General features: G+C 54.9%; 40 protein-coding genes. 33 read left to right on the top strand and 7 right to left on the bottom strand.

The window, feature by feature from the left end:
• Nucleotides 1-16: 16 nt before the first annotated feature.
• On the bottom strand, nt 17-535 hold the full coding sequence (locus ACT3TY_RS14495) for an Hcp family type VI secretion system effector (protein ID WP_193054737.1): 519 nt from the start codon (nt 533-535) through the stop codon (nt 17-19).
• A gap of 613 nt (nt 536-1,148) precedes the next feature.
• On the opposite strand from ACT3TY_RS14495, the gene tssB reads away from it, so the two are divergent.
• The 21 genes from tssB (at nt 1,149) to ACT3TY_RS14600 (ending at nt 30,192) form a co-directional block, all read left to right on the top strand.
• Entirely contained in the window at nt 1,149-1,655 is a 507-nt protein-coding gene (gene tssB, locus ACT3TY_RS14500; protein ID WP_192528346.1) for a type VI secretion system contractile sheath small subunit, read from the top strand.
• 56 nt (nt 1,656-1,711) lie between these two features.
• Nucleotides 1,712-3,190, top strand: a complete 1,479-nt coding sequence (gene tssC / locus ACT3TY_RS14505; RefSeq protein WP_087105291.1) for a type VI secretion system contractile sheath large subunit — start codon at nt 1,712-1,714, stop codon at nt 3,188-3,190.
• A gap of 15 nt (nt 3,191-3,205) precedes the next feature.
• Nucleotides 3,206-3,637, top strand: a complete 432-nt coding sequence (gene tssE / locus ACT3TY_RS14510; RefSeq protein WP_192528347.1) for a type VI secretion system baseplate subunit TssE — start codon at nt 3,206-3,208, stop codon at nt 3,635-3,637.
• 18 nt (nt 3,638-3,655) lie between these two features.
• Complete coding sequence (gene tssF / locus ACT3TY_RS14515) at nt 3,656-5,419, top strand: type VI secretion system baseplate subunit TssF (RefSeq protein ID WP_192528348.1); 1,764 nt, start codon at nt 3,656-3,658, stop codon at nt 5,417-5,419.
• A complete protein-coding gene (tssG, locus tag ACT3TY_RS14520) occupies nt 5,383-6,405 on the top strand; it encodes a type VI secretion system baseplate subunit TssG (RefSeq protein WP_192528349.1) in 1,023 nt (340 codons plus the stop codon). Before tssF ends, tssG begins: the two co-directional genes overlap by 37 nt.
• A gap of 3 nt (nt 6,406-6,408) precedes the next feature.
• The gene (gene tagH / locus ACT3TY_RS14525) at nt 6,409-7,788 is read left to right on the top strand and encodes a type VI secretion system-associated FHA domain protein TagH (RefSeq protein ID WP_192528350.1); all 1,380 of its coding nucleotides are present in this window, start codon (nt 6,409-6,411) and stop codon (nt 7,786-7,788) included.
• Entirely contained in the window at nt 7,785-8,336 is a 552-nt protein-coding gene (gene tssJ, locus ACT3TY_RS14530) for a type VI secretion system lipoprotein TssJ (RefSeq protein WP_192528351.1), read from the top strand. Before tagH ends, tssJ begins: the two co-directional genes overlap by 4 nt.
• Nucleotides 8,336-9,670 (top strand): type VI secretion system baseplate subunit TssK, encoded by a 1,335-nt coding sequence (tssK, locus tag ACT3TY_RS14535; RefSeq protein ID WP_192528352.1) that lies wholly within the window; start codon nt 8,336-8,338, stop codon nt 9,668-9,670. Before tssJ ends, tssK begins: the two co-directional genes overlap by 1 nt.
• Nucleotides 9,671-9,673: 3 nt before the next feature.
• Complete coding sequence (gene icmH / locus ACT3TY_RS14540; RefSeq protein ID WP_192528353.1) at nt 9,674-10,516, top strand: type IVB secretion system protein IcmH/DotU; 843 nt, start codon at nt 9,674-9,676, stop codon at nt 10,514-10,516.
• An 8-nt stretch (nt 10,517-10,524) separates the two neighbouring features.
• Nucleotides 10,525-13,143, top strand: coding sequence for a type VI secretion system ATPase TssH (tssH, locus tag ACT3TY_RS14545; RefSeq protein ID WP_192528354.1), 2,619 nt, complete (start codon nt 10,525-10,527; stop codon nt 13,141-13,143).
• Nucleotides 13,144-13,146: 3 nt separating this feature from the next.
• Entirely contained in the window at nt 13,147-14,751 is a 1,605-nt protein-coding gene (locus ACT3TY_RS14550; RefSeq protein ID WP_444628724.1) for a sigma-54 interaction domain-containing protein, read from the top strand.
• Nucleotides 14,748-15,401 carry a type VI secretion system-associated protein VasI gene (gene vasI / locus ACT3TY_RS14555; protein WP_444628725.1) on the top strand — a complete coding sequence of 218 codons (654 nt, stop codon included), beginning with the start codon at nt 14,748-14,750 and terminating at the stop codon, nt 15,399-15,401. Before ACT3TY_RS14550 ends, vasI begins: the two co-directional genes overlap by 4 nt.
• 10 nt (nt 15,402-15,411) lie before the next feature.
• Nucleotides 15,412-16,875, top strand: coding sequence for a type VI secretion system protein TssA (gene tssA, locus ACT3TY_RS14560; RefSeq protein WP_444628726.1), 1,464 nt, complete (start codon nt 15,412-15,414; stop codon nt 16,873-16,875).
• A 36-nt stretch (nt 16,876-16,911) separates the two neighbouring features.
• Nucleotides 16,912-20,559 (top strand): type VI secretion system membrane subunit TssM, encoded by a 3,648-nt coding sequence (gene tssM / locus ACT3TY_RS14565; RefSeq protein ID WP_193054726.1) that lies wholly within the window; start codon nt 16,912-16,914, stop codon nt 20,557-20,559.
• Nucleotides 20,543-21,127, top strand: coding sequence for a GNAT family N-acetyltransferase (locus ACT3TY_RS14570; RefSeq protein ID WP_192528359.1), 585 nt, complete (start codon nt 20,543-20,545; stop codon nt 21,125-21,127). The genes tssM and ACT3TY_RS14570 overlap by 17 nt, the downstream gene beginning before the upstream one ends.
• Nucleotides 21,128-21,194: 67 nt before the next feature.
• A complete protein-coding gene (locus tag ACT3TY_RS14575; protein ID WP_087105305.1) occupies nt 21,195-21,482 on the top strand; it encodes a type VI secretion system PAAR protein in 288 nt (95 codons plus the stop codon).
• Nucleotide 21,483: 1 nt separating this feature from the next.
• Complete coding sequence (locus ACT3TY_RS14580) at nt 21,484-23,580, top strand: type VI secretion system Vgr family protein (protein ID WP_444628727.1); 2,097 nt, start codon at nt 21,484-21,486, stop codon at nt 23,578-23,580.
• Nucleotides 23,577-24,452 carry a DUF4123 domain-containing protein gene (locus ACT3TY_RS14585; protein ID WP_444628728.1) on the top strand — a complete coding sequence of 292 codons (876 nt, stop codon included), beginning with the start codon at nt 23,577-23,579 and terminating at the stop codon, nt 24,450-24,452. Before ACT3TY_RS14580 ends, ACT3TY_RS14585 begins: the two co-directional genes overlap by 4 nt.
• Nucleotides 24,449-28,078, top strand: coding sequence for a toxin VasX (locus ACT3TY_RS14590; protein WP_444628730.1), 3,630 nt, complete (start codon nt 24,449-24,451; stop codon nt 28,076-28,078). Before ACT3TY_RS14585 ends, ACT3TY_RS14590 begins: the two co-directional genes overlap by 4 nt.
• Nucleotides 28,071-29,093: a hypothetical protein gene (locus ACT3TY_RS14595; protein WP_444628731.1), complete on the top strand. Its 1,023-nt coding sequence runs from the start codon at nt 28,071-28,073 to the stop codon at nt 29,091-29,093. Before ACT3TY_RS14590 ends, ACT3TY_RS14595 begins: the two co-directional genes overlap by 8 nt.
• 646 nt (nt 29,094-29,739) lie before the next feature.
• A complete protein-coding gene (locus tag ACT3TY_RS14600) occupies nt 29,740-30,192 on the top strand; it encodes a hypothetical protein (protein ID WP_444628732.1) in 453 nt (150 codons plus the stop codon).
• 171 nt (nt 30,193-30,363) lie between these two features.
• On the opposite strand, the gene ACT3TY_RS14605 is transcribed toward ACT3TY_RS14600, so the two are convergent.
• A protein-coding gene (locus ACT3TY_RS14605; protein ID WP_085942797.1) for an IS3 family transposase occupies nt 30,364-31,451 on the bottom strand; the annotation gives its coding sequence in 2 pieces (ribosomal slippage) (nt 30,364-31,196 and nt 31,196-31,451; 1,089 coding nt in all).
• Between the two features lie 762 nt (nt 31,452-32,213).
• Between ACT3TY_RS14605 and ACT3TY_RS14610 the strand changes: the two genes are divergently transcribed.
• The 3 genes from ACT3TY_RS14610 (at nt 32,214) to ACT3TY_RS14620 (ending at nt 36,432) form a co-directional block, all read left to right on the top strand.
• Entirely contained in the window at nt 32,214-33,236 is a 1,023-nt protein-coding gene (locus ACT3TY_RS14610) for an AI-2E family transporter (protein WP_444628733.1), read from the top strand.
• A gap of 139 nt (nt 33,237-33,375) precedes the next feature.
• The gene (locus tag ACT3TY_RS14615; RefSeq protein ID WP_444628734.1) at nt 33,376-34,587 is read left to right on the top strand and encodes a YeeE/YedE family protein; all 1,212 of its coding nucleotides are present in this window, start codon (nt 33,376-33,378) and stop codon (nt 34,585-34,587) included.
• Nucleotides 34,588-34,755: 168 nt separating this feature from the next.
• Nucleotides 34,756-36,432, top strand: coding sequence for an NAD-dependent malic enzyme (locus tag ACT3TY_RS14620; protein ID WP_172118939.1), 1,677 nt, complete (start codon nt 34,756-34,758; stop codon nt 36,430-36,432).
• A 60-nt stretch (nt 36,433-36,492) separates the two neighbouring features.
• Here ACT3TY_RS14620 and acnA read toward each other — a convergent pair whose 3' ends face one another.
• Nucleotides 36,493-39,240, bottom strand: coding sequence for an aconitate hydratase AcnA (gene acnA, locus ACT3TY_RS14625; protein ID WP_172118940.1), 2,748 nt, complete (start codon nt 39,238-39,240; stop codon nt 36,493-36,495).
• A 225-nt stretch (nt 39,241-39,465) separates the two neighbouring features.
• Here acnA and trxB point away from each other — a divergent pair, with 225 nt between their 5' ends.
• On the top strand, nt 39,466-40,416 hold the full coding sequence (trxB, locus tag ACT3TY_RS14630; RefSeq protein ID WP_441679380.1) for a thioredoxin-disulfide reductase: 951 nt from the start codon (nt 39,466-39,468) through the stop codon (nt 40,414-40,416).
• Nucleotides 40,417-40,449: 33 nt separating this feature from the next.
• Here the strand turns inward: trxB and ACT3TY_RS14635 are convergent, their stop codons facing one another.
• On the bottom strand, nt 40,450-40,980 hold the full coding sequence (locus tag ACT3TY_RS14635; RefSeq protein ID WP_444628737.1) for a GspH/FimT family pseudopilin: 531 nt from the start codon (nt 40,978-40,980) through the stop codon (nt 40,450-40,452).
• A 101-nt stretch (nt 40,981-41,081) separates the two neighbouring features.
• Between ACT3TY_RS14635 and thiO the strand changes: the two genes are divergently transcribed.
• The gene (gene thiO, locus ACT3TY_RS14640) at nt 41,082-42,182 is read left to right on the top strand and encodes a glycine oxidase ThiO (RefSeq protein ID WP_444628739.1); all 1,101 of its coding nucleotides are present in this window, start codon (nt 41,082-41,084) and stop codon (nt 42,180-42,182) included.
• Here the strand turns inward: thiO and ACT3TY_RS14645 are convergent.
• On the bottom strand, nt 42,179-42,451 hold the full coding sequence (locus tag ACT3TY_RS14645) for a PP0621 family protein (protein WP_193054712.1): 273 nt from the start codon (nt 42,449-42,451) through the stop codon (nt 42,179-42,181). The two genes, thiO and ACT3TY_RS14645, sit on opposite strands and share 4 nt — an antisense overlap.
• A 133-nt stretch (nt 42,452-42,584) precedes the next feature.
• On the opposite strand from ACT3TY_RS14645, the gene ACT3TY_RS14650 reads away from it, so the two are divergent.
• Entirely contained in the window at nt 42,585-44,219 is a 1,635-nt protein-coding gene (locus ACT3TY_RS14650) for an NAD+ synthase (protein WP_193054711.1), read from the top strand.
• A 92-nt stretch (nt 44,220-44,311) separates the two neighbouring features.
• Here the strand turns inward: ACT3TY_RS14650 and ACT3TY_RS14655 are convergent, their stop codons facing one another.
• Complete coding sequence (locus ACT3TY_RS14655) at nt 44,312-45,112, bottom strand: outer membrane protein assembly factor BamD (RefSeq protein WP_172118945.1); 801 nt, start codon at nt 45,110-45,112, stop codon at nt 44,312-44,314.
• 158 nt (nt 45,113-45,270) lie between these two features.
• Between ACT3TY_RS14655 and rluD the strand changes: the two genes are divergently transcribed.
• The 5 genes from rluD to ilvN all read left to right on the top strand — a co-directional run bounded on the left by rluD (nt 45,271) and on the right by ilvN (nt 52,411).
• Nucleotides 45,271-46,230: a 23S rRNA pseudouridine(1911/1915/1917) synthase RluD gene (gene rluD, locus ACT3TY_RS14660; RefSeq protein ID WP_444628740.1), complete on the top strand. Its 960-nt coding sequence runs from the start codon at nt 45,271-45,273 to the stop codon at nt 46,228-46,230.
• A complete protein-coding gene (pgeF, locus tag ACT3TY_RS14665; RefSeq protein ID WP_441679375.1) occupies nt 46,227-46,985 on the top strand; it encodes a peptidoglycan editing factor PgeF in 759 nt (252 codons plus the stop codon). The genes rluD and pgeF overlap by 4 nt, the downstream gene beginning before the upstream one ends.
• A 141-nt stretch (nt 46,986-47,126) precedes the next feature.
• A complete protein-coding gene (gene clpB / locus ACT3TY_RS14670) occupies nt 47,127-49,724 on the top strand; it encodes an ATP-dependent chaperone ClpB (RefSeq protein WP_087107278.1) in 2,598 nt (865 codons plus the stop codon).
• A gap of 471 nt (nt 49,725-50,195) precedes the next feature.
• Entirely contained in the window at nt 50,196-51,920 is a 1,725-nt protein-coding gene (locus ACT3TY_RS14675) for an acetolactate synthase 3 large subunit (protein ID WP_172118948.1), read from the top strand.
• Nucleotides 51,920-52,411: an acetolactate synthase small subunit gene (ilvN, locus tag ACT3TY_RS14680; protein WP_172118949.1), complete on the top strand. Its 492-nt coding sequence runs from the start codon at nt 51,920-51,922 to the stop codon at nt 52,409-52,411. The genes ACT3TY_RS14675 and ilvN overlap by 1 nt, the downstream gene beginning before the upstream one ends.
• An 85-nt stretch (nt 52,412-52,496) precedes the next feature.
• On the opposite strand, the gene ilvY is transcribed toward ilvN, so the two are convergent.
• Nucleotides 52,497-53,384: an HTH-type transcriptional activator IlvY gene (gene ilvY / locus ACT3TY_RS14685; RefSeq protein ID WP_444628743.1), complete on the bottom strand. Its 888-nt coding sequence runs from the start codon at nt 53,382-53,384 to the stop codon at nt 52,497-52,499.
• 504 nt (nt 53,385-53,888) lie between these two features.
• On the opposite strand from ilvY, the gene pssA reads away from it, so the two are divergent.
• Nucleotides 53,889-54,746, top strand: a complete 858-nt coding sequence (pssA, locus tag ACT3TY_RS14690; protein WP_087107270.1) for a CDP-diacylglycerol--serine O-phosphatidyltransferase — start codon at nt 53,889-53,891, stop codon at nt 54,744-54,746.
• The last annotated feature ends 267 nt before the right edge of the window (nt 54,747-55,013 follow it).

A 55,013-nucleotide genomic window follows, 5' to 3' on the forward strand; every position in this document is an offset into this window, starting at 1 on the left:
CGAGCATCGAAAAGGTTTAGCCTTCGATAGGTGCGCGCCAATCGTCCGAGCCAGAGGTGCCGGCAACGGTGTGTTCCCAGTCAATCTTACGGTACGCCAAGGAGACGTCCATCAACTGGGTGAATTCTGACTTGTTAATGTCCTGAGCGTGCGGCATGCGCAGGTTGATATCAACAATAGTGGCATCCGTCAGTGACGTGGTGAAGAAGTGCTCTTGCTTGCCTTCCACAGAGGTGCGGTACCATTTCAGTGTCACATTGGGCAGCATCTCACCAGAGGCGAGAGCGTTATACATCAGTGGCACAGACTTGTTTAAAGCAACTGTGAAAACGAAGGGTTTGTGGGCGCGCTGACCGGAAGGCTGGCCTGACTGCGGGTCAGTTGGCACAGTGACGACATGCTTGAACTCTTGTACCAGCATTTCGTCTTCGTGGCCCTCAACGTAGATGTTGCCTACGGAATCAGGTGTAAAAGCACCGGCAGTGATGTTGCCCTGAGTTTGGCCTTCGATGCTGATATAACATGGTGTTGGCATAGTCTGCTCCTTGACGAAAAAGTGAATAATGTCCAGTGGACACGAATATAGAGAGCAAGTGCTATGCCATTATTTTTTTTGTTTATTATTCAAGGGCTTATTCATTTAGTTAGTTATGGTTAGGCAATGGTTCGCTTGTTTTCAAGCAACTACTTGCCTGCCTGGCAATAAATTGCTTGTTTTCGCGCTAGAAATAGGCATGTGCGTAACTTTGTGTATAAAAAGATTCTTTTTGTATCTTTGGGTAAGTAGTGTTGTTCGTGTTTGTTATTGGCTTGGCCTGTTTTACAGCTAAAAACAGCCTTGGCTTCCTCTTATTCTGTTTCCTTTCCATGAAGATTGCGCTTAAAAGTGGGTAATCATGTAAGCCATCACTGATAGTTTTTGTAAGATATTTCTTACAAGCGCCTTTTCTAAAAATATAATATTTAAGTCTTGCTCTAATATGCTGCGTTCTTCGCCGATAATCCGGTTAAATGGACGGTTTTTCACTGCCAGCGTTTTGTCTCCACTTTTTGGGGGCAGGTAGAGAATTTATCCCTGTTTCGCTAACGTTGCCTGATTGAGAATTGTTCACGGTTACATTAAGAAACTTCTTCCAGGGCGGAGTGACATGGCTAAACAAGGAACCGTTGCGCCTAAAGAGCGCATCAACATTAAGTACGTGCCAGCTACCGATGGCCAACAGGCTGAGACTGAGCTTCCGTTAAAATTGCTGGTTGTTGGCGATTTTAAAGGCGGCGAAGAAGAAACCCCTATCGAAGAACGCCAGGCTGTTTCGGTTGATAAAAACAACTTCCAGTCTGTTATGCGTGAAGCCGGGCTGACGCTTCAAGCCGCTGTGCCTAATCGCTTGGACGACAGCGACGAGCCGTCGGATATGGCGGTTGATCTCACCTTCAAATCGCTCGACGATTTCTCGCCAGATGCCATTGCCAAGCAAGTTCCCGAACTGCGTAAGCTGGTCGAGTTGCGCGAAGCCCTGGTAGCCCTTAAGGGGCCGTTGGGCAATGTCCCGGCATTTCGTGACCGTTTGCAGAAGCTTCTTGAGAACGATGATGCTCGCCAGCAACTTTTGAACGAGCTGGAACTGCTGGATACCGATAGCACGAGCGAATAACGGTTTATCGCAAGTAGCGCACCTATCAAACGGTAAAACGAATTCGAGGCACAGCAATGAGCAAAACGGCTAAGCAGCAAGCAGCAGTAACAGAAACAACAGAAGGTTCGCTTCTTGATCAGGTCATGGCCCAAACGCGGATGGCCCCGGCAGATGAAGGCTACGACGTTGCCAAGCAGGGTGTGGCTGCCTTTATAGCGGAGCTTTTGAACAGTAACGATGAAGCACCTACCGTCAATAAATCACTTGTTGATAGCATGATTGTTGAGCTTGATCGCAAAATTAGCCATCAAGTCGACGAAATTCTGCATGAACATGATTTCCAGCAGCTGGAATCTGCCTGGCGTGGTTTGAAGCTGCTCGTGGATCGCACTGATTTTCGTGAAAATATAAAATTAGACGTTCTACATGCAACAAAGCAGGAACTGCTTGAGGACTTTGAATTCGCCCCTGAAATAAGTCAAAGCGGTCTCTATCACCACGTTTATAACGCGGGATATGGTCAATTTGGTGGTGAACCTGTTGCCGGCATCATTGGGCATTACGATTTCACGCCTTCCACCCCGGACATGAAGCTTCTGCAGCACTCCGCAGCCGTAGGTGCAATGGCGCACGCTCCCTTCATGTCGTCGGTCGCGCCTTCCTTCTTCGGTATTGATAGCTTTGAAGAACTGCCTAACATCAAGGATTTCAAAGCTATTTTTGAAGGCCCGAAATACGCGCGCTGGCGCAGCTTGCGTGAGTCCGACGATGCACGCTACCTGGGATTAACGGCGCCACGATTTTTGCTACGTACGCCGTATGACCCTATTGAAAATCCGGTTAAAACTTTCAACTACCGCGAAACGGTTAGTGAAGATCACGAGCATTATCTCTGGGGCAACACCTCTTACCTGTTGGCCGAGCGCTTAACGGACAGCTTCGCTAAATATCGCTGGTGCCCCAATATTATTGGCCCGCAAAGTGGCGGTGCTGTCGAAAATTTGCCGGTGCACACTTATGAGGCTTTTGGCCAGCTACAAGCCAAAATCCCGACCGAAGTATTGATTACTGACCGGCGCGAGTTTGAGATGGCCGAAGAGGGCTTTATCTCACTAACCATGCGCAAAGGCAGTGACAATGCTGCTTTCTTCTCAGCTAACTCAGTGCAAAAGCCGAAGGTGTTTCCTAATACCGCTGAAGGTAAAGCGGCGGAAACAAACTTCAAGCTGGGTACACAGCTTCCCTACATGTTCATCATTAACCGCTTGGCGCATTACATCAAAGTGCTGCAGCGTGAGCAGATTGGTTCCTGGAAAGAGCGCCAGGATCTTGAACGCGAACTTAACGCATGGATTCGCCAATACGTAGCTGATCAGGAAAACCCGCCATCCGATGTGCGCAGCCGCCGTCCGCTGCGTGCCGCCTCGATTCAAGTATCCGATGTTGAAGGCGAGCCAGGCTGGTACCAGGTCTCAATGGCAGTACGCCCGCATTTCAAATATATGGGGGCAAATTTTGAGCTATCACTGGTCGGACGTCTCGACAAGGAATAAAGGGCTGGCGAAGTCATGGCAACTGGCAGTAGTAGCTTGTTAAGTAGTCGGTTGTTTGAACGCCTTGCTGCACCCCATCAACCTGCGACTCTTAAAGAAGAGGAGCGGTTGATGGAGGTGGTCGAGTCGATCAAACGTCACTTGGTTGAATTGCTTAATAGCCATCCAGGCAACAGCCCCTGCGCGCCTGAACTGGGCCTGCTTGATTTCAATGACGCCACCATTGGTGTGCTGGACCTGGAACTCAACATCCAGCAGGCCATTCGCCAATGCATTGAACAATTTGAACCGCGTGTAAAGTGGGTTGATGTCGAGTCGCTGCCCAATTCCGGCGACCCGTTGCAGCTGCATTTTCAGGTTCATGCAACGGTAGCGTTAGGCAGGGACAGTGCGCTCACCACTATAGATCTACTGTTAAACAACAAGCGTTATCAGTGTCTCAATTGATGGACCCAAGGGGCACTCATGCTCAACCGTTATTATCGCGATGAACTCAATTTCTTAAAACGCCAGGGACGCGAGTTTGCTGAAGCAAACCCGAGCCTGAGCCGGTTTCTGTCTGAACGAAGCACGGACCCGGACGTTGAGCGGTTGCTTGAGGGCTTTGCATTCCTGACCGGGCGCATGCGAGAAAAAGTGGAAGATGAGTTCCCGGAACTTACTCACTCATTGATCAGCATGTTGTGGCCGAACTACTTGCGGCCCGTGCCAAGCATGACCGTTGTGCAGTTCACGCCCATGTGGCACTCCTTGAGCCAGCATCAGCAGGTGAGCCGGGGAACCGAGCTTGCCAGTAACGCTGTTGAAAACACGTCTTGTCAGTTTCGTACCTGTCATGACGTTAGGCTTTATCCGCTGGAGCATGCAGGTGTAGAGGCGCGGCACACGCGTGAAACCTCACTCGTCGAGCTAGCGATGGATGTACAAAGTGACCAGCCCATGAACGAAATGGGGATAACGTCACTGCGTTTGCACTTGGGAGGCGATACTTACACAGCGCGCACGCTTTATTTGTGGATGAGCCATTACCTTTCACGTCTTGAACTCGACATTGATGGGAACCGCCAAACGCTTCCTGCCAGTGCGCTGAAGGCCGTGGGGTTTGAGCGTGAGCAGGCATTGCTACCCTATCCGAGCAATGTGCACCAGGGGTATCGCATACTGCAGGAGTATCTCTGTTTTCCAGAGGCGTTCCACTTCTTTGATGTGCTGGGGCTGGATCAGGCGCTACCGGCAACACCTGCACAACGGGTCACGCTTCGGTTTGTCTTTGCGCGACCGTTGCCTACGGATGCTCGTCTCCAAAACGAGCACCTGGCGCTTTACTGTACGCCTGCCATTAATCTTTTTGAACACGATGCAGAGCCTATCGACCTGACAGGCGAGCGTAGCGAGTACCGCATTAGGCCCAGTAGCAAGGCGCCCTCGCATTATGAAATATTCAGCGTGGATAATGTGTCAGGCCGCCTGGAAGGCGAGCAAAGTAGCTCGCAGACCGTTTCGCGGCGATATGTTCCCTTTGAGAGTTTTCAGCATCAGATTGAACGGGATAGAGGGCGCCAAGCGCTTCACTTTCGTGTGCGTGTTGGCAATAGCCTGCGCAGCGATGGGTTTGATCACGATATTGCGTTTATACGTGAGGATGAGCAGGAGTGCCTGGGGCGCCGGGAAACCGTTTCTCTTGCGCTGACCTGTTCCAATCGGGAACTGCCAGAGCAGCTAACCGTTGGCGATATATGTGTCGGCACGGAAAAAAGCCCCTCGTTTGCCACGTTTTCCAATATTACCCGGCCCACTCCCGTGCTTCGGCCAGCCATCGACGATGGGTTGTTATGGATACTGATTTCAAACCTGTCGCTTAACTATCTTTCGCTGCTCAATCGCGATGCGCTGTGTTCGGTATTGAGAGCGTATGACTTCCGCGCCCTGGTTGATCGTCAGGCCGAGCGCATTGCCCAAAAGCGTTTGGCAGGCATTATCAGTATCGACACACAGCCGGTTGATCGTCTTCGTAAAGGCCTACCGGTGCGCGGTTTGCGCTCCGTCATGACGCTTGATCAGGATGCGTTCGGCGATGAAGGCAGTTTGTACCTGTTTGGCAGCGTGCTCGCCCGCTTCTTATCACTTTACGCCAGCATTAATTCGTTTCACGAGTTGCAGGTCATTAATCGCCATAACCAGGAACGCTACGTATGGAGCCTACAGGAAGGGCAACAGCCACAGATGTAGCGTTGGCACCCCTGATTCAAAAGGCGCGCCGCTACGAGTTTTTTCAACTGGTCGAACTGCTGCACCGGCATCACGAAGATGATCAGGAGCAGCGCCATGGTGAGGGCGTGCCTTCTTTTCAACGGGTGCGCTACAAGGCCTCATCCTCGCTCGGTTTTCCGGGAAGCGATGTGTTGGCACTGGGCATTGGTGAGCGTGGCCAGTATGAGATGGAAGTGAGTTTCCTGGGGCTGCAGGGGGCGCAATCTCCGTTACCCAGCTACTACCTGGAGGCACTGGCGCATGAGTCTGCGCATCAGGAGGGCGTGGCAGGCGACTTTTTGGATTTTTTCAATCATCGCCTGTTGACCCTGATGCATCAGAACTGGCGGAAGTATCGTCACTACGTGCGCTATCAGGACAATGCGCGGGATGGCTTTTCAGCAGCCGTCTTTGCATTGGTGGGGCTTGCCGACAGTGACCTGCGCGGCGAGACCTCCATCAACTGGAGCAAGATGCTGGCTTATGCGGGGCTTCTGGCAGGTCGCTCACGCTCGCCGGATGTGGTCACTGGTATCGTCAGCCACTGCTTTGACTTGGCCAGTGTGGACATCGAGGAGTGGGTTCACCGTTGGGTGGAGATCCCGCTGAACCAGCGTAGCCGTATGGGAATGACGGGAATGACGCTGGGTGAGGACATGGTCGCAGGCGAGCGTGTGGCCGATGTAAAAGGCAAATTTGCGCTGTGTCTGCGTGGCTTGACCCTGGAGCGTTTCCGAGACTTTCTGCCCGATGGGGAAGAGCATCAACCGCTAAAGACGTTGGTTAGCTTTGTACTGCGAGAGCCGCTCGCCTATGACCTGGAGCTTGAGCTGCTGGAAAGTGAGGTTAAGCCCATGCGCTTGGGTGATGGTGGATCATGTCAGTTGGGCTGGACAACGTTTGTAGACCCTGATGGTGACGATACCTCTACGCGTCGCCGTGTACGCATTCAGATGATGAGTTAACGCATGCAAGTCGATCCGTTTGACGCCGTGACCTTAGTGGTTATGAACAGCGAACAGCTGGAAGGCCGTTCGTCCAGTAGCTATGTCTTCCAGGGGGAGGGAGGAACGCTTGGCAGCAGTGATTACGATGACTGGCTGCTACAGGACCACGCCGGAAAAGTGCGCCCTCAGCATGCCGAGATTACCAGGATGGATGGCAAGTTTTGTCTGATTGACTCAAGCGGCCACACGTATATCAATCGCGCCACGCTGCCGGTAGGGCGCAATCGTAAAGTTGCCCTGCGCGATGGTGATGAGCTGACGATTGGCGTCTATCGCCTGAAAGTACACTCAGGCGACCGGCACGCCTGGCAGCCTGGGGTCCATTCGCTCACCACGCTGATTGATGAAGAGCAAGACGACGTCACGGCGCATGAACATGCCGCTTGGCCGGTGGGAAGTAGGCAGGAGCGGCAACACCCTACTCAGCAGGAAGACCCTATAGATGCGTTAGGCGGTGTTGTGCCCGGGGCCATGCAGCATGACCCCATGGTCGCGCTTGATAAGGAGGCCGCGCCACCCTCCACGTTGGAGCCATTGGATGCGAATCCCGGCTCGTACCGTAGCCACACCAACGAGTGGCCACAGAAAGAGCATCGCGATGACGCGGTGCGCCTTCCCGATATCAAACCCTTGAATGGCACGACAAAACAGAGGAGCAGTGGCATGGATGAACGGCAGCTAAACGACTTGGAGCGCTCTGTTGGCGAACAGTTAGAAGATCGCTGGCAGCAGCCAACCACTCAGGCGCTTGGTCATATAGGTGCCGACCCGTTGCTGAGAGGGTTAGGGCTTGATCTGCCTTTTCGAAATAGCGAAGAACAGCAGGCGTTCCTGGAAGAGGCGGGCCATACGCTACGCGCTACTATCGATGGTCTCCGGTTACTGCAACAGAGCCAAAACGATAGCAAGTACCCGCTTCGCGACCGGCGTTTGCAGCCTATTGAAGATAATCCTATCCGGCTTGGCCTGTCGTTTGAAGAGACGGCAGAAACCATGTTCTCTGCACAACGCAGCCCCGTTCACCTGTCAGCCCCTGAAGCGGTTGCTGAAAGCCTGCGTCATCAAGGGCAGCATCAGGCAGCGGTTGAAGAGGCCATCGGCCAAGCGTTGGGTGCCATTTTGGACGCCTTCTCTCCCGAGGCGTTGCTCAAACGTTTTCACGCCTATCGAGGCGCTGGAAATCGCATTGAGAACGAAGATGGCTGGGCCTGGGAAATGTATCAGCACTATTACCGCGAGTTGAACTCTGGCCGTCAGCAGGGCTTTCAAAAGCTTTTCTGGGAAGTGTTTGAGCAAGGCTATGACCAGTCCGTACGCCGCCAGCAACGGGAGGGTGCATGAGCGCCTCAGGCCTGAGCATGACGCTAATTCGCCTTGTCGGGCTGTTCTGCGTGCTTCTTCTGTTGGCCGGTTGTGCATCGACTCGGGAGGCTGCGGGTAAAACGTGGCAGGTAATGCGCGACCCCTCCATTCCCGTCGGCTACCCCGAAGAGCGCCCCACGACGGTGGATCTCAGCATGGTGGCCGAGCCCAACATGAACCCCAATGTGGAAGGCGATGGCGCGCCGCTACGTTTTCAGGTGCTACAGCTGAAAGATGACTCCATGTTGATGGCTGCGGACTTAAGCCAACTGCAGGAAGACCTGGAGGGAGCGCTGGGCACGAATTACCTGACCCATGACGACTTTACCTTGCTGCCGGGCCAGTGGAAGTTCTATGAACCGTTCGCGGTTGATGAGGAAACACGCTACATCGGGCTAATTGCTTTTTATGCCACGCCTAACGAGGCGGAATGGAAAAAAGTCGTGAAAGTAACCAGCAGTGGAGAGCATTACCACCTGTTGGTTCACCTCCGTGACAATGAAGTTGAGCTAAGGAAGGAGGAGTAATGGCTAGCCGGAATCGAGTGGTATGGAGCGAAGGCCTGTTTATCAAGCCACAGCACTTCCAACAGCAGCAACGCAGCCTTGAAGGGCTGTTGGACACGCGTCTAAAAGGGGTCAGCCACTACCTTTACGGGTTTTTGTCCCTTGAGTTGAATAACGAATTTCTAAGCTTTGGGCGGGTAGCGATCAGTCGGGCCAGCGGTGTCATGCCTGATGGCGTGGCCTTTCATTTGCCTGTCGACGATGTCGAGCCAACGCCGCTTGAAATTGATGATGCAAGCATCACCAACCAGGTCGTCTATCTTGGCTTGCCGCTGGCAACCGATGGGGTGGGCGAGGTGCGCTGGCCAGGCGATGATCTTCCTGCCCGTTATCGTCACGCATCGCGTAGCGTACGGGACCTTCACTCACAGGATGGCGCCACCGCCGAACTTGAGGTCGCCAGGGTGTCGCCGCGCTTACTGCTGGAGCGTGATGACCGCAGTGGCTATGCCTGCCTTGCCGTGGCGCGCATCGTTGAGCGTCGGCCCGACGGTAGCCTGGTGCTGGATGAACAGTTCCTGCCCACCCTGCTAAACGTGCAAGCGGCGCCAGGGTTACAGCGCTTTGTGGGCGAAATGGCGGGCCTGATGCGCGAACGCGCTCGTAATATCGCCCAGAGGCTTTCTACGCCCCACCAGGCAGGCGTTGCGGATGTGGCTGATTTTATGCTCCTTCAGCTGCTTAATCGTGCTCAGCCTCGCTTCCAGCATCTGGCGCGTTTGGGACAGCTGCATCCTGAGCGTCTCTACGACACCATGCATGAAATCGCCTGTGAGCTGGTGACCTTTACGGATGAGTCCCGGCTGCCGCCCGAATGCCCGGCCTACGACCATGATCACCCCGAACGGGCCTTCAAGCCGTTGATGAAAATGCTGCGCCAAGCGCTTTCTACCGTGCTTGAACCACGGGCAGTGGCTATCCAGTTGCAGTCACGCCGCTTTGGCCTGCTGGTCGCACCGCTTTCTGATCTCAGCCTGATCGAATCTGCCGAGTTTATCCTTGCCGTGCGCGCTGACATGCCCAACGAGCGCCTGCGCAAGCTGTTTCTTCAGCAAACCAAAGTCGCCAGCGTCGAGCGGATCCGTGATCTGATTAGCCTGCAATTGCCCGGCATACCGCTTGAGCCGCTGCCGGTGGCACCTCGCGAGCTGCCTTATCACGCAGGCTACACCTACTTCCAGTTGGACCGCCAAAGCGAAGCGTGGGGAATGCTTAACGGTGCCAGCGGCTTTGCGTTCCACGTGGCCGGGGAGTTTCCGGGGTTGGAAATGCAGTTCTGGGCGATCAGGAGTTAAACCATGCAACATCTTGTCACTGATGGGCAACGCTCGACGCGTGGGGTTGCCGCGCCGCAAAAAATGCGCCACGAGGACCTCATTAACGAGCGAGGGTTAGAGCACCTCATTCATAGCCATGCAGAGCAGCTGGACGCTGACGAGGACTACTGGTTCCGGCTGCGCGGGCATAACCTGAACCCCTTGGTAGATGCTGCCAGCAGCCTGTTAGGCATGGTGGTTAGAGTTCGCCAACTTGATAGCGCGAGCGATATCGAGCGTCTTTACCGCCAAGTGGTGGATGAAATTGCGGCTATTGAGATCGAACTGACCGAGCAGGGCTATGATCGCGCCACGCTGCTTGCCTACCGCTATGTGCTTTGCTCCTTTATCGACGAAGCGGTGATGGGTATGCCTTGGGGGCGGCAAAGCAAGTGGGCCGAACACTCGTTGTTAACCCGGTTTCATAACGAAACATGGGGAGGCGAAAAAGTGTTCTCCATTCTGGCGCGCCTGCAGCAAGAGCCTCAGCGCTATCGCGACATGCTGGCCTTTATCTACCTGTGCCTGTGTCTTGGGTTTGAAGGCCGTTATCGCGTCATGTCCCATGGCCGCGATGAATATGAACAGATTGTTCGCGCACTAGGCGACCAGCTCTCCTCTCTGGAACAACCCGCTGAAGACACACTGACTCAGCCGCTTAAAAACGTGGTGCAGGGCCGCTCTCAGCGCACGGGTAGTTTTCCGACCTGGGGAATCTTTGCGCTCTTCGGCATCGCCATGGTGGCTGTTTATCTAGGGTTCTCATGGTCGCTTGATCAGCAGGCCGAACAGATTACGACGCTTCTTAACCAACTTTATCGCTAGGAGATACCATGCTCAGGGTAGAGCTACCGGCGCTTATTGACCGCCTTAATACGATTGCTCGCCAAGGGCTTGAGCAAGCGGCCGTGCTGTGCGCGCAGCAGCAGGCGCCTGAGGTTACCGCCGGGCATTTGCTACAGGCGATGCTTGATCAACCCCTATGCGATGTACGCTGTATCTGTGAAGACCTTGAGGTCGATACCGCTGCCTTGCGTGCCCAGTTGGCAGAAGAAACGCGTCCGCCGCGCAATCTGGAGGTGGCAACCCCCAGCTTTTCACCGTTGTTGGTCGAACTGCTCCAGGATGCGTGGCTACTGGCATCCACCGAGTACCAGCATCAGACGCTGCGTAGCGGTGCCGTCTTTACTGCTCTTTTGCATAACCCGGAGCGCTATCTTGGCGCGGGTTCAGTGCGTTTGCTTGCCGAGATTAACCGGGAAAACCTGCGCCGCCACCTTAACCGCTTGACGGCTGATTCGGCAGAGGCGCCTCAGGAAGCGAGTGCCAGCACTCAGCGTGTAGGCACGCATGGCTCTGGCGATGATAGTGCGCTTGCGCGCTTTGCGACCTCACTCACGGAGCAGGCACGCAAGGGTGAACTCGACCCTGTACTTGGCCGGGACCCTGAAATTGACCAGATGCTCGATATTCTCGGGCGTCGGCGTAAAAATAACCCTATTGTGATTGGCGATGCGGGGGTCGGCAAAAGTGCGGTGGTAGAAGGGCTGGCTGCACGTATTGTGGCAGGCCAGGTGCCTACCGCGCTGGCAGGTATAGAGCTATTGACGCTGGACCTCGGCGCTTTACAAGCGGGTGCTGCGGTCAAAGGCGAGTTTGAAAAACGCCTTAAGGCGGTGATTGATGAAGTTAAAAACGCCCCGTGCCCCACGCTACTGTTTATCGACGAAGCGCATACGCTGATTGGTGCCGGTAATCAGGAAGGTGGTGGCGATGCGGCCAATTTATTGAAACCGGCGCTGGCGCGTGGCGAGCTACGCACGATTGCCGCGACGACCTGGCGCGAGTACAAAAAGTACTTTGAGAAAGACCCGGCGCTTTCACGCCGCTTCCAGCCCGTCGCGCTTTCCGAGCCCAGCGTCGACCAGGCCTTGGTCATTCTACGCGGATTACGAGACGTGTATGAGCGTGCCCACGGCGTACTGGTCGGCGACAGCGGTCTGCGTGCGGCGGCGTCTCTTTCTGCCCGCTATTTGGCCGGTCGTCAATTGCCTGATAAAGCCATTGATGTACTGGATACGGCGTGTACACGATTGGCGCAAGCACTGGATACGCCGCCGCGCAAATTAAGTCACCTGCAAAGCGAGCACACCGCCGCCCTGCGCGAGCGCGATCACCTGACTCGCGAACAGTTACTGGGCCGTGAACCAGATTCCTCGATGAGCCAAGCGCTTAACGAGCGTTTGATGTCGCTTGAAGCTGAACTCGCCACGCTTGAAGCCGCTTGGCACGAGCAGCGTGAATGCGTTGATGCGATTGTGACCCTGCACCGCCAACTGTTGGATGCCGATGGCGTCTATGACAGCGATCAAAACGACGATCAACATGCTGAACTTGCCGAGCGTGAACAACAGCTGGCGCGACTGCAGCAGTCTCATGCGCTGGTGAATCCAAGCGTTGAAGAGGCCCAGATCGCTCAAGTCATTGGTGACTGGACGGGCGTACCGGTTGAGCGGATGACCAGCGATGAGCTGACGCGTTTGACCGAACTCCCCGCTCACTTGGGCGAACAGATTCAAGGCCAGAACACGGCGATCGAACGTATTCACCGCCACCTGCTGACGGCGCGTGCCGATTTGCGTCGTCCGGGTCGCCCGTTAGGTGCTTTCCTGCTCGTTGGCCCGAGTGGCGTGGGTAAAACGGAAACCGTGGTACAGATTGCCGACCAGCTGTACGGCGGTCGCCAGTTCCTGACCACTATCAATATGTCTGAGTATCAGGAAAAGCACACGGTTTCACGGTTGATAGGTTCTCCTCCTGGCTATGTAGGGTTTGGCGAAGGCGGGTTACTGACCGAAGCGATACGCCAGCGCCCTTACTCGGTGGTCCTGTTGGACGAAGTTGAGAAAGCCCACCCTGATGTGCTGAATCTCTTCTACCAGGCGTTCGATAAAGGCGAGCTGGCCGATGGCGAAGGGCGACTGATCGATTGTAAAAACGTACTGTTCTTCCTCACCTCTAACCTGGGCTACGAAGCGATTGTGGCCCACGGGCAGAATGCCGCAGCACTGGATGCGGCGCTTTATCCCGTGCTTGCCGAGTTTTTCAAACCGGCTCTGCTGGCGCGCATGGAAGTGGTGCCTTACTTGCCGCTGGATAGCGATACGCTGCGCGACATTGTTAAAGCCAAGCTCAATACCCTGTCAGCCCGTATCCGTGAGCGTCATCGTCAGGCGGATGTGGTGCTGGAAGAGGCCTTGGCCGAGGCGATATGTGCACGTGCCACACGCAGTGAAAACGGCGCTCGTATGTTGGAATCAGTGATCGATGGTGAGCTGTTGCCGCCGCTTTCCAAGGCACTGCTTGAGCGCATGGCGCGCCGCGAGTCGGTTTCCAGCGTAGTGCTGGGCGTCGACGCGCAAAGCGGCACCTTCACGGCAGAGGTTGCCTAGCCCATGACGGAGCCTGCTGTTCCCACTACCGCTGGTTCGGCGCTATCGGCTGAGCTTTCGGCCATGCCGTTGGCGTTAACCCTGGTGGAGAGCCTCAGCGCTGCTGCTCTGCGTCAGCGCTCGGCCACGCTCTTGCAGCGCCACCTTGGGCTGGCGCTCGCGGAGTGCCTTTACATTGATGGGAGTGGGCGCTGGTTGGGTCGAGATGTCGGCGAGGACCAGTTCGACTGCGGCGACTTTCATCATCCCTATGCGCATGTTATTCGCAGCGGCAAGCCGCTGCTGCTTAGCATTGCTGATGCACGCATTCGCTTGGATCATCCCGGCTTCCAGTCCCAGGTGGCATCGCTAGGCGCTTCACTGCATCTTCACATTCGGCCACTGCGTGGAGGGCAAAGCGGGCGTGAATGGTTGGGAGTAATCGTGCTGGCGGGTACGCAAGCACGGTTGAAGGTGCTCGCTGAAGATCCCGGCATGGCAGCGTTTGAAGGGCTTCTGTGTCGGCTATGGACGCGACTTGCCAGAGAGCAGGGCGAGCGTCACCGCTCGCAGATATTGCAGGACTCCTTGACCAAACTGAACGATGGCGCGCGGCGTCAGGCGCTGGCTGATCGGCTAGCGGAGGATCTGCTCGGACACTCCAACGCCATGCAGGCACTGCGTCGGCATATCGTACGAGCGGCAGAGACAAACCTGGCGGTACTTTTGCAAGGTGAAACCGGTACCGGCAAGGATCGCGTAGCGCGCGCCATGCACCAGCTTTCGGCGCGCGCTGAAGGCTCCTTTATGGCGATCAATTGCGCCGCCATCCCTGAAACGCTGCTGGAGTCTGAATTGTTTGGGCATGGTAAGGGCGCGTTCTCGGGGGCTGAGCATGCTCGAGAAGGGCTTATCAGTCAGGCTGATGGCGGTACGTTGTTTCTCGATGAGATCGGGGATATGCCGCTGGCGCTGCAAGCCAAGCTGTTACGCGTACTCGAAAGCGGTCGCTACCGCCCGCTGGGAGAAAACGAGGAGCGCTGCGCTGACCTGCGTGTGGTGGCTGCCACGCACCAGCCACTGCGTGAACAGATCAAGGAACAGCGATTTCGTGCGGACCTTTACTACCGGCTAGGTCAGTTTCCGATCACCCTGCCGCCCCTGAGCGAGCGCCGGGATGATATCGCCCAGCTAGCACAATCCTTTATTACCGATTTCTGCGCCCGAGAGGGGCGCGACGAAATGGGAATTACCCCAGCGGCCCTGCGCCTGCTTTATCGTCGGGAGTATCCGGGCAACGTCCGTGAGCTTAAAAACGTGATTGATTACGCCTGTGCGATGACACCTCACGATGCAGACATTGATACGTACCTGCTGCCCGGCGAGCAAGGTGGCTTTTTAACCGGCAGCGGTTTGGAAGAAACGCCGCCACCTGGCGAAGACGCTACGCTGGCACTGCCCAACGACATTGTTGATCTTCGCCAAGCGATGCGCGATATCGAATCCATCATTATTCGTCAGCGATTGAATCGCTTTGGTGGTAATCGTGCGCAAACGGCGCAAAGCCTTGGGCTGCCCAAGCGAACTCTGGCTCATAAATGTCAGCTACTGGAACTGGATATTAAATGAACGCGATGCTGCTAAAACGCCAGTGGACCATCGGTGGCTTGCTGATGCTCTGCCTGTTGGCCTGTACGCCTTCAAAGGCAGATGAACAAAGTGCATTGCTTAAGAGCGCTCAAACCTGTGCGGAAGATACCTCGCGCCTGGAGCGGCTGAATTGCTATGACGCGCTTTTTCTGGAGGCAAATCTCAGTGTTGGTGAAAACGAACTGCCCGCGCTCTGGCGAGCCATTGAGCGTCAGGAGTCGGCCCGGCCTGATGACAACGTTGGGCTGATAGTGAATGAATCCGGTGAGAGCGTGCTGATCAGCGTGCCCGCACTGGGAACGACACCACCCAGGCCCATCATGGTGGTGGCCTGCGAAAGGCTGATCACTCGTTTCCAGCTACATCTTCCCACGCCTATCAGCGGTGCCCGAGTGGACCTGCAGATCACAGGAAACGGGCGTGCAGTGCAGCAGCAGTGGCGCATACGCGACGGTGGCCGGGTCGTTAGTGGTGGGCGAGGGCTACCTGCCATCGACACGCTGCGCCAATTGCTTGATGCCAATGAAGTCACGCTGCGCAGCGATATAAAAGAACTGGATGGGCTGCGTTTTAACGTGGCGGGGCTGCGCCAGGAAATTGCCCCGCTACGCGAAGCGTGCCGCTGGTAAGGAAGGTTTTATGCGTATTACTGCCGAGTCACAACTAGCCCCCTTACTGGCACCCTTGGCCGCCAATGCTGAGGGGGAGCAGGTGGGCGTTCCCGTTGAAGATAGCAATGACTATCTGACGCTGGATGAGGAAATGATGAAGATAGGTTCGCTCCAGCACGCAACGGTGGAGTGGGACGTCGCCGAGGCGCTGGCCATCCGTATGCTGAGCGAGCGAGGCAAGGACCTAAAAGTACTGGGGCATTTGATGCACTGTATGCAGCACGGTAGTAGCGGCGTGCGCTTTGCACTCTCGCTTCGTTTGCTTGCCCGGAGTATTGCCCAGCCCTGGTGGGAGCACGCTTACCCGTTTGCAGGAAAACGCGGCGCCAAGATGCGCCCCAGGCTGTTTCAGCAGTTAATCCAGCGCAGCGTCAAACTCGTATCAACGCTCGATTTTCACAATGCCGATGATGAGTTTGAAGCGTGCCAATCCTCGCTAAAAGAGCTTGAGCATCAGGTGGCCGAGAAGTCGCTTCCGGACGAGGCGGTTGCCGAATTAAGCCGCCAGTTAAACGCCAAGCGGCCCACTCAACAGCCTGCGCAAGCCGCTTCTCAAGCGCCTTCTCAAGAGTCATCCGGGCAGGCAGCAGGGCAATCTGCTGGCCGCCAGGAGCAGGCCACCACCACGCCTTCAGCGGCCAAGGCGCCTGAGCTTCGCCTGGAGGCGGGAAACGAGCGTTCTAACCGTCAAGCGCTGCTCAAGATGGCGGAGTTTTTAGGCGAGCAATCGCCAGGAGAACCCTTAGCCTACCGCCTGCGCCGTTATGCGGTATGGAGCACGATTCAAGCGCTGCCCGCCGCCAAGGAGAACGGCAAAACTGAACTTGCGCCGGTGTCGGCTGATCGTGTCGCTGATTATCGTGAGGCGCTAGCCAAGGGGGGAGACAACGAGCTTTGGCAGCGTATCGAAAATAGCCTGGCGCTAAGCCCCTATTGGTTGGAAGGGCATCGCCTGAGCGCCGGGCTTGCCAAGCAGCTTGGCCACACCCGCTGCGCGGAGGCGATCCGAGATGAAACACTGCGGTTTGTAGAGCGCTTGGCGGGTATCGAGGCGCTTACTTTTAACAGCGGCGCTTTGTTTGTTGATGAAGAAACGAAGCGCTGGCTATACAGCACCGAAAACAGCGGCGGCGCGGTTGGGGGTGGCGAGGCTTGGCATGCCGGGCTTGAAGAGGCGCGCGAAGCCGTGGAAAGCGGCGATATAGGCAAGGCGCTAAAGGTGCTTGATCAGGGCCTAAGCAGTGCCAGAACACCAAGGGAAAGTGCGTACTGGCGACTGGCCAGTGCTGATTTGCTGCATGAGACAGGGCTGGAAAGCCTGGCTCAGCAGCACTATCGCACGTTGCAGCAAACAGTAACTGCGCTTGCGTTAGAGCAGTGGGAACCCGCGTTGGTATCACGCTTGAACGCTGCGGTCCAAGAAACGCACTGATAACGGTCATCATTAAAGGGACGAGGGATAAGGCTAATGTGGTCAACCATAACGTCGAAGCTGAGCCGCTGGGTGCCTGGCTTGTCGCGGGCGCAAACAGCAAAAAATCGAGCCAATGCTCACGGCAATAAAGCCAAAGGGCTGCTGCGGCTATCCACGCTGCTATGGGCGCTACTGTTGGTTGTCCTGGTGGTCGCAATCTGGTGGTTGGGACCACGCTGGGAAGTGGGTGACATGATGCCTCTTGCCCCGCTGACCAACCGCCTGCTGGCAACGCTGGCGGTCGTAACGCTCGTTGCTGTTATATGGGGCGTACGTCTTGCCCGGCGGCTACGCAGCCTGGATGACGAGCGCCAGCAAGAAGAAGCGCGCCTGCAAGACCCGATTATGTCTCAGGTTGAGCGTCAGGAAACTTCTCTTAACCTTGCGCTCAACGAGATTTCCGACAGCCTGGGAGGCAGCAACAGCCGTTATCGCTTGCCGTGGTATTTGGTGATGGGGGTGGAAAATGCCGGCAAAACCAGCCTGATCAACCGCTCCGGCCAGAACTTTGCCCTCACCCATGTCATGAAAGCCTCGGGGCAGAGCAGTAAACAAGGCCAGCTGGGGTTCGATTGGTGGATTGGCGATAAGGCCGTACTGATTGACCCTGATGGCGAGCTGTTAACCCAAGGGGCAATGGAAGGAGGCGAGCCTCAAGAGCTTCAGCGCAGGCTGTGGGACCACTTTGTTGGCTGGCTGGAGCGTAATCGCCCCCAGCGCCCGTTGGATGGTGTCGTGCTGGTGCTGGATCTTGCACGACTAAGCCATGCTCAGGTTGCCGTTCGCAAAGCCTATGCCGCGCTTCTGCGCAGCCGATTACGCGAACTGATGGAGCGTCACGGCACTCGCCTGCCCGTTTACGTCACGTTCAGCAAGATGGATTTGCTGCACGGCTTTGATGATTTCTTTCGTCACTACTCTCGTGCTGCTCGCCGAGCGCCGCTGGGCTTTACGTTTACCCCTGCATCCATGGACACCCCGGGCAAGTGGGAAGCAGAGTTCGAGGCCGACTACGACGCCATGCTGGCGCGCCTGAACCAACTGATGCCTTCCATGCTTTCCGAGTGCCGCGACCGTGAAGAGCGTGAATCCGTCTTCCGTTTTGTGCGGCAACTGGCAGGGCTGCGCGAGGTGCTGTTTGGCTTTTTGACGGAGGCACTTTCCAGTGACCGCTTTTCAACCGCTGCCATGGTGCGTGGTGCCTACTTTACGTCGGTGTATCAGCAAGGCGTGCCGGAAGACCCGTTCGTGGATGCTGCTGCCCGGCGCTATGGAATGGATGACAGTGTTCAGCCTGCTCATCGGGCCACGCGCAGCGCGCTCTACTTTACCGAAGAGCTGTTCGATAAGGTTATTTACCCGGAGGCGGGGCTTGCCGGTGACAACGCCCGAGTTACTCAACGGCGCAGGCGCGTGCGCAAGGCAAGCCTGGCGGCATGCCTGGTGCTAGGGGTTATTCTGGTAGGCGGTTGGACGCATTTTTATCAGAAAAACAGCGTATCGCTCGCGGCGGTTGAGCAGCGAGCAGAAACCTTTTTGGCCACCCAGCCTGAAGCCTTCCAGAGTGATGATCCCACTGGTTTTGAACTACTGGACCCACTTGACCGGCTGCGCTATGCCCTGGAAACGTTCGACGGATACCGCACACATACGCCTTATTTAGCGGATATGGGGCTGTATCAGGGGCATGTCATTGGTGCCCAGGTGGAACGTGCCTATCTTGCCATGCTGGAGCGTCAGTTCCTGCCCGCGCTGATGATCGGCATCATGGACGATATGAACCGCGCCGAAGAGGGCAGTAACACGAAGCTTTCTCTATTGCGTGTACTGCGCATGATGTCGGATGCCAGTGGCCGTCAGCCGGAGCGCGTTGAGCGATTTATGGCCAACCGCTGGCAGGGGAGCTTTCCCCAGCAGGGCGAGGTTCAGCAGCGACTATTGATGCATTTGGACTACGCGCTGGAACATAGCGACCTTGAAGGCCGTATTGCCGAAGGCAGCCCGAGCGCCGAGCAGGCTATGGCCCCGCTTCAGGGAAGTATTGCCGCCTCTCAGCAGGAGTTGTCACGCCAGCCCATCGACGAACGGGTATACGCTGCCCTTAAGGCCGCCGGTAATCGTCAAGGGGAGCCGTTGGACCTACGCCGCAGCGTGGGCACGCTGTTCAACACCGTGTTTATGTCGCGTAACGATGACCCTGAAAATGTGCGCTTGCCGCATCTGCTCACCCGCGATGGCTTTGAGAACTACTTCCTACAAGAGCTTGACCGGGCGACGGAGCTTGCTCTGATTGATGTCTGGGTGCTGGGTCAGCGCGATAACATCAATTTCAGCGAAGCCGACCGGCAGCAGCTTCAGGTGGCCCTGCGTGAGCATTATGTAGGGGATTACCATGCCAGCTGGCGCGATGCCCTGCGTGATACCCAGCTAGTGCCACTGCCCGATATTCATCAGGCCATTGTGGTGGCAGATGCTCTGGTGGGCAGTCAGCGTCCGCTTGACAGGTTGTTGGCCGCGGTGGAACGCAATACCAGCCTCTACCCCGAGCTCCCCGACGATGACGAGCAGGCCCGTGAGGCGCTCCGCCAATCGCAGCGTTACCAGCTTGCGTTTGCCATTGAGCAGCCGTTCACGCCCATCAATCAGCTAAGCCAAGCGCGTAACAATAATCCCTCTTCGCTTGAGGAGATTAAAACGGCGGTAACCGCGTTGCGTGATTACTTGATGGAGATTGAGGAGTCGAGCAATACAGGGCGTGCCGCCTTCGTTAGCGTGCGTGACCGCCTGTCGCTGCGCGGTAATGACCCCATCTACAACCTGCAGCGCATTGCCGATAGTACGCCAGAGCCGGTGGGCCGCATGCTGCACAACCTGGCCGACCAGAGCTGGCAACTGATGATGGCCAGTGCCACGCGTCACCTTGAAAGCCAGTGGCTGGATGACGTGGTCGCGCCCTATCAGGAGCGCCTGGCAGGCCGCTACCCGCTGGCGCCTAATGCCAGCCAGGAAGTGGCGCTGAGCGATTTCGAGGACTTCTTTGCCCCGGGCGGCACGCTGGATACCTTCTACCAGGACAGCTTGCAGCCTTTTATCGAAGGTGCGCCTGAGTACCTGGTGGATGCCGAAGGTAATTCGCTGCTGCGCGACAGCCTGTACACCGCCATTCAGCAGGCCGAGCAGATCCGTCGCGCCTACTTCAGCCGCGACGGTGCGCTGGACGTGGAGTTTGCACTTGAACCCATCAGTCTTTCACCGGACAAGCGGCGCAGCGTGATCAGCGTCGATGGGCAACTGATCGAGTATGCCCACAGTGCTAGCCAGCGTGTGTCGATGATTTGGCCAAACGCGCTGCGCGGCGGCACCGAAAGCCGCATTACCATGGTGCCGAGCGAGGTAAACCGCTCACCGCGCAGCGTTACCCAGGATGGCGCCTGGGCGTGGTTTCGGCTACTGGAACAGGCCGATATTACCAGTGTAAGCGAGCGCGAACTTGAACTCAGGTTCAACGTTGACGGCGGTACCATGCGCTATCGCCTGTTTGCCAACGGCGCGCCCAACCCCTTCACGCGTCCGCTGGCGGCAGGCTTCCAACTGCCGTCTGCCCTTTACGCCGAGCGAGGTGGCAATGCTGACCAAACTTAAGCAGCTGTTTACCTCGGGCGGGGTAACGCCCGCCACACGCCAGCGTCATGGCGCAAAGCGCTCGCGCCCATTGGAGGATGCGCGCAACGAGGATATCGACAGCTTTATCGAGGCGGTGTACCACGCCGATGCAAAAGGCCACTCACCATGGGTGCTGCGCGATAAAAGCGTGCTCGACACGTTGCGTCGAGCGCTTGAATTCACCGTTAATCGCCAAGTGTGGATGCAGCGGGAAAATGGCCAGGTGGTGCACTGGCAGGGCCGCCTGCTAGCACTTCGTCATGGTGAAGGCCCACCGCTGGGTATGGTGCTTGTCTGTCGGCCTGATGACGAAGCCGCCTGGCAGCTCAAGTTTTTCTATATCAGCCGGGAGTGGAAGGGCAGTGGCCACGGTACCCGCCTGCTGATGGCGATACGGCGCAGCTTAAGTGGCGTACCACTGCAAACACGCCTGCCGCTGGCCTGCCATTCGGCCATCGACAGCCTGGAGGCGGCAGGCTTTACCCGTCAGCACGTGGATGCCCTGGAAGTGGCAAGTTACGAAGCCCCCGCTCAATGGGATGAGTAGCCCGCCAGCACGACAGCAGAGTGGCAGGCAAGACGGAAGATACGGGACCAGAAAAGGAGCAGTGGTAATGGGCCAGAAATTTGTACTCGTAGGTGATATAGGAACCGACCATGATGGTTTTCCCCCTACGCCCGTCATTGCGGGTAGTGGCACGGTCATCATGGATGGCAAGCCGGTGGCCCGAGTAGGTGACCCGTTAGAGCCTCACGATAAGCCCAATCACCCCCCGCACCCACGGGCGATAGCCCAGGGTTCCGGCACGATTCTTATTGACGGCAAGCCAGCTGCTTTAACAGGTCATGCGGTCGATTGCGGTGGTGTCGTCATTGGTTCAGGTTCAGGAGAGGGCAGTTAAGATGGCAAGCACAGGATTGCAATTTACCCTGACGTTACCCGGCGTTGATGATATCGCGGTGATCGATTTTACCCACCGCGAAGCGCTCTCCCAGCCTTTTGAATTGGTGCTCAACCTGGCCAGCCGCGATGGCCGGCTGGACGCCGCCGAGCTGCTGGACCGCGAAGCCACCCTGACCGTTTGGCAGGATGGTGAAGCGTTGCGTCATGTGCACGGTATCGTTAGCGAGTTTGGTCGCGGCGACCGCGGCCATCGACGCACTTTTTACTCCCTGGTGCTGCGCCCGGCGCTCTGGCGGCTTTCGTTGCGCCACAACTCGCGTATCTTCCAGAAAGTCGACCCGCTGACCATCATCAATACCCTGTGCGACGAACGTGGCATTACCGACGTGGCCTTCGCCGTCACCCGCGAGCTGCCCGAGCGCGAATACTGCGTGCAGTACCGCGAGACTGACCTGGCATTTATCGAGCGCCTGGCTGCCGAAGAAGGGCTGTTCTACTTCCATGAATTTGAAGAGAGCGCCCACCGGCTGGTATTCGCCGATGACCCTCAAGTGCTGGCGAATGTAGGCGAGCGCACTTACCACAGCCGCGCCGGCGGCACCGCGCCCACGCGCCATGTGCGCAAGCTCAGCCACACCGCCCGCGTAGCGGCGGCCACTGCCACCCTGAAAGACTACAGCTTCAAGAATCCGGCCTACGCCCAACTGCACGAACACCTGGGCCGCGACGTGGAAGCCCACGGCCAGCAGACCGACTACGAGCACTTCGATTACCCCGGCCGCTACAAGCAGGACGCCTCGGGCCAGCCGTTTACCCGCATCCGCCTGGAAGAGCTGCGCCGCGAAGCGATCACCGCGAATGCCGAAAGCGACCTGCCCGAACTTGCCCCCGGCGTACGCTTTAGCCTGACCGGTCACGACACGCAAAGCCTTAACCGCGACTGGCAAGTGGTGGCCGTACACCACGTAGGCGAGCAGCCCCAGGCGCTGGAAGAAGATGGTATGACGCACAGCGATGCCAGCGGCATGACGCGCTATTTCAACCAGGTCACCCTCATGCCCGGCGACGCCCCTTGGCGTGCCACGCCCAATCCCAAACCGCGCGTTGATGGCCCCCAAGTCGCGTTTGTGGTCGGCCCGGAAGGCGAAGAGATCTACTGCGATGAACACGGCCGCGTAAAAGTTCAGTTCCCCTGGGACCGCTACGCCGAGCCCAATGAAACCGCCAGCTGCTGGGTGCGTGTGGCTCAGAGCTGGGCGGGTGGTGGCTACGGCAGCATTGCCATACCGCGCATCGGCCACGAGGTGATCGTCTCGTTTCTGGAAGGCGACCCGGACCAGCCGCTGGTCACCGGACGTACCTATCACGCCGTCAACACCGCGCCGTACTCGCTGCCCGAACACAAGACGCGTACGGTGCTGCGCACCCAGAGCCACAAGGCCGAAGGCTTTAACGAGCTGCGCTTTGAGGACGAAGCCGGTGAAGAGCAGATCTGGCTTCACGCCCAGAAAGACCTGGAGCTGTTAACGCTCAACGACCGCACCGAAGAGATCCTGAACGACAGCCACCTCAAGGTACACAACGACCGTATCAGCGAAATTGACAACGACGACCACCACACGGTGCACGGTAATCGCTACAGCCAGGTGGACGGCGACGACCACCTGACCGTGAACGGCACCCGCCACGACAACATCGGCCAGGCGCAGTTGGTGGAAGCCGGGCAGGAGATTCACCACAAGGCCGGCATGAAGGTAGTGATCGAAGCCGGCGCCGAGATCACCCTGAAAGCCGGCGGCAGCTTCCTGAAAATCGACCCCAGCGGCGTCACTATTGTGGGCCCGCAGGTCAAGATCAACTCCGGGGGAAGCCCGGGCTCGGGGAGTGGGCAGGCGGCACAGGCGCCGCAGTTGCCGGGGCAGGCGGCCACGGAGACGCATGAGGATGTCACTATGGGGCCTATTGTGGGGCATCGCTTAGAGCAGGCAATGGTGGAGCATCAACCCTTAGTAGAGCTTTGCCAGAAACCGTCGAATGGTGGGCCGTGCCCGCTAGGTAAAGACTGCCCATGCGACGAAGGAGGAAGGGCAGCATGAGTGAGCTGCTGCCTGCTTCACGTATAGAGGGCGTTGAACCTAACCACGCATTGTCTTGCTGGCTGGTGGTAGATCGTTACCCAGAAACGTTAGAGCGCATCTACCAGTTAGAGCCATCGCCACAACTGACGTATTTATTTCACGAAACTAAATACGCCTCCCTGGACGAATACAGCCCTCTGGTTGTTCGTATTGAGCGAGGAAGTGCGCTTTGGCTTGCCTATTCGCAACAGCAGGATACCGCTGTTAGCCAAGGCGTTTTGATAATGAGCGAGGAAACAGAACAAGCCGTACTGAAACATCTTCGTCAACGTCTCGAAATTCACTTCTATGGATCTCGAAAAGCGTTATTTCGCTTTTATGATCCTTGTATTGCGGGCGTGTTTTTTAGCGCAGATTCGGTGATTGATAGATGGCTCGGCCCGCTGGAAAGGGTTGTTTGGTTCGGTGGCACCTGGGTTCAGATAGCAGAGCGTGGAAAACGGTGGTACAGCTGTGTGGGACAGCCACACCAGCAGCGAACAGAAGAGCAGTATGAAGATGAGGCGCCTTACAAGCTTTCACCACCGCAGGAAACGGCGATGGAAAACTTTGTATTAGTTCAGGCCGTCTGGCGTAAGTGGACTAAGCAAAAGAGAGCCAGGGAGTCTTCAGAAGAAGATATTACCTACTTTGCCCAACGAGTGTTGGCCGCTATGCGGCTTGAGCCTCCCCGCGAACATTTGCAAAAAGTGCTAGAGATTTTCCTAACCTTAACGCCCGGCGAATGGCTAGCAGGCGTAAGTGAGTTGCCAGCGGCTAATCGGCTGCAGGAAATCGAGCGGCGTGCAGAGAATACTTCCCAGTCAAAGACCAGGAGTTTCACCGTATGAGTGGTGTATTGGGTAACCCGGCCTGTGAAGGTGAAAAGCTATTTATTCAGGTAATGGGTAAAGATCATCCGGAAGGGCATGAGATCGTTATCGTCAATCAGCATAGCGGTGAACGCCTGGACGATTTTGGCGAGGCAGAAACAGAAAAGCTTTCCGACCCAACAAGTGTCCTGCACAAATGGTGTTGGCAAGGTTTGCAGCGTGTGGATGCACAGCTCCATATTGCCACTGAAGCAGGCGAGCCAATCAAGCTGCCCCTGTTAAAGTGGCTTTATAAAAATGAGCGCAAGCCCCGTTATCAAGACAATATTATCCAACCAGTCATGCCTATGGCATTGTTTCAAGAGGTGACTGGCGATACGCGGCATGCTTTACCTCTACGCTCTGGCTATCTCTATATTTACTTTGAAGAGACGTTATGGCGTGAGCTGGAGGTCAGCGCCAATGATGAAGAGAGCAAATTAGAATTTCGTGATGTCCATGTGGCGGAGCATCGCAATGAGCTGGGACAACATCAACAGGATCGTCGGCCTGCTGTTGGTGTTCCGCTAGAGGAAGTCTGGCTTCCTTACCGCCAGGAAGAGCGGGCCATTGATGGTCAACTGCGCGTTGCCTTTTCTGAAGTGCAGTTGTCTGCCGCCCGTTTAAATTACCTAGAAACAGATCAACAGGCGCGTTTAACGCGGTGCCAATCAATTAATTTATCGAGTAGCAACAATTTTCCCTCTTTAGGTATGCTCTACCTGCTTGAAGGAAACAGCGAACAGCGTTTGCGGTTACCTTTCTTGGAAGAAAATATTGCTTTTCCGAGCCAGCTGACCAGCGACCTTGAAGGCAGTTTTCTGCAACAGTTACGCGATCAAGCGGCTCAAGAGCTGCAGGTATTTGACGCGGGGGGAGAACAGGCACGCGCATCGGCTGATGCTGAAATGGCGCGTGCTCAAGGCCAGTCTTCATCTCCGCTCTATCTGCAGGCATTCGCACGGTTGGCAGCTCTTGGCGCGCGTTTGCAACAAGAAAGCGGCGATGAAAAAGCTGACAATATCTGGCAGGAGCCGCTGGGGAGTACCTCCAACTGCTTAAGTGATATAACAGAGCGCAATATTCCTGGATTAGTGATTCAAGACACGCTGTTTGAATTGCGCCATGCTATGCGCGGAACCCAATCCAGTTTAGGGTATCTACAGCAAATTCCATCACTAGCGGCAGAAGACGAGCTTTATGAATGTGCTGCGTTGGTCAATCAAACGATTCTGAAACAGCAGAACAGTTCAGGAGAAACCAACCCCCTCAACCGATTTGCGGATAAAGCCGACTTAAGTGATACGGGAGAGCTTCATCGCATCTTACGTGGCTCCCACAGGGCGCTGGCACGCTACCAGTTTGACGCTTACCAGCAACGTCTTTCTTCGCTGCTACTCAGCCGCCCCGGTACAGCGGTACTTGCCGATCTTTTAAGCCTTGAGGGGCACGATTACATTGGGGCATATTCGCTTACCCTTGATTTGCTGGAAGGCTTGCGTGAAAGCGCAGAGCGGGCTGATTCGCTTAATGACTCAACGCCCACCGCACTATCACGTGCGCAACAGCTATTGGTCAATATTCTAAGTGACAATAGCAATTACGCACTGCATGCCATGCTGTTCCCTAGCGATGAAAGCACCCCCTTAAACGCGCCGTTATCGTTACCGGAAGAGCCGGAAGAGGATGAAAACCGAGGCGATGGCCTAATCAGGCTGAAGGCGATATCAGAACAGCACCTGCTTGACCCGCCTACAGAAGACGACGATGTACAGCTGTTGGAAACCGCATGGTTGGCAGCGTTAGCCAGTGATGGCGGAGAAACTTTGTTAAGCCCTGAGCTAAAACGCTGGGGTGGGGTGGTTGATCTACTGTTCGGGCGGTTGGCTGAGCAAGTGGAAGTGCTGTTCGACCAAAGCGCTCAACAGGCCATTGTGCTACCGGTCGCACGATTAGCGCGCGTCGGTTTTCCAGAGCTGTATGGCCAATTGACAGCTACCCGCGGCGTTATACGTGAAGATGTTGTGATTCTCGGTGTGAAAGACAATGCGGGCCAGCTACGTAACGGCTTGACCGCTCAGGAACGCGATGCCACCCAACGGGGGGCACAAGCACAGGCGCGGCAAAGTTTTGAAAGCGCGGTGCGTGATGCGTCGGGTAAAACACTGACCCCAAGTCAGGCACGGCGTTTGGCCGCTGCGGCAGAAGCGGCCGGGCAGCAACACCTCACCGTGCTGGTGGCAGAAACAAATTCGAAAGCAGTACAGTTATCGCGACGAGCACGGCATCAACTGAGCTTCTCCAAAGCAACTGAAAGTTTGCGTTTGCCCTATTTAATTGCGGCGTTTGAGTTGTTTAATGTAAGACAGGAGTTGATAAGTTTAAATGTCAGTCAGTCTAGGCGGGGTCAAGCTGGGGCATTTAGTGCTGTTTTTGATTTAACTATTGCCTCTTCAAAAGCCGCTGAATTTTATGGTGAACGACATCAACGGCTACAGGTAGTCCGTGCTCGCGTAATTAGTCGCCACTTTCTTCTGGGAGATGCGCTTGTCCGCTCTCAGTCTAGTGTACTGGCTACTCTAGGAGGAAAATTAAAAGGTGCTGTATCCCTTGTCAATTTTGCTGGTGTACTGGCGGGTGCTGTTAGTTCAGTGCTGCTTGCATGGGATGCTTGGAATCGCTTTCAACATGGTAATGTGGGCGCAGGTATTGCGCTAAGCCTAGCATCTATTAGTAGCTTAGTGGTCGCTGGCAGCGCGCTATTTAAAACCAGCCCGTTGTGGTTAGGGCTAGGGCCGGTGGGCTGGATTGCATTAGGTTTGTCTCTGGCCGCCGCTCTGATTGCAATCAAGTTAACGGATAATGATATTGAGGAGTGGCTGCGGCTGGGCCCCTTTGGCACCAATGGCCGCTACGATTGGCGCAATGACCCGGCGGATGCGTTTGAGCGGTTGGTGAGCTTGTTTGCCAATATTCGTATCCGTGTAGAGCCTATTGGAGCAATGACCGCCGAGATGGTCGCAACGGATGGAGAGCAGCGGCCCGCCATTGGCATCCTTAGCCAATCACCTTCCCCTACCCACGCTGAAAACCTGATTGCCGAGCAGGCCGCCAATCGCTTTTCCGGCCCCATCGCCAATACGCGGGTGGTGGTCAACAGTAACTTGCCCGGTTTGGCGCCTGGCTGGGAGCAGGTAGCCCACTTCAGGTTTGAGCAAACCACCGAATACAAGCATGAATTCCGTAAGGATGGGTACTCTCAGTGGATAGAGGACGGTAAAGAACTGGGCGACATGGTGCAGCCGTTATTTGAACGTAGCACAACAGATGGGCGGGAGTACTATCTCTATACCCCTGTAACCACTACCCAGCCGGGGTCGTGGCGGAGTCGTGAGCGGCGTACCCAGCATAAACTAAAAGTACGTGTGCAGTGGCAGCGCCAAAACGAACGTCAAAATAGCGTCGAGTTACCGCGAATGTTACCAGCGCCTAAGCCGACCCAAACAGCCAGCGGGAATCCATTAATCCCAGACTTTACCCGTACACAACAACCCTATTGGGCCGATGAAATGACCCATCAGGATAACGAGAGTGCGAATGACTGATTTGACACCCATTACCTACGCTGAAACCGCGCATACCTCAGAGAAATTTTTATGGCCGCGCCCAGAGCCTTGCCACCACGGCAAGCGCTTTCGCTTATCCGCAGCTTCAGGGCAGCGGCTTGCGCCAAGAAATCCTACCATTAGTATACCTCCTGTTGCGAAAGGGCTTGAGTTAATTGCTCCTGCACAGTTACGAGATATTGAAAGTCAACCGGATTTCTCACCTCGCCCTAAAGGCTATCAACAATATCCAATAAGGATGGATGAAGAGTGCTTGCGTTACTCAAGCCAAACCAAAACTGATTTTATAATTGGAGTTGTTAAAGCTCTTGGTTTTGTAGGTTTAGTTTGGATGATGCCGGTTTGCATTTTAAGTATTGGTTTTATGTCCGCTTTTTATATCAGTAGTCATCCTGATTTATATTTTTGGCCTGATTTTTTTCGTTACTCCGGATGGGATATTGCTTTTTTTGCCTTGGCTTTTTCAATAATAGCTTGGGGTGGCGCAAGTCTAATCTACCGTTTATTTCCTGGCTTTTCAGCAGGCTACCAGCCAGGCCCTATGTGGGAGCTAAATCGGCGAACGGGGATGGTCACAGTCTTTGCAAATCCTGCTAAGAAAAGCACCGCTTGGAAGGTAGCCTATGAATTACCCTTCCATGAGTTTGATTGTTATCTACAAAGCTCGCCGACGCCCCAAGGCATTGCTCAATACAACCTAAGCCTTGTGCACTACAGCGTTGAGGCCCATGTCGCGCTAGTGGGCATGTTTGGGGTCACCAGCCGACAGGATCAATTGGCTGCCTGGGACATGGTGCAGCACTATATGGATACATCACAGTCTTTACCTGACATACCCGTTTTTGAAATGTACCGCTCTCTTGATCCTACAACAACCCAAGCGGACAAGGAGATAGGCCGCCCCCCCCGCTTTTGGCGGGATATGGATGATGAAACTTTCAATCAGAAAATAGTGGAGCTGCAAGACCGGCTTTCTGAATTTTATTTCGGTTAAGATTCTTTTATGCATTTGTGGTAGGGCGGTAAACTGATGTTATATAACCGCTCTGTCTACATGCTGATCTGCCTTTACATCATAACGATGCTCAATGACTGATTTGACACCCATTACCTACGCTGACACCGCGCATACTTTTGAGAAGTTCTTATGGCCGCGTTCAGAGCCCTGCCACCAAGGCAAACGCTTTCGCTTATCCGCGGCTTCGGGGCAGCGGCTTGCCTATCGCCGCCCAACGGAAGCCTTATTTCCCGCTCGAGAGCTGGTGGATATGCCACCTAAACGACTGCGTGAGCTGGAGCAGATGCCCAATCACTCGCCTCGGCCAAGTGATCGCCCTGAACATCCGCTACGGTGGGATGAAGAGTGTTTGCGATATACGAGTCAAACGAAAATTAATTTTTTTATTGGAGTTATTCGATCTCTTGGGATGGTGGGTTTTTTTTTGAGCCTCTTTGTTTTATGTATATCATTATTGTTAAGCCTTTTTTTTCCTTCTCAAAATATTAGTTTAAAAGAAGAGTTGATAGCTGTTTTTTTAAGCAATGGAATATATATAGTTCTTTCTTTATTAATGTGGGGAGGTTCAAGTCTACTTTATCGATTGTTTCCCGACTATACCTCTGGCTTCCAGCCAGGCCCTATGTGGGAGCTGAATCGACGTACGGGCATGGTGAAAGTATTTGCCAACTCAGCTAAGAAAAGCACCGCTTGGAAGGTCGCCCATGAACTACCCTTCCATGAGTTCGACTGCTATATACAAAGCTCACCGTCTTCCCAAGGCATTGCACAATACAATCTAAGCCTTGTGCACTACAGCGTTGAGGCCCATGTTGCACTAGTGGGCATGTTTGGGGTCACCAGTCGCCTGGATCAATTGGCTGCCTGGGATATGCTGCAGCGTTTTATGGATACTTCTCAGCCCTTGCCAGACTCCCCTCAGTGGGAGCAGTTCCGTCCGCTAGACCCCACCACCCTGGAGTGGGACAAAGAAATAGCGCGCCCACCCCGTTTTTGGCGGGATATGGATGATGAAGCGTTCAATCAGAAAATAGTGGAGCTGCAGGATCGCCTCTCGGCGTTTTATTTCGGTTAAGCTTCTTTTGTGTATTTGTGGCAGGGCGGTGGTTAACTGCAAGTAAATCGCTCTGCTAGCATGACAGCCTGTATTTATATAAGAACGATACAAAAATGACTGATTTGACACCCATTACCTACGCTGAAAGGTAATCCCCCCATTTATAACCGGAGCGATAAGTAGAGTTGGTTAGGCCGCCATGGCCACCTTCTGTTTCGGTGTTATCCCACCCAATGCCATGTTCGGTCGCTCGTGGTTGTACGTCCAGAGCCAGCGTGTGGCAAAATCCTGTACTTCAGCGATCGAGTCGAAAAGATAATGGCTCAACCAATCATAACGGACTGTTCGGTTGTAGCGTTCAACATAAGCATTCTGCTGCGGATTCCCCGGCTGGATATATCGAAGTTCAATGCCTTCCTGCCTTGCCCAGGTAACGAGCTTACCGCTGATGTATTCCGGGCCGTTGTCACAGCGAATGGCTTTTGGCTTGCCGCGCCATTCGATCAACTGCGTGAGAGAGCGTATTACGCGCTCTGCCGGCAGCGAGAAGTCTGCATCGATGATCAGACCTTCCCGGTTGTAGTCATCGAGCACGTTGAACAATCGATACGTTCGGCCGTCTGCCAACTGGTCGTGCATGAAGTCCATAGACCAACAGCCGTTCAGAACCTGCGGTACCGACAAGGGTTCCGGCTTTTTCCGCACCAGTCGCTTCTTGGGCTTGATCCGCAGGTTAAGCTCCAGCTCCCGGTAAATCCGGTAGATGCGCTTATGGTTCCAGCCGAAGCCCTTCACGTTGCGCAGATACAGGTAACACAGCCCAAACCCCCAGTTACGCTGGTTATGGGTTAAACGCACCAGCCAGTCGGCAATCACCGCGTTCTCATGGCTCAGCTTTGCCCGGTAGCGATAACAGGTCTCACTGATACCAAAGGCCACACAGGCCAGCCGTACACTGCAGCGATCGGCATCAACTGCATTTTTTGCCATCTCTCGGCGTTGAGATGGCTTTACCACTTTCCCTCAAGGGCCTCCTGGCGAAGCTCGGATTTCAAGCGCTCTTCGGCGTACATCTTCTTGAGCCGACGGTTTTCGTCTTCCAGGTCCTTGAGGCGCTTCATCATGGACGCGTCCATACCGCCATACTTCGAACGCCATTTATAAAACGTGGCACTGCTCATACCGTGCTCGCGGCAAAGTTCAGGAACCGGCACGCCAGATTCGGCTTGCTTCAGAATCGCCATGATCTGGCTGTCGGTAAAACGTGATTTTCGCATGTGGAATCTCCTGTCTGTTCAGAGTACAAAATTCCACTTATCACCGCGATTATTTTTCGGGGGGATTACCCTGTGACGTTTTTATTTTAAGAGTTATACATAACACACATTATCTATAGAGCACTTCGTATTTCTAGTCAATCTAATATAAAGAATATTTGGGGTGTGTTTTTTATTATTGATTGTTCTTTCATGATGGGGTATTAATTATTTTTTTGTCTTATGTTGGTAGTAATAATGCAGCTAGTTTGTGTTAGCGGGCTTTTTTGGTTAGGACTGTGCGAGGGTTAACGGTTCTGCGTTATGCTTTTTCTGACTATGTAAAGAAACGTTATGGAAGTTGATAAGCATAGGTTTTTAAAAGGTATTCAGAAAGTGCTAGGGCGGTAATCGTTGCTGCACAGAGGTTGTTCTTGGTGTTCTCTCTAAAGTCTTCTTATAAAATATCGCAGCGATTTCAAATTCGTTATTAGACGCTATACGGTAGCGTCTATATTGAATTGCCCCGTAAGCGCGTTAGCGGTTAGGTCGTTTCGCGTTAACCGCGTATTTCAGGCCTTGCTAGGGCGACGGCACTGCAGTACCAGGTACTCGTTTGTACGGCTCCGGGATGGGGCAGCGAATACTTTCGTGTGCTGCATTGAGTGGGTCTTCCCGCTTGGACGTGTATTGGATCAGTAAGGCCGTCACATATCACACAAACCCACTGTTCACTTCGCTGCTAGCCTGATGTATTCAAAGCATCCGCAAAGGGAGTATTGAATGCGATCAACGTATTTACATCAGCGGTTCACGGAGTGCGTACTTATCACCTTCATGTTGGCAGCTCTCGCCCTGATACTTTGGAAGCTCGTAGGGTTGCTGATCTTGATTTTTGGCGCGGTGGTGGGCGCCTGTGTTTTGCAAAGCTGCATGGCGCCACTACTAAACCGCGGCATGCCGCGCTGGCTATCGTTGCTTATTGTGTTGGTAGTGTTGTGCGGTGGATTGGGATTCATGAGTTGGGGGTTCGGGGCACAGATTGCTGCTGAAATGGAGTCGCTTACGACCATGCTGCCTGAGGCATGGGAACAACTACGAGAGCGCCTTGAAGATTCGCAGTTGGCACCCTTGATCGATAATGCCGTGGAAAATGCGGGAAGCATAATGCAAGGCGGTGTGTCTCAGGTCGGCATGATCGTGGTTTCAATGGGCGGCAGTATTATCAATTTGTTCGTGTTGATTGTTGGGATGGTCTATTTTGCGGCTCAGCCGGACTTATACCGCCGTGGTCTTTTATTACTGGCACCGGTTAAAAGCCGTCCGCGCTTGGGCGAGGCGTTGGATGCGAGTGGTAAGGCATTGCGCTATTGGCTAGGCGGTCAGGTAGTCGCCATGACGGTAACGGGCGTACTGGTGGGTATCAGCATGTGGCTGCTGGGCGTGCCAGCGCCATTAGGACTGGGACTAGTTGCCGGTCTTCTGGACTTTGTACCGTTGGTCGGCCCCATTGCCGCCGCTATTCCTGCCCTGCTGTTGGCGTATACGGTCAGCCCTGAGACGGCGCTCTTCGTATTGATGGCTTACGTTATTATTCAGCAGATTGAAGGTAATATTTTGCAGCCTTTGGTGCAGCAGCGTGCCGTCAGCCTGCCACCGGCGCTATTGTTGTTTGCGCTCCTTGCAAGCAGCACGTTGTTTGGCTTACCTGGCGTTATTTTGGCCGCACCCTTGGCGGTTGTTTTATTCGTAATGGTGAATCGTCTCTATGTGGCGCATGAAGACGACGATAAAAAAGAGCCGTAATTCTTCGTTAGCCCTGTAACGATTAGCCATAAATGATTTACCCCCTGTTGGCTGGGCGGTAAGCTTATAACGATTATCCACATCGACCAGAGCGCCTGCCTATCCACGGGCGCTTTTGGCGTTACCTATAGGTGAATTTATGTCGACGACGGCTGCCGCGACTCCGGCCAGTTATCGGGTACCACTACTGGCGACTGCGGCGATTGTATTAGGAGCGCTAATGATTGGCGTCATATTTGGCGCTAATACCGGTTTGCTAATGATTGTAGGCGGTCTGCTGGGCATGGTGTTGTATCACGCTGCCTTTGGGTTTACCTCTGCCTGGCGCGTGTTTATTACCGAGCGCCGCGGCCGCGGGCTGCGTGCGCAAATGGTGATGCTGGCCATTGCCGTGATGCTGTTTTTCCCAGCACTGGGTGCCGGTACATTGTTTGGTACGCCGGTGAGTGGTTTTGTCTCCCCTATCGGTATTTCCGTGCTGGTGGGCGCATTTCTTTTCGGGATTGGTATGCAGTTGGGCGGCGGGTGCGCTTCAGGCACGCTGTTTACGGCGGGTGGCGGTAATGCCCGTATGTTGATTACGCTTGTCTTCTTTATCATCGGTTCGGTAATTGGCTCGGCGCATTTTGCGTGGTGGCAGCGTTTGCCAGCGTTTGAGCCGATATCGTTGATTGATATTGCAGGTACGACGGGCGGTATCGCCATCAGCCTGGTACTGTTTGTGGCGATTGCGGTGTTTACCCTCGTGATGGAAAAGCGTCGTCATGGCCAACTTGAACAGGTACCCATGGTTGAGAAACCCGCTACTCTGCGCTGGTTAAGCGGGCCTTGGCCGTTATTGGCGGGTGCCGTGGCCTTGGCGCTGCTGAATTTCGCAACGCTTGCGCTAGCTGGTCGCCCGTGGGGCATTACGTCAGCCTTCGCACTTTGGGGGGCCAAGGTATATGAATTGTTCGGCGGTAGTGTAACGGGTTGGGGATATTGGCAGGCGCCAGGTAATGCGGCAGCGCTTGAAGCTAGCGTGTGGAGTGATATGACGACGGTCATGAACGTCGGTATTATGTTGGGTGCTTTAATGGCTGCACATTTGGCCGGTCGGTTTGCGCCTAATTTTAGAATCCCTCTGCGCTCGGTGGTGGCTGCGGTAATTGGTGGCCTAATGCTGGGTTATGGCGCGCGCCTGGCGTTTGGTTGCAACATCGGTGCTTACTTCAGTGGTATCGCGTCGGGTAGCTTGCACGGTTGGGTGTGGCTGGTGGCTGCCTTTGCGGGCAATATTGTCGGTGTGAAGCTGCGTCCGCTGTTCTTTACCGGTGAGGCGGGGCGCCAGCCAGCGGCAAAAACCTGCTAATTATAACGTATTGATTTTTAGCTGCCCCGGCAAATGTCGGGGCATTTTTTTGGCTAGAGAAGTATGACTGTGCCACCTTTGTCGTAGTGACATGGTACATTATGTCGATAAACCGTAAACGCTTGAAATTGCTGCGATGCAGCGGTAATGGAAAAGAAGAGAGCCCCTATGACGACGAGTAAGCGCCCCTTATATATTCCTTACGCCGGTCCTTCCTTACTTGAAATGCCGCTATTGAACAAAGGCAGCGCGTTTACTCAAGAGGAGCGTTTGGCGTTTAACTTGATTGGTTTGCTGCCGCAAAATGTCGAAACCATTGATGATCAGCTAGAGCGCGCTTATCGGCAGTACCAGCAGTGCAATAGTGATCTTGAGCGCCATATTTATTTGCGCGCCATTCAAGACGACAATGAAACGCTCTACTTCCGCCTAGTATCTGAGCATCTTGAAGAGATGCTGCCGATCATCTATACGCCAACCGTTGGCCAGGCATGTCAGGAATTTTCCAATATTTATCGCAATCACCGGGGCTTGTTTATCGGCTACCAGGACCGCGATCATCTGGACGATATTCTGCGCAGCGCCACTAAGGATAACGTTAAAGTTATCGTAGTCACTGACGGCGAACGTATTTTAGGGCTGGGTGACCAGGGGATCGGTGGTATGGGGATTCCCATTGGTAAGCTGGCGCTTTATACCGCCTGTGGCGGTATTAGTCCGGCCCATACGCTACCCATCGTGATTGATGTAGGCACTAATAATCAGGCGCTGCTGGATGACCCCATGTACATGGGCTGGCGCCATAAACGCGTGGGTCAGGAAGAGTACAACGCCTTTATGGCAGCGTTCATCTCAGCGCTGAAGCGCCGCTGGCCGAATGTTTTGCTGCAGTTTGAAGATTTTGCCCAAGCCAACGCCGTACCGCTGCTTGAGCGCTATCGCAACGAGTTGTGCTGCTTTAACGATGATGTTCAGGGTACGGCATCCGTTGTCGTGGGAACGCTCATGGCAGCCTGTCAGGCGCGTGAAGAAAGCATTGCCCAGCAACGCGTGGTGTTCGTTGGCGGTGGTTCAGCCGGCTGTGGTATCGCTGAGCAGGTCGTGGTGGCCATGGAGGCCGAAGGACTCTCCGAACATGAAGCGCGTGCGCGTATTTTTGTTGTCGACCGCGAAGGCTTGATGACGACGGATCAAGAGTGGCAGCGCGATTTTCAGCGCCGTTTGGCCCACGATCCTGCGCTGGTCGCGGATTGGAATGGCCAAGGGTTGGAAGAAACCATTGCCCAGATGAAGCCGACTATTCTGGTCGGTGTTTGCGGTCAGCGTGGGATATTCACCGAGCAGGTGGTTAAAACCATGCATGCAGGCTGTGAGCATCCGGTGATTATGCCGCTCTCTAATCCAACGTCTCAGGCAGAAGCTGTTCCTGACGATGTGATCCGCTGGACCGACGGCCAAGCACTGGTCGCCACCGGTAGTCCGTTTGCTCCTGTGGTATATAACGGGCGCACATACCCCATTGCCCAGTGCAACAACGCGTATATCTTCCCGGGCATCGGGTTGGGCGTCATTGCTTCGAATGCAAATCGGGTGACCGATGAGATGTTGATGAGCGCGTCTCGTGCGCTGGCGCGTGAAGCACCCATCGTTAAAGAGGGTAAAGGTGCGCTGTTACCGCCGCTTTCGCGTATTCGTGAAATCAGCCAGTCGATTGCCTTTGAAGTAGCCGCCACTGCTCAGCATAACGGCGTTGCGCTAACGACCAGTGGCACCAAACTGCGCGAAGACATCGAGAAAGCAAGCTGGTCACCTGAGTATCGTACCTATCGCCGCCGCGCCGTTTAAACGAGCGCTCATAAAAAACCCCCACCGAGGTGGGGGCATACAAGCATTGGTAGGTATTACTTATGCGGCGCCGATCATTTTGCGCAGCACGTAGTGAAGGATACCACCATGACGGTAGTAAGCCAGCTCATTGACCGTATCAATTCGACACTTGGCATCAACGGTATGCTCTTTTTCACCGGTTTTAATCACTACCTGCACCGTTTTACCGGGGCTTAAATCACTTAATCCCGCAATGGATATCTCTTCATCGCCGGTTAATCCCAGCGTTTCGCGGGTTTCACCTTCCGGGAACTGCAGCGGCACCACGCCCATGCCGATCAGGTTGGAGCGGTGAATACGCTCAAAGGATTCCGCGAGAACCGCGCGAACGCCTAGCAAGCGGGTACCTTTGGCTGCCCAGTCACGCGAAGAGCCGGTGCCATACTCTTTACCAGCAATAACGACCAGCGGTGTGCCAGCCTCCTGGTATTTCATGGCGGCATCGTAAATCGCCATTTGCTCGCCACTGGGAACATAGCGCGTTTCGCCGCCGACCACACCGTCCAGCATCTCGTTTTTGATACGTACGTTGGCAAAGGTGCCGCGCATCATGACCTCATGATTCCCCCGGCGCGAGCCGTAGGAGTTAAAGTCGACCGGCTTAACGCCATGTTCTTGCAGGTAGCGGCCTGCGGGGCTATCCGGTTTGATCGCGCCTGCGGGGGAAATATGGTCAGTGGTCACCGAGTCGCCCAACATGGCCAGAACGCGGGCATTGCTGACGTCCTCGATCGCATCTGGTTCGCGTCCCATGCCTTCAAAGAAGGGTGGGTGCTGGATGTAAGTAGATTCGGGCCATTGGTAGACCTGACTTTCAGGAACGTCAATTGCCTGCCAAGTTTCATCGCCTTTAAATACCTCACCGTACTCTTTACGGAACATATCGGTATTTACTTTCTCGACGGCCTCGGCAATTTCGGCTTGAGAGGGCCAAATATCCTTTAGATAAACCGGGTTGCCATCACTGTCCTGGCCGAGTGGCTCCTGGGTTAAATCACGCTGTACATTGCCCGCCAGCGCATAAGCGACGACCAAGGGGGGGGAGGCAAGCCAGTTGGTTTTGACCAGCGGATGAACACGGCCTTCAAAGTTACGGTTGCCTGAAAGGACCGAGGCGACGGTTAAATCTCCCTGGTTCACCGCTTTCTCGATCGCTTCAGGCAGTGGGCCTGAGTTGCCAATACACGTCGTGCAGCCATAACCCACCAGGTTAAAGCCCAGCGCATTCAAATCCTCGTTCAAGTTGGCCGCGGCCAGGTAGTCGGTGACGACCTTGGAGCCAGGCGCCAGCGAGGTTTTCACCCAGGGCTTGGTGGTTAGGCCTTTTTCACGCGCTTTGCGCGCCAGCAGGCCTGCAGCCATCATCACGCTGGGGTTGGACGTATTGGTGCATGAGGTGATGGCAGCAATGACCACCGCGCCTGGGTCTAGGCTGAAATCCTGGTCGTCAATGGTGACTTTCTGGCTGGAGGCGTGCTTGAAGTCCCCCTCAAGGCTGCGCTCAATGCCCACGGCTGTCTGGCCGCCTTCTGAGTCGAACTTGCCTTTTTCCGCGTTGGGCTGTGCCTTGGCATCCTCCTGCATGACTTTATTAAAGGCGGCGGCCATGTCTTTTAAGGCAACGCGATCCTGCGGGCGTTTAGGGCCAGCGAGACTGGCTTCCACTTCGGTCATATCAAGGTGCAGGGCATCGGTGAACACCGGCTCATCGCCCGGCTCACGCCATAAGCCCTGCATTTTGCTATAGGCTTCTACTAGCGCAATCTGGTCATCTTCGCGCCCGGTTAAGCGCATATAGTTCAGTGTTTCGTCATCGACCGGGAAGAAGCCGCAGGTAGCGCCGTATTCCGGGGCCATATTGGCAATGGTGGCGCGGTCAGCAAGCGGCAGGTCTTTTAGGCCATCGCCGTAGAATTCGACAAACTTACCCACAACCCCTTTTTTGCGCAGCATCTCCGTCACGGTGAGTACCAGGTCGGTGGCGGTAATGCCTTCTCGCAGTTTGCCGGTCAGTTTGAAGCCGATAACTTCTGGAATCAGCATGGAGACTGGCTGGCCGAGCATGGCCGCTTCCGCCTCAATACCGCCCACGCCCCAGCCTAGCACGCCCAGGCCGTTGATCATGGTGGTGTGGGAGTCGGTGCCCACGAGGGTATCCGGGTAGGCAAATGTGGTGCCGTCCTCTTCCTTGGTCCACACGCTTCGGCCCAGGTACTCAAGGTTTACCTGATGACAAATGCCGGTGCCGGGCGGCACCACGCTGAAGTTATTAAAGGCCTGTTGGCCCCAGCGCAGAAACTCATAACGCTCACGGTTGCGCTGCATTTCAATTTCGACGTTCTCTTCAAACGCCGTCGCGTTACCAAACTTGTCGACCATGACCGAGTGGTCAATCACCAGGTCAACCGGAGAAAGAGGATTGATGCGGGCCGGGTCTTCACCCAGTTTTTCTACTGCTGCGCGCATGGAGGCCAAATCGACCACACCGGGTACGCCGGTGAAATCCTGCATTAATACGCGCGCCGGGCGATAACCGATTTCACGACTGGATTTGCCCTCTTTCTGCCAATCGACAAGGGCTTGCATATCGTCTTGTTCAACGCTTTCATCGTCGGCAAAGCGCAGTTGGTTTTCGAGTAAAATTTTGAGCGATTTGGGGAGTCGGTCAATGTTGCCAAGCGCATCGGCCGCCTTGGGAAGGCTGTAGTAGCGGTACTGCTTGCTACCTACTTCCAACGTTTGAAGCGTATCGGGTGTATTACTCATGCCTTTCTCCTCTCATTGCGTTGCACGGTATGTCACGCCGCGAAACGGTCACAGTCTTCCTTTTTAGTATGGCTTACATAGTAGTAGGACATGGGTGTTTATAAAGGTTGATTCAAGGTGTCTTCGCCTAATAGTCAATACTTAACCTTGCAATAGCTTGTACTTGGCACCATTTCAGGCAAACTCTTTGCGACTTTATCAGCTAGACATTTACAAGGTGGTGTCATGGAAACGCGTCATGAACGTTTGATTATTCTTGGGTCCGGCCCGGCAGGTTATACAGCGGCCGTGTATGCAGCACGGGCTAACTTAAAGCCTTTGCTGATCACCGGAATGCAAGCGGGTGGCCAGTTAACCACCACGACAGACGTTGATAATTGGCCAGGCGATGCCCAAGGGGTACAAGGCCCTGAGCTGATGGAGCGGATGAAAGCGCACGCCGAGCGCTTTAATACCGAGGTGCTGTTCGATCATATCAATGAAGTCAGCCTTGATGAAAAACCGTTCACCCTCAAGGGCGACAGCGGTATTTACACTTGTGACGCGCTGATTGTGGCCACGGGCGCCAGTGCTCGCTATATCGGGCTACCGTCTGAGCAGCAGTTTATGGGCCAAGGTGTTTCAGCATGTGCCACCTGCGACGGGTTCTTCTACCGTAACCAGGAGGTCATTGTGGTGGGCGGCGGCAATACGGCAGTGGAAGAGGCGCTGTATCTCTCTAATATTGCGTCGAAAGTTACCCTGGTACACCGCCGCGATTCCCTTCGCGCGGAAAAGATCCTGCAAGACAAGCTGTTTGAAAAAGTTGAAGCGGGCACCATTGCGCTGGAGTGGTTCCAGGAAATTGATGAAGTACTGGGCGATAACACCGGTGTTACCGGCGTACGGTTGAAATCAACACTGGATGGTACGGTAAAAGAAATCCAGGCGCCGGGACTCTTTATTGCCATCGGCCATCACCCCAACACCGGGATGTTTGAAGGCCAGCTGGTCATGAACGGCGGCTATATCAAGGTGAATTCGGGGCTTGAAGGAAATGCTACCGCCACCAGTGTGCCGGGTGTGTTCGCGTGTGGCGATGTGATGGATCACATCTATCGTCAGGCGATTACTTCGGCGGGCAGTGGCTGTATGGCCGCGCTGGATGCCGAGCGTTATCTGGACGGTATCGCCTAATCAAGTTGTTCAAGAAGGGAAAGTCGCCTGCTGCTAACAGCTGTCTGGCGGCTTTGACACGCGAGCCCGGCCAAGCGTGCTGAGTACCAGGCTCGCTCCCGCAGTGCTGTTGTGTGTACTGGTAGGGCAGATGGAGAACGTACTGTTAAACCCCGTGGCATGTCCCAGCGGGGTGTATTTGATCCGCGCATGACCGTTCTTGCTAACGTTAACGCCGTTGGTGGATGGAAATACTCGGATTATCTCGTCTTTCTGGATACCGCGGGTCTTGTCGGCGCTAACCACCATCAGTTCATTCCCCCAATCACGGGCACAAGCGCTGCGGTCAGCCGTCGCGGGGCACAAGGTAATATCGCGGTGCTGAGTAATGGCGGTACTGCGGGCTAACGTGAGTGCGGTTTGTAGTCGGTTCACTTCGCTGGTGACCGCAGTACGCTCATTCAGTGACTGAAAGCTGGGGATGCCCCAAACCGCCAGCATGCCTGCCAGAATCAGCACAATCAGCAGCTCAATGAGCGTAAACCCTTGAAGGTAAGTTGGATATTCGCTGTGCTTGTGCGTCATGCAGTCTTCCCTGTGACTTGACCTGCTCGGCCTCCTCGCTATGCTCACTGTCCGTATCCGGCCTGGGCCGGTCATCAAGTAAGCCAGAGTAGGCAATGCCTGTGAGCGATTTTCTAATTATCGGCGGCGGTGTGATCGGTATGCTGACCGCGTTGCAGTTAGCGGATGCCGGTCAACACGTCACTCTTGTTGAGCGCGGCATGTGTGGCAAAGAGGCCTCCTGGGCGGGTGGTGGCATTGTATCACCGCTCTATCCGTGGCGTTACGCACCGCCCATTTCGCAACTTTCTCGCTGGTCGGAAGGAGTTTACCCAACGCTTGCGCTACGTTTGCTGGAAGAAACCGGCATTGACCCTGAGTATCGTCAAAAGGGATTGCTCTATTTAAATGTCGATGATGACGATAAAGCACTGCAGTGGGCGCGTCAGCTAGGCAAACCGCTGGTGCAGGTTAACGCTGATTTCGTGCAACAAAAAGAACCCGATGTTGCCATTGCCCATGAAAACGCCTTGTGGATGCCAACCCTTGGCAGTGTGCGAAACCCACGGCTTGGCCAGGCGCTGCGCGCTAAATTACTCGCCATGCCCAATGTAACGCTACGGGAGCAGTGCGAGGTGCATGGCGTGATACGCCGTGGCGGCCAGGTGGTGGGTGTTAACACCTCGCAAGGCGTGGTGGAGGCGGGGCGGTTGGTCGTGTGCGGTGGTGCCTGGAGTGCAGGGCTTTTGGCTACGCTTGACGTGGCGTTACCCGTACGCCCAGTGAAAGGCCAGATGATCGCCTACCAGGCACCTGCCGGGCTTGTGCAGCGGGTCGTCTTGAAAGATGGTCGCTATGTAATTCCGCGTAGCGACGGTCTGCTGCTTGTCGGCTCCACCCTGGAAGACACCGGGTTTGATAAAGCTACCGATGAGGAGGCGCTGGCCTCGTTAAAGCAGAGCGCTGAGCGTATTGTTCCCGCGCTGGCGGACTGCCCGGTTGCTTATCACTGGGCAGGCCTGCGCCCCGGCTCACCCGATGGCATCCCGTTTATTGGCGCACTTCCAGAGCAGCCCAACGTCTACGTAAACGCCGGGCATTACCGCAATGGGCTCGTACTGGCGCCTGCTTCTACCCACTTGCTGGTGGACCAGCTGCTTGATCGGATGCCGTTGATTGACCCTACGCCCTACTTGCCGACGCAAGCACGGTTAAAGAGTTAAGCGCCGTCGTTTTTATCCTGTTGTTCTTGAAGATAACGGTCGCGATGGGCGCTGCAGCAGAACCACTGTTCGTGGTCGCGCAGTGCCTCGCTTTCCGGGACATGGACCTCACACCAGCGGCAGCGCACCATTTGGCCGCCTTCGTGACGGTTCAAGGCATTGCGCTTTGCGTCGCGGTCGAGTTTGTGCTGCCGATACATGCCGTAAAGCTTTAGGCCTGCGTAAAACAGCACAGCGAAAATTATCAAGCGAATAATCAAAAGGTTCATCCTTGCCAGTCCTCCTAAACGGAGCCGAAAACGATCAATGCGCATGCGGGCTTTGCCAGCAGGCAGTCCTTGCGGGACAATGCATTGACGCAGGTAATAATGTTCCAAGGATTCTCAAGAGATTTTAACGCCCATGCAAGATTTAACGCTGGTAATGGCCCAACTCGATCCGCTTGTCGGGGATATTCCCGGTAATGCGGCGCGCGCTATTGAAGCCGTGCGCGAAGCGCGCATTGAGCATGGGGCAGATATTGTTATCTTCCCTGAGCTGTTTTTGTCCGGTTACCCACCGGAAGATTTATTGCTGCGCCCCTCCATGGAAGCACGGTTGCGCGAAGCGCGGGCCAAAATGGCAGAAAAGGTCGCCCGCGACGTGCTGGTGATTATTGGTTATCCGGGGACCCGCGAAGGCAAGTGCTATAACATGGCGGGCGTGCTGTATAACGGCCAGTGGGAGGCCGAATACGCCAAGCAAGCGCTACCCAATTACCAGGTTTTCGATGAGCAGCGCTACTTTACCCCAGGCACAGAGCCGTTGGTGTATGAGCATAAGGGGGCCAAGCTCGGTCTTTTAATTTGTGAGGACCTGTGGGAAGGCGCGCCTGCACGGGCTGCCACCGCCGCCGGGGCGGAAGTGCTGATTAGCCTGAACGCCTCCCCTTATCATCAGGATAAACCAGACGAGCGGCTCCGCTTGCTGGAGCTGCGCGCGCAAGATGTAAGCCGCCCGATTGTGTATGTGAATACCATTGGTGGCCAGGATGAGTTGGTGTTCGACGGCGGTTCCAGTTGTGTGGATGCACAGGGCCAGCTAAAAGTGCTTGCTCCGTATTGGCAGGCAGGCTTAATGCCGGTGCAACTGCTGCAAACCAGCGCCTCTACCTGGGAGCCGCAGTCAGGTGAAATTGAGCCGGATGCCGAGCCAGAAGAGAGCCTGTACTGTGCGCTGGTAACGGGGCTGCGTGATTACGTCAATAAAAGTGGCTTTGAAGGCGTGGTGCTGGGTCTTTCCGGCGGAATCGACTCGGCGCTGTCCTTGGCGATTGCGGTAGACGCACTGGGCCCACAGCGCGTTCAGGCAGTGATGATGCCGTACCACTACACTGCGGATATCTCCCGGCAGGATGCTGCCCTTCAGGCAGAAATGCTTGGCGTGCATTACGACGTTTTGCCTATCGAGTCCATGGTCGATGCCTTTATGGCGACGCTTTCGGAAAGCTTTACGGGCACTGAGCGTGATACCACCGAAGAGAACCTTCAGTCGCGCTGTCGGGGCGTACTGCTGATGGCACTTTCCAATAAGAAAGGCCTGATGGTACTGACCACCGGCAACAAAAGTGAAATGGCGGTGGGCTATGCCACGCTGTATGGCGACATGGTGGGTGGCTATAACGCCATCAAGGATGTCTATAAAACCTGGGTATACCGCTTGGCCCGCTGGCGTAATACGCAGTCTCCTGCTATTCCTGAGCGCGTCATTGAGCGTCCGCCCAGCGCAGAGCTAGCGCCTGATCAGCAGGATAGCGATTCGCTACCGGATTACGATGTGTTGGACGCTATCCTCATGTGCTATATCGAAGGTGACATGAGTGCTGAAGCGATCATCGCAGCGGGTTATGACCATGAAGATGTCTATCAAGTGGTCAAGCTGGTAGACCGTTGTGAGTACAAACGTCGCCAGGCCCCGGTGGGCGTGCGCGTCACATCGCGCGGCTTTGGACGTGATCGCCGTTACCCGATTGTTAACGGTTGGCAGCCGGGCGATTAACAGGTATTAGCGTAACGCCAACTAAAAAACCACGCCGAGGCGTGGTTTTTTGGGAGGGTAAACCGTACTGTCATCAGTCCATTGCGTTCATTTTAGTGCTTGGGTACAAAGCGGTCGCCTTGAAGTTGCTCGTGGTCGGGAGCATTTTCACGCAGTACAATGATGACTTCTTGAGCGCGATCGTTCATGCCCAAACCCTGATAACCCTCGATCATAACGGCCAGTGCGTCGCGGGTGGCATTGGATTCGGGGTAGTTTTCGATCACCCAACGCCCACGCTCGACAGCGGCCAGGTAAGCCCCACGGCGCAGGTAATAGTCGGCAACATGCAGTTCATGCTGGGCCAGCAAGTCGCGCAAATAAATAATGCGCTGCTGCGCATCCGGGGCGTATTCACTTTGCGGGTAGCGCTGGATCAGTTCACGGAAGTCGTTATACGCATCACGCGAGGCGCCTATGTCGCGCTTGGAAATATCAATTAAGCGAAGGCGCTCAAGGCTGAAACGACCCGCCTGCCAGGCAGAAAGTCCGCGCAGGTAGTAGGCATAATCAACCTGCGGGTGGTCGGGGTGCAGGCGAATAAACCGACTGGCGGCGGCGCGTGCTTCTTCCCAGTCACCGTTTTCATAGTAGGCGTACACCAGCTCTAGTTGCGCCTGTTCAGCATGCGGGCCGAAAGGATAGCGTGTATCCAACGCTTCCAGCCGCTCAATCGCAATGGGGTAGCGGTTGCTATCCAGCGCGGTGCGAGCAAGTTCGTAGAGCTCACGCTCTTGCACTCCGGAAAACTCATCTTCTTCTTCCGGGGTCGTGTCATTACTGGCGCAGCCTGCCAATAAGGCAAGACTTAAAGCAAGGGCACCAAAGCGGTTGGCAGCAGAAAAAACGCGCATCATCATCCTCGTTGCAAACAAGCCTCAATCACCGAAAAGCGACGATGGCCATAAGTAGAAATGGTAGAATAGGTCGCAGTAAGCCCACTATAAATCACCTCGACGCAAAACGCAGGCTTAGTGGCGTTTTGTCGAGTGTTGTCAAAGGAAATAACGTCATGCCCCGGATAGTTGAAGCCATGCAGCGCGTGCCCGCAACACTTGCAGGTGCACGGTTGGATCAAGCAGCGGCGGAGTTATTCAGCGATTACTCACGCGAGCGCCTGAAAGCATGGATCAACGCGGGTGAGCTAACCATCGATGGCGTCCAGGCCAAGCCGAAAGCGAAGCTGCACGGTGATGAAATGCTGGTGTTAAAGGCCACCATTGAAGAAGATCTGCGTTTTGAAGCGCAGGACATACCGCTGAGCATTGTCTATGAAGATGATGCCGTGATGGTGATCAACAAACCCACCAATATGGTGGTGCATCCTGCGGCGGGCAATCGTGATGGCACTTTGCTCAACGCGCTGCTTTATCATCACCCGGCGCTTGCTGAAGTGCCTCGCGCGGGGATTGTTCACCGCTTGGATAAAGATACTACTGGCTTGATGATGGTGGCTAAAACTATTCAAGCGCAAACGGCCCTGGTTGAGCAACTGCAGGCACGCAGCGTATCACGCCAGTATGATGCGGTGGTGATCGGTAAGCCTGTGGCAGGCAGCACCATTGATGCGCCTATTGGCCGCCATCCTAAAGACCGTAAACGCCAGGCTGTCACCAACGCTGGTAAACCTGCCGTGACCCATTTTCGCGTTGTGGAGCGTTTTCGCGCGCATACGCACGTTCGCTGTAAGCTGGAAACCGGACGCACGCATCAGATTCGCGTGCATATGTCTCATGCCCGTTACCCGTTGATTGGCGATCCGCTCTATAGCGGACGCGCCAAGCTGCCACCTGGCGCTGCCGGGCCGCTTAAGGAAATCCTGCGTGAGTTCCCTCGCCAGGCGCTGCATGCCCGCGAGCTAAGCTTTGTGCACCCGGTGAGCGGCGAAACGCTGACTTTTCACGCTGATCTGCCCGATGATCTACTAATGTTGTTGGACTACCTGCGCGAAGACAGTGAGACCATGCAATGAGTGATGCCATTGATTTACGGCCAACGCTACTAATACCGGATTGGCCTGCGCCTGATAATGTGCAGGCCTTTGTGAGCACCCGGGAAACGGGCCCTAGCCAAGAAGAATTTGCCGCTTTTAACCCCGCCTCTCACGTCGGTGATAACCCTGAGCATGTGGCGCTTTGCCGCCGCTTGATGCAAAAAGAGATTGGCGATGAGCGCCCGCTGCTATGGTTAAATCAAACGCATGGCGCACGCGTTCAGCAGGGCTACCAGGCCGACGTGCCAGAGGCCGATGCTGCCGTCGCCACCTCCAATGAATACGCCTGTGTCGTGCTGACCGCAGATTGCCTGCCGGTGATGTTTTGTAATCAAGCCGGGACGCAGGTGGCCGTTGCTCACGCCGGTTGGCGGGGGCTGGCTGGAGGCGTTTTAGAGGCGACGGTGGCCGCCATGAATAGCGAGCCCGAGGATATTCTCGTATGGCTAGGCCCGGCTATTTCCAATGCTCAGTTTGAAGTTGGGCCGGAAGTGTATGGCGCCTTTGTTGCCGTACACCCAGAAACGGCGGAAGCGTTTGACCATAGTCCCTATCGAATGGGGCACTACATGGCCGATTTGTACCGGCTGGCGCGGTTTCGCTTGGAAGCGCTCGGTGTTGAACATATTAGCGGTGGGCACTTCTGTACTGCCTGCGAATCGCGTTTTTACTCTTATCGTCGTGATGGCGGTACGACGGGGCGCATGGCCAGTGTGATCTGGGTCAAAAAATAACCAGGTTGGCATTATCTCCTCTTGAAAACGGCGGAACTAGCACCATTTAACTTACAAAGCTAATATTTATTAGGAAAGTGGACAGCATTTTTTTCCGAAACGCCGTGCGTTCGGGCGCAGGGCTAATCCAAGAGGCTCACTATGCGTTTTGATAAGTTTACTGCCAAGCTTCAGGCCGCTATTGCTGAAGCGCAATCCTTGGCCGTTGGCCGCGGCCATAACCAGTTAGACCCTTCCCATCTTCTTCTTGCGCTACTGGATACCAAGGATACGGGCATTAAAGCCCTGATCGAAAAATCCGGAGGCTCAAGCTCGCGTCTGCGTGATGGGTTAGTGCAGCAGCTTGATAACTTACCTAAAGTAAGCCAGTTCGATGGCGAAGTGCAGCCATCACGGGATTTCATTAAATTATTCAACCTGACCGACCGTGAAGCACAAGCGCGTGGCGACCAGTTCATTGCCAGCGAACTCGTGCTGCTGGCGGCGCTGGAAATGAATGGCCCGCTTGCCAAGTTAATGAAAGAGGCGGGCGTTAACCGGAAGTCCCTTGAGGCGGCGATTAATAGCCTGCGCGGTGGGGCAAGCGTTGATGACCCTAACGCTGAAGATCAACGGGAATCGCTCAACAAGTACACCCTTGACCTTACTCAGCGTGCGCTGGATGGCAAGCTTGACCCGGTGATTGGCCGTGATGATGAAATCCGCCGCACCATTCAGGTACTACAGCGCCGTACCAAAAATAACCCGGTTCTGATTGGCGAGCCTGGCGTCGGTAAAACGGCGATTGTTGAAGGGTTGGCGCAGCGTATCGTTAATGGTGAAGTGCCGGAAGGCTTAAAAGACAAACGCGTACTGTCGCTGGATATGGGCTCGCTGTTAGCCGGTGCCAAATTCCGTGGTGAGTTTGAAGAGCGCTTAAAGTCGGTTCTCAAAGAGCTTGCCCAGGAAGAGGGGCGGGTCATTCTGTTTATCGATGAGTTGCACACCATGGTCGGCGCCGGTAAGGCGGAAGGCGCCATGGACGCGGGCAATATGCTCAAACCTGCGCTTGCACGGGGCGAGCTGCACTGCGTAGGCGCGACCACGCTGGATGAATATCGCAAATATATTGAAAAGGACGCGGCACTTGAGCGTCGATTCCAGAAAGTGCTGGTCGATGAGCCGACGGAAGAAGATACCGTGGCCATTCTGCGCGGCTTAAAAGAGCGCTATGAAGTTCACCACGGCGTGGATATTACCGACTCGGCGATTATTGCTGCGGCGAAGCTTTCCACTCGCTATATCACTGATCGGCAGTTGCCCGATAAAGCGATAGATCTGATTGATGAGGCGGCTTCGCGGATTCGTATGGAGCTTGATTCCAAGCCTGAAGCAATGGACCGCCTGGACCGGCGTTTAATCCAGCTCAAGATGGAGCGGGAAGCGCTTAAAAAAGAGACCGACGAGGCGACTAAAAAACGCCTTGAGGCGCTTAACAACCAGATTCATGAGTTTGAGCGCGAGTATGCCGACCTGGATGAAGTCTGGAAGGCAGAAAAAGCCAGTATCCAAGGCTCGGCTCAGTTCAAGGCAGAACTGGAGCAGGCGCGCCTTGATCTGGAGCAGGCACGACGGCAGGGCGATTTAGGACGCATGTCGGAAATTCAGTACGGGCAAATCCCTGAGCTGGAAAAGAAAATTGCCGAAAGCGGTGAAAGTGAAGCCGATATTACCAAGCACCAGTTGCTGCGCTCCAACGTGACGGAAGAGGAGATAGCAGAGGTGGTATCGCGCTGGACCGGCATTCCGGTGTCCAAAATGCTGGAAGGCGAGCGCGATAAATTGTTGCGTATGGAAGATGCCTTGCATGAGCGCGTAATTGGCCAGGATGAGGCAGTTGAAGCTGTTGCTAACGCCGTGCGGCGCTCACGTGCGGGGTTGTCCGACCCTAACCGGCCGAACGGTTCGTTCCTGTTCCTTGGGCCTACTGGGGTGGGTAAAACCGAGCTTTGCAAGTCATTGGCCAACTTCCTGTTCGACACCGAAGAGGCCATGGTGCGTATCGATATGTCGGAATTCATGGAGAAGCACTCCGTGGCGCGGTTGATCGGTGCGCCTCCCGGCTATGTAGGTTACGAAGAGGGCGGCTATTTAACCGAGGCGGTGCGTCGTAAACCTTACTCCGTGCTGTTGCTGGATGAGGTGGAAAAGGCCCACCCAGATGTCTTCAATATTCTGCTGCAGGTATTGGAAGATGGTCGGTTAACTGATGGCCAGGGCCGCACGGTGGACTTTCGCAATACCGTGATCGTGATGACCTCCAACATGGGCTCAGACATTATTCAGCGCATGGGCGGTGACGTCAGCGCTGATAAAGAAAGCGCCTATGAGGACATGAAAAACAAGGTCATGGAGGTGGTGGGTAATCACTTCCGCCCTGAGCTGATCAACCGGATAGATGAAGTGGTCGTCTTCCACGCCTTGGGGCAGGAGCAAATTCAGGCAATTGCAGGCATTCAGCTGGAGCGCTTGAGAGCCCGCTTGGCTGAGCACGATTTAGGCCTTGAGGTGAGCGATGACGCCATGGCGCAGCTAGCGGTTATTGGGTTTGACCCTGTCTATGGCGCGCGGCCACTCAAGCGTGCTATTCAGAGTCGGATCGAGAATCCGCTGGCGCAAGACTTGCTGGCAGGCAAGTTTTCACCAGGCGATGTCATTCGGGTGAGTGCCTCGGACGGTAAGCTTGTGTTTAATAGCTAAGCGCTCACTGATAATCAGGCGTTCCTGGTTATAACTATATGCCCCGCTCGGCCTTGCCGGCGGGGCTTTTTTGTCTCAAACCGCTTCTTTGCACATTCATCGGGCATTGATGGTTGACATGCCAAGAGCCTAATGGAATCTTATCTGTTCCTGATTTGCGGGCGCGGACTTACGGGTAACCCCTTTTCACCGCGCGAAGGGTAGGCGTAAGCCTTTACCCGCCGAAGGACTTCCGGGTTTGAGCTAACCGCTCAGCCTGGCCAACGCCCCGACACGGCAATCAGCCGTGAAAGAGAGCCACTGATATATGTCGTCATGGATCAGTGCCTCTCAGAGAGTGCAGGCCCTAACCGGGCCGTATGCCAGGGTTTGGCATCAGGTGCCGGCATGGGCCGGCAGCGGCATACCGCCGCACTCGACACCGCAGGATGTCCTGCGGATCGCACTCGAGACCTCCAGGGGAGAAATACAGTGGAACTGCTTTCCGGCGCAGATATGATCGCCCGCTTCTTGAAAGATGAGGGTGTTGAGTACATTTATGGTTATCCCGGCGGTGCGGCGCTGCATATTTATGATGCGCTGTTTCGTCAGGACGATGTGAAGCACATTCTTGTGCGTCACGAACAAGCGGCCACGCATGCCGCCGACGGTTACGCTCGCGCCTCGGGTAAGCCAGGTGTGGTGCTGGTCACATCAGGGCCTGGTGCAACCAATGCCGTCACCGGTATTGCGACTGCCTATATGGATTCCATTCCGATGGTGGTGCTGTGCGGCCAAGTGGCCAGCCATCTGATTGGCGAAGACGCCTTCCAGGAAACCGATATCGTGGGTGTCACCCGGCCTATCGTGAAGCACAGCTTTTCGATTCGTCATCCGTCTGAAATTCCGGAAGTGCTTAAAAAAGCCTTTTATCTGGCTTCTACCGGGCGCCCCGGCCCTGTGGTGGTCGATATTCCCAAGGATATGACCGCGCCGACCGAGCGCTACGAGTACATCTACCCGAAAAAGGTCAAGCTGCGCTCGTATAACCCGGTGACACGTGGCCATACAGGGCAGATTAAAAAAGCCATTGAGCTAATGCTTAAAGCCAAGCGCCCGGTGTTTTATACCGGTGGTGGTGTGGTGACCGGTAAGGCCAGTGAAGGCTTAACCGATCTGGTCAAGAAGCTGGGTTTCCCGATTACCACCACACTGATGGGCATTGGCGCGTACCCGCAAAGCGATCGTCAAAGCCTTGGCTGGCTGGGCATGCACGGCTCTTATGAGTCCAACATGGCCATGCACCACGCTGATTTGATTATCGCTATTGGCGCACGCTTTGATGACCGGGTTACCAACAACACGTCGAAGTTCTGCCCCACGGCGAAAATTATTCACGTCGATGTTGATCCCAGCTCTATCTCTAAAACCGTGCGTGCTGATGTGCCTATCGTAGGACCTGCCGCTAGCGTTATTAATGAGATGATTAGCCTGGTTCAGGGCCATCCCATTGCGCATCCTGAAGCACTTGCTGAATGGTGGGAAAAGATCGACGGCTGGCGTGCCGAGCGTAAAGGCAAGCTTTACGAACCATCCAAGCCAGGTGAAGCGTTAAAGTCGCAGGAAGTTGTTGAAGCGCTGTGCCGGATAACGCGCGGTGAAGCATTTGTCACGACCGACGTAGGTCAGCACCAGATGTTTGCGGCTCAGTACTACAAGTTTGATAAGCCCAACCGGCTGATTACCTCAGGCGGTCTTGGCACCATGGGCTTTGGCTTTCCGGCCGCCATGGGGATCAAGCAGAACTACCCGGACGACGACGTCGTGTGTGTCACCGGGGAAGGCAGCTTCCAGATGATGATGCAGGAACTCTCCACCTGTAAGCAGTACGGCGTAGGGGTCAAAATTCTCAATCTGAACAATGCCTCGCTAGGCATGGTGCGTCAGTGGCAGGACCTGAACTACAAGTCACGTCATGCGCACTCTTATATGGAATCACTGCCTGATTTCCATCTGTTGATTGAGGCTTATGGGTTTACCGCGATTACCGTCACTACTCAGGATGAGCTTGAGCCGGCGCTTGAACGTGCATTTGCCGACAAGCACGAACTGGTGTTCCTTGACGTGAAGGTGGATCCTTTCGAGCACGTCTACCCGATGCAGGTGCCGTTAGGCTCCATGCGCGACATGCTGCTGTCTAAAACGGAGCGTACCTGATGCGACATATCATCTCGATTCTGTTGGAAAACGAACCGGGTGCGCTGTCACGTGTGGTCGGCCTGTTTTCCCAGCGTAACTTCAACATTGAAACGCTTAACGTAGCGCCTACGGAAGATGCGTCGCTTTCGCGGTTGACGGTGACTACGGTTGGCGATGATCGCGTCATTGAGCAGATCACCAAGCACCTCAACAAGCTGATTGATGTGGTGAAACTGGTTGACTTGACCGAAGGCAACCACATCGAGCGTGAGCTGATGATGGTGAAGGTAAAGGCATTGGGGGCTGCCCGCGATGAAGTGAAGCGTACCGTGGATATTTTTCGGGCGCAGATCGTCGATGTCACACCTAATCTATATACCGTGCAGATTACCGGTGATGCCGCCAAGTTGGACGCTTTTCTGCAGGCCATGGCGCCAGTAGGGATTCTTGAAGTAGCGCGTACTGGCGTTTCTGGTATTGCGCGTGGTGACAAGGTGCTATCGATTTAATTACCTGATCACTGCACGTTTAGCCAAGCTGTATTGCTCGACCCAAAAGCACCGTCTCACCGAGGCGGTGCTTTTTTATAATCAATTAGCGTTCGCTAATCGCAGACCAAAGCGCCTCAATAAGCGGGTTTTTTAAACGCCGATTTAGGACGCAAAGGCCCACGTCATAGTGGGGCAGCTCTGGTTTTACGTTTAACATGCGGACACGGCTGGCAAGCGGGCTGTTATCCAACACGATTTTGGGAACCACGCCTACGCCAAAGCCCAGTCCCACCATACTAACAATCGCTTCGTGCCCGGCCACCTGAGCGTAGATTCGTGGCGTGATACCCATTGCTTTAAACCAGGTGTTGGCGTACTCCCGCGATAAGCCTGCTTCAGAAAGAATCATGGGCACTTGCTGCCACTGCGCTGCCGTGGAGCTTTCAGGGAAGCTGGGTAGCCAATCGCACGGTTCGTTAGGCGCAATAAACACCAGCGGTGAACGTGTTAATGACTTAAACGCCAGCGCATTAGGGGGAATGCGGGGGCGCGGCGTAATCGCCATATCATCGTCACCCTCCATTACTCTTTTCATGGCATTCGCCGGATCACCGGTATGCAGCTTTAACTCAATGCCGGGATGACGTGTTCGTACATCGCTTAATAGCTCATACAGAAAGCTGTAACTGGCAGTTACTGAGCAGTAGATGCTGATCTCACCGCTCAGCATAGTCGCTTCATTGGTCAGGCGACGCTTGGTCACTTCCCACTGTTCTAACGTTTCGCGTGCGTAGTGCTGAAAACTGAGCCCTTGGGGAGTCAGTGCGACATGGCGGTTGTCACGCTCGAACAGCCGAGTGGCCAACTCCTCCTCCAACTGCTGAATAGAGCGGCTAAGCGTCGAGGGGCTAATGTGGCTCAACTCGCTGGCGCGGCCAAAATGGAGCGTGTCAGAAAGCGTGACAAAGTGCTTCAGTAAGCGAAAATCCATGCCAGTACCGTCATTTCAATATGTGAAATAGTTTGTTGCAAATACAGCGTTTTACGCAAATATGCGTGTGTCGTAAAGTTGCTTGACGCTTTACCAGCGCTGCACTAGACGGCGCGGTGGCCATCAGCGCTGACACGCTACTATAACAACGTAATGACTAATAATGGTTTTCTGAAACCTCGCTTACGGTTGTCACGGTAAAAATGGTGACCTTTTCCTGGTTTAAGACCAACAGTCACTGCAGATGAAATTGCCAGATAAGCCCTAAACTGCATGATGCTCTGGATCACGGTCAGTTGGTTGGCAAATCCAGGGTTAGTGTTTTCAAGCAGTAGGTGCTTACTAACTTGGTGACGGGGTGCGCTTTGGCGCACCCCGTTTGTTTTATAGGGCTAGCCGTCATGCATTTTTGTCTACGTGCGGTAATTGACTGGCTGACTAAAGCTCACCGTGTAGAATGAAAGTGTTCACTATTTGTGGCTTTTTATTAAACGGATGACACCTATGATTCAGGACGCTCGCGATCAAGAGCAGGCCAGTACACCCCAGCCCGAAAACCACGACCAGACTCAAAAGGTCGATAATGAGGATTTAGCTGCCGCCTTTCTACGCGACACAGAGATCGTCGAAGATGCGGTAGAGGATGGCAAGAAAGTTCGCCGCAAGGGAATCTACTTACTGCCCAACCTGTTTACTACGTCCGCTCTGTTTTCAGGCTTCTTTGCCGTTGTCGCCGGTATTAACGGTGATTTTACATCGGCTGCAGTCGCTATTTTCATTGCTATGGTGCTGGATGGACTGGATGGCCGCGTTGCGCGTATGACCAATACGCAAAGCGAATTTGGGGCTGAGTACGATAGTCTGGCCGATATGATTTCCTTTGGTATGGCGCCTGCGCTTGTCGCGTTCACCTGGATTTTGCAGGATATCGGGAAGACCGGCTGGGTGGTCGCGTTTCTCTATGTCGCCTGCGCGGCACTTCGCTTGGCACGCTTTAATGTACAAAACGGAAGTGTTGATAAGAAGTGGTTTATCGGCCTTCCTAGTCCATCAGCGGCAGCACTGGTGGCTGCGTGTGTTTGGACCTTCCACAGCTTTGATGCGGATGCGTTTGGCTTCAAGCTGCTGATGTTGGTTGTTGTGGCGGCCGCCGGTATTCTGATGGTCAGCAACATCCGCTATTACAGCTTCAAAGATCTCGACTTTAGAAAGCCCGTACCCTTTGTAGTGTTGCTGGCCGTTGTATTGGGGTTTGTCATGATTTCGGTCGAACCGTCTGTAATGCTGCTCTTACTGTTTGGTGCCTATGTGCTCTCAGGCCCGGCGTATGCGCTTATGCGCAAGGCAAAACCCAAAAGCTGAGCTTTTTAACTGAGCTTTTTGAAACTATCTTCAAAAAGGCCTTGCCAAACGCCCGGCGAATCCGTAAAGTACGCATCCGCTGCCGGGGACGCCCAGCGTTACCAGCGGTGAAGAAGGTGAAAACCTTCGGTTTGTCAGGAAGTTAGCGAGATTCAGTCGCTTACTTCATCCGCTGAAAACAGCGGTTGACAAACGTCAGGAAGTGCGTAGAATACGCCTTCCTCGCTGAGGCAAGCGGCTCCGGTCATCGAGTCGAGTGTTGGTAGT

The organism is Halomonas sp. AOP22-C1-8, assembly GCF_052378905.1.
Lineage (GTDB): Bacteria > Pseudomonadota > Gammaproteobacteria > Pseudomonadales > Halomonadaceae > Vreelandella > Vreelandella citrativorans.

Coding starts and splice junctions, on each gene's coding strand:
- tssF (WP_192528348.1), top strand. CDS start 3,656: ATGCTCAACCGTTATTATCGCGATGAACTCAATTTCTTAAAACGCCAG.
- ACT3TY_RS14590 (WP_444628730.1), top strand. CDS start 24,449: ATGAGTGGTGTATTGGGTAACCCGGCCTGTGAAGGTGAAAAGCTATTT.
- ACT3TY_RS14600 (WP_444628732.1), top strand. CDS start 29,740: ATGTGGGAGCTGAATCGACGTACGGGCATGGTGAAAGTATTTGCCAAC.
- tssE (WP_192528347.1), top strand. CDS start 3,206: ATGGCAACTGGCAGTAGTAGCTTGTTAAGTAGTCGGTTGTTTGAACGC.
- ACT3TY_RS14570 (WP_192528359.1), top strand. CDS start 20,543: ATGCTGACCAAACTTAAGCAGCTGTTTACCTCGGGCGGGGTAACGCCC.
- tagH (WP_192528350.1), top strand. CDS start 6,409: ATGCAAGTCGATCCGTTTGACGCCGTGACCTTAGTGGTTATGAACAGC.
- acnA (WP_172118940.1), bottom strand. CDS start 39,240: ATGAGTAATACACCCGATACGCTTCAAACGTTGGAAGTAGGTAGCAAG.
- tssC (WP_087105291.1), top strand. CDS start 1,712: ATGAGCAAAACGGCTAAGCAGCAAGCAGCAGTAACAGAAACAACAGAA.
- ACT3TY_RS14495 (WP_193054737.1), bottom strand. CDS start 535: ATGCCAACACCATGTTATATCAGCATCGAAGGCCAAACTCAGGGCAAC.
- icmH (WP_192528353.1), top strand. CDS start 9,674: ATGCAACATCTTGTCACTGATGGGCAACGCTCGACGCGTGGGGTTGCC.
- tssA (WP_444628726.1), top strand. CDS start 15,412: ATGCGTATTACTGCCGAGTCACAACTAGCCCCCTTACTGGCACCCTTG.
- ACT3TY_RS14620 (WP_172118939.1), top strand. CDS start 34,756: ATGACGACGAGTAAGCGCCCCTTATATATTCCTTACGCCGGTCCTTCC.
- ACT3TY_RS14610 (WP_444628733.1), top strand. CDS start 32,214: ATGCGATCAACGTATTTACATCAGCGGTTCACGGAGTGCGTACTTATC.
- ilvN (WP_172118949.1), top strand. CDS start 51,920: ATGCGACATATCATCTCGATTCTGTTGGAAAACGAACCGGGTGCGCTG.
- ACT3TY_RS14655 (WP_172118945.1), bottom strand. CDS start 45,112: ATGCGCGTTTTTTCTGCTGCCAACCGCTTTGGTGCCCTTGCTTTAAGT.
- tssG (WP_192528349.1), top strand. CDS start 5,383: ATGGAGCCTACAGGAAGGGCAACAGCCACAGATGTAGCGTTGGCACCC.
- ACT3TY_RS14615 (WP_444628734.1), top strand. CDS start 33,376: ATGTCGACGACGGCTGCCGCGACTCCGGCCAGTTATCGGGTACCACTA.
- ACT3TY_RS14635 (WP_444628737.1), bottom strand. CDS start 40,980: ATGACGCACAAGCACAGCGAATATCCAACTTACCTTCAAGGGTTTACG.
- ilvY (WP_444628743.1), bottom strand. CDS start 53,384: ATGGATTTTCGCTTACTGAAGCACTTTGTCACGCTTTCTGACACGCTC.
- tssH (WP_192528354.1), top strand. CDS start 10,525: ATGCTCAGGGTAGAGCTACCGGCGCTTATTGACCGCCTTAATACGATT.
- ACT3TY_RS14550 (WP_444628724.1), top strand. CDS start 13,147: ATGACGGAGCCTGCTGTTCCCACTACCGCTGGTTCGGCGCTATCGGCT.
- clpB (WP_087107278.1), top strand. CDS start 47,127: ATGCGTTTTGATAAGTTTACTGCCAAGCTTCAGGCCGCTATTGCTGAA.
- tssM (WP_193054726.1), top strand. CDS start 16,912: ATGTGGTCAACCATAACGTCGAAGCTGAGCCGCTGGGTGCCTGGCTTG.
- ACT3TY_RS14650 (WP_193054711.1), top strand. CDS start 42,585: ATGCAAGATTTAACGCTGGTAATGGCCCAACTCGATCCGCTTGTCGGG.
- ACT3TY_RS14595 (WP_444628731.1), top strand. CDS start 28,071: ATGACTGATTTGACACCCATTACCTACGCTGAAACCGCGCATACCTCA.
- trxB (WP_441679380.1), top strand. CDS start 39,466: ATGGAAACGCGTCATGAACGTTTGATTATTCTTGGGTCCGGCCCGGCA.
- tssK (WP_192528352.1), top strand. CDS start 8,336: ATGGCTAGCCGGAATCGAGTGGTATGGAGCGAAGGCCTGTTTATCAAG.
- ACT3TY_RS14645 (WP_193054712.1), bottom strand. CDS start 42,451: ATGAACCTTTTGATTATTCGCTTGATAATTTTCGCTGTGCTGTTTTAC.
- tssB (WP_192528346.1), top strand. CDS start 1,149: ATGGCTAAACAAGGAACCGTTGCGCCTAAAGAGCGCATCAACATTAAG.
- ACT3TY_RS14585 (WP_444628728.1), top strand. CDS start 23,577: ATGAGTGAGCTGCTGCCTGCTTCACGTATAGAGGGCGTTGAACCTAAC.
- rluD (WP_444628740.1), top strand. CDS start 45,271: ATGCCCCGGATAGTTGAAGCCATGCAGCGCGTGCCCGCAACACTTGCA.
- ACT3TY_RS14575 (WP_087105305.1), top strand. CDS start 21,195: ATGGGCCAGAAATTTGTACTCGTAGGTGATATAGGAACCGACCATGAT.
- vasI (WP_444628725.1), top strand. CDS start 14,748: ATGAACGCGATGCTGCTAAAACGCCAGTGGACCATCGGTGGCTTGCTG.
- pssA (WP_087107270.1), top strand. CDS start 53,889: ATGATTCAGGACGCTCGCGATCAAGAGCAGGCCAGTACACCCCAGCCC.
- pgeF (WP_441679375.1), top strand. CDS start 46,227: ATGAGTGATGCCATTGATTTACGGCCAACGCTACTAATACCGGATTGG.
- ACT3TY_RS14580 (WP_444628727.1), top strand. CDS start 21,484: ATGGCAAGCACAGGATTGCAATTTACCCTGACGTTACCCGGCGTTGAT.
- tssJ (WP_192528351.1), top strand. CDS start 7,785: ATGAGCGCCTCAGGCCTGAGCATGACGCTAATTCGCCTTGTCGGGCTG.